The sequence below is a fragment of the Duganella sp. OV510 genome, assembly GCF_900100205.1.
Taxonomy (GTDB): domain Bacteria; phylum Pseudomonadota; class Gammaproteobacteria; order Burkholderiales; family Burkholderiaceae_D; genus Rugamonas.
The window spans coordinates 108,556-166,226 of record NZ_FNEQ01000001.1 but is presented as its reverse complement, the minus strand read 5'-3'; the positions used below and the strand labels follow the sequence as shown (position 1 = coordinate 166,226).

Below are 57,671 nucleotides of genomic sequence, written 5' to 3'. Positions count from 1 at the left end.
ATAAAAAGGCCAGCTGGCACCTGATCCCGTTTATCTTCGTCTGCTACCTGTTTAATTACCTCGATCGCGTCAACGTCGGCTTTGCCAAGCTGGAGATGCTGGATGCGCTCAAATTAAGCAATACGGTTTATGGTTTGGGCGCGGGCATCTTCTTCATCGGCTATGTGTTGAGCGGCGTGCCGAGTAACCTGATCCTGCATAAAATCGGCGCACGCCGCTGGATTTCGGTGATGATGATCGCGTGGGGCGGGCTGTCCGCCTGCATGCTGTTCGTCTCCACGCCGACCTCGTTCTATGTGCTGCGCTTCTTCACCGGCGTGGCGGAAGCAGGCTTCTTCCCCGGCATGGTGCTGTACTTCACCCACTGGTTCCCAACGCAGAAGCGCGGCAACGTGATGGCGCTGTTCATGTCGGCGATTCCGATCTCGGGCCTGATCGGTGGGCCGCTGTCCGGCTGGATGCTGTCGCACTTCTCCGCCGGCCAGGGCGGCATGATGGGCTGGCAGTGGCTGTTCCTGCTGCAAGGCCTGCCGACGGTGCTGCTGGGCGTGGGCGTCTATTTCTATCTGAACGATGGCATCGCACAGGCCAAGTGGCTCAGCGCAGAAGAGAAATCGGCCATGCAGTCAGCGCTGGACGCGGACGAACAACAGCGTGCCGCCACCAGCACAGCCGGCGATTCGTTCGGCGCCGTGCTACGCAACGGCAGCGTGTGGATGCTGGGCGTGATCTATTTTTGCATTCAGATGGGTGTGTATGCGATCAACTTCTGGCTTCCGTCGATCATCAAATCGCTGGGCTTCGAAAGCGCTGTCACTGTTGGCTGGCTGAGCGCTGTGCCGTATCTGCTGGCCGCTGTGTTCATGGTGTGGGCCGGCCGCTCGGCGGACAGGCATCGCGAGCGCCGCTATCATGTGTCGCTGCCGATGGCCATGGGCCTGGTCGGTCTGCTGATGGCGGCCAATTTCTCCAGCAATGCCTTGATCGTGATGGTTGGGCTCAGCATGGCGACCATGGGCGCGCTGGCAGCGCTGGCGCAGTTCTGGTCCCTGCCTGCGGCCTTCCTCGGCAGCGCTGCGGCAGCAGCTGGCCTGGCGCTGATTAATTCGCTGGGCCAGATCGCCGGCTTCGTCAGCCCCTTCCTGGTTGGCTGGATCAAGGACGCGACCAACAGCACCGACATGGCGCTGTATATTTTGTCCAGCGTGCTGCTGCTTGGTGCGATACTGGTGCTGCGCATTCCCGCGAAACTGGTCAACCGCTAAGAGCATCAGATGAAAATAGTCATAGCACCCGATTCGTTTAAGGAGAGCCTGACGGCGATGGCCGTGGCCAACGAGATCGAAGCGGGATTCCGCGACATCTTCCCAGACGCCGAGTACCGCAAGCTGCCGGTGGCGGACGGCGGTGAGGGCACAGTGCAAGCCATGATCGACGCCAGTGGCGGCAAGCTGGTGGCGTTGCGTGTCACCGGTCCCTTAGGCACGCCGGTATCGGCTTTCTACGGCTTGATGGGTGATGGCCAGACGGCGGTGATCGAAATGGCCGCTGCCAGCGGGTTGGAACTGGTGCTGCCGTCGCAGCGCAACCCGCTGCGCACCACCAGCTTCGGCACCGGCCAACTAATCATGAATGCGCTGAACGCCGGCGCGCGCCGCTTCGTGCTGGGCATCGGCGGCAGCGCCACCAACGACGGCGGCGCCGGCATGCTGCAAGCGCTGGGCGGCCGCCTGCTGGATGCCACCGGCGCCGAGCTGGCGCCGGGCGGCGGTGCATTGAATATGCTGGACCGTATCGACTTGTCCGGTCTCGATGCACGCATCAAGGACTGCGTGTTTGAGGTAGCTTGCGACGTCAGTAATCCGCTGGTCGGCCCGCAAGGCGCATCGGCGATCTTCGGACCGCAAAAAGGCGCGACGCCGGAAATGGTGGCGCGGCTGGATGACAACCTGCGCCATTATGCCGCCATCATTGCCCGCGATACCGGCCAGCAGGTCGCCGACGTTCCGGGTGCGGGCGCGGGCGGCGGCATCGGCGCTGCCATGCTGGTCTTCCTGGGCGGCAGCCTGCGGCCGGGCAGCGAGATCGTGACCGATGCGGTTGGCCTTGATGCAGCGGTGGCTGATGCGGATCTGGTCATCACCGGCGAGGGCCGCATCGACGGCCAGACCGTCAATGGCAAGACGCCGGTGGGCGTGGCCCGCGTAGCACAGCGCTATGGCAAGCCGGTGATCGCCATTGCTGGCTCGCTCGGCAATAATGCGGCGGCGGTACACGAACATGGCATCGACGCAGTATTCGGCTCGGTCAGCCGGCCTTGCACAGTGGAGGAAGCGCTGGCAGCGGCCGCCGTCAATGTGCGCAGCGCGGCGCGTAACATCGCTGCCACTTTGCGACTGGGTGCTGCATTGGGTGGCATCTGTCCGCGAAGCGATAACTAAAATCACGCTTGCCATCATCGTTTGGTGATGTCGATTTTTTCTAACAAGCTTATTTGGAATTGTTCGTTTTATTTACCCTGGCCGCCAGCTTATATTGACGGCCATGAGTACCGTTTCTTTTGCTACCGCCGCGCGCGACCAGTTTCTCGGCGGCGAATTCCGCCGCAGTTATAGCTGGCTCACGGCCAGCGTGCATCGCCTGGTTGGCTCGCGCAATGACGCCGAGGACCTGGCCGCATCGGCATTCACTGAACTGGCCGGCATGGAAGATGTCAGCCATATCCGCCAGCCGCGCGCGCTGCTGACTACCATTGCGCGTCGCCTGACGTATGAGTTCTGGCGCCGGCGCGATCTGGAACGCGAATACCTGGAGCAACTGGCGCTGGCGCCTGAATTTAGCGATGCATCGCCGGAAGATATTTGCGAGGCGATCGATGAGTTGCTGCGTATCGACGCGGCTTTGCAGAACATCAGCGCCAAGGCGCGCGAGGCCTTTATTCTCAGCCAGTTCGAGGAACTGGGCTATGCGGAAATCGCTGCGCGTCTGGATGTCTCGGTCAGCATGGTGCGCAAGTACATGGCGCAGGCATTGACCGCCTGCTGTGCGCTGGCATGAAGCTGGCTGCGGCCGAGCATCAGGCGGTGATGTGGGAAGTCCGTTTGCGCGAAGATGATATTGGCGCCTCCGTGCTGAATGAATTCGATCATTGGCGCACCGCTGAAGCGGCCAACGAACAGGCCTGGAATGCCTTGCAACAGCGCCTTGCGCGCATCGGCGGCGCGCAGTTTCGCGATGGCCTGGCCATGGCGCGGGCATTACGCACCCCCGCGACCGAGCGGCGCCGCGCGCTGCGCGCGGCCTTTGGCCTGCTGGTGTTGGGCTGCGGCACGTGGGGCATACGCGAAGGAATGCACGGCCTTGGGCTGGATGCCGACTGGCAGAGCGCTGTTGGCGAGCGCGGCGAAGGCTTACTGGCAGATGGCACGCCGGTGGCGTTTGACGCCAATAGCCGCATCTATCTGGCCGGCAGCGCGCAAAGCCCGAGGCTGAAGCTCCATCAGGGACAAGTGCTGGTCAAATCATGGCCGCATCGCGACGAGGTGTTGACCGTGTCGACCATGGACGGCGCGGTGGTGACTGAAGGCGCCACCTTCAATGTCGGCAAGCTGCTTGAGCGCAGCGTGGTGTCGGTGAGTCGCGGCAGCGCCTTGCTCCGACCGCAGCTTGGCCGGCCTGTGCTGGTTTCCGAGGGCGAGACTTTCTACTTCAACGGAAAGGGCGCGCAGCAGACGGAAATGCCATTTGGCGTGGTCAGTGCGTGGACACGTGGCGTTTGCGTGGCTGACCGCATGCCGCTGGCGGAGCTGCTTGACATCTTTGGCCGCTATCGCAAGGGGCTGTTGCGTGTCAGTGGCCGCGCGGCCGCACTGCAGATCAGCGGCGTGTTCCGCCTGGAGGATATAGAGCGGGCGCTGTTGCAGGTGGTGGATATCCTGCCGGTCCGAATGCAGCGTTACGGCAGCTATTTGACTGTATTCAGCGCGGCCTGAAAAATATTTTCAAATGAGGTGTCACTTTTCGATTCTCGCTGCACAAGGATAGTGAAGCGCCTCGGTCGAGGTGCCATAACCTCGTGAGGCACGTTTTGCAAAAACCACAGCACATCCTGGCCATCCTGGCCGTGACCCAGCTACTTGTCCTGCCTGCCGCGCTGGCGCAGGATGCGACGCGCCACCAGTATCAGTTGGCCGGTGCGCCATTGGACAAGACCTTGCTGCGCATTGCCGCCGAAAGCGGCGTGGCGCTGGCGTATGATCCCAAGCTGCTGGAGGCAGTGCGTGCGGCGCCGGTCAACGGCACTTACAGCGCGACAGAGGCGATCACCCGCGCGCTGGAGGGCACCGGCTTTGAGCTGGCCAGTACTGGCGGCGGCCGCACCCTGACCATCCGCCGCGCGCTGATTGTTCCCGCAGCGGCACGGCCTGCGCCACAGCCAGTGATCACGCCGGTGGTCCTGCGCGCGGCGCCGGTTGCCGCTGCGGCAGCCACGCCGAATACCGAAGTGCTGGCGCGCGTGACAGTGAAGGGCGCCAAACGCCCAGGTGTGAATCCGGACTCCGATGATGTGCAACGCGCGCCGACATCGTCATACCGTGTCAGCGGCGAGGAGCTGGAAGAGCAGAACCTGACCACGCTGGAGGACTTGCAGCAATTGGTGCCGGGCCTGGTGATCCAGAGTACCGATCCGTCCGATACGCAAATTTCGATACGTGGCGTGGGTGATGGTGGCGGCCAGGCCAGCGGCGACCAGAATATCGGCATGCCCAGCAGCGTAGCGATCTACGTGGATAACGTCTACCTGCCACGCGCCGGCATGTTGAGCAGCGGTCTGGGGGATATTGCCTATGCCGAGGTGCTGAGCGGTGCGCAGGGCACGACCTTTGGGGCCAATGCGACCGGCGGTGTGTTGAATATTCATACTCGCGAGCCAAGCTTCACGCCCGAGGCATCGGCCAGCATCTCGTATGGACAGAATGGCTACACGCGTGGCCGCGCGATGTTGTCGGGCGCCCTGTCAGAAAGCTGGGCGGGCCGCGTGAACCTGGTGTACACCAATAATGATGGTCCGGTCACCAATATCCGCAACGGCAATACGCTGGCTGGCGTGACCAGCACTGGTGCGCGCGGCCAGCTATTGTACAAGCGTGGTGACAATTTCAACCTGCGCCTGAGCGCGGATATCAATGTGACCAATAGCGAGCCCACTCCGGTGCTGTTGTCCACCAATGTGTTCAGCGGCGTAGACAGTTACCTCAAGCATTCCGCAGCAGTGGGCAACCATGTGGTGTTTGGTCCCAACGTGGATCTCGATGACGAGAATACCGTGCACGTAAAGCAGGGCGGTGCTTCGGCGGAGGCCAACTGGCGCTTCGATAACGGCTACAGGCTGCGCTCTGTAACGTCGTATCGTTACTTCCGTTCGGACCCGAATGTGGCGGATGGCCTGAGTGTAGGCGTCTATAACAATACCGGCACACGCGTGATCGATCGTAGCTGGTCGCAGGAGTTGCGACTCGATTCGCCGGCCGGTGAGAACTTTGACTATGCGCTGGGCCTGACGTATCTGGGCGAGCACCTGGATACGCTGGCGCATACGCGCTATACGAACAACAAGCTGGCGGGTATCTATCTGGATTCGACCAGTTATAACGGCCTGGATGTGATCCGCGTCGGCCAGGTGCATGACTACATGCTGTCGCCGTATGCGCAAGGCACGTGGCACATCACGCCCGACTGGGATCTGGTGGCGGGCGTGCGGGTGAATTATCAGGAGAAGGGCGGTTACTTCATTCGCTATAACCGCGCCTCGTTCAACTCTGGCAATCTGCAGGAGTATCACTTGCTGCCTTCCGGGACGCTGGTGCTGAAGCATCAATTGAACGAGGCTTGGAATACTTATCTGGCCGGATCGTATGGAGAGAAATCCGGTGGGCTGAATATTTCGGCAGGCGCGGCGAAAGCGGCCGGCTATGACACGCTGTTCATCAAGCCGGAAAAGACCAAGAGCGTGGAACTGGGTATCAAAGGTTCGCTGCTGGATAACAAGGTGAGCTTCAAGGCGGACTTGTTCCAGACCGAGATTACCGATTTCCAGACACAGGGCTATAACCCGGATGACCAGCAAACATACTTGATGAACGCAGGCAGCTTCCGCTCGCGTGGCGCGGAGGCCAGCATTGCGGCGACGGTGGCCAAGGGCTGGCAGGTAAATTTGGCGGGTGTCTATAACGATGCGCGTTATACCGACTATGAGAATGCGCGTTGCCCTGCCGAGGTGACGCTGTCGCCGAAGCCGCCGGCATCCTGCAACCTGAGTGGCGCGCGTGTGTTCAATGCGCCGAAGGTGACGTGGAATGCGAGCACGCGTTATTCGTGGCGCACCGATAGTGGATTAGTCAATTTCTTGAGCGCGCGTTACTCCTATCGCGGTTGGATCTATGGTACGGTCGACAATTCGCGTTTGACACGGGTGGATGGTTATGGCCTGGCGGCGTTTTCCGCAGGGACTGGCGGCAAGCTGAATCAGGGCGAATGGAGCGCGTCGGTGTGGGTCAACAACGCGTTTGGCAAGCAGTATTATCGCCGCGTGGCCAATGGCGATTATGGTTCGGTGTGGGCGTGGTTGGGTGAGGCGCGCACGGTCGGGGCTACGCTGTCTTATAAATACTAAGGAGTTGGGCAGGATGAGTGCATCGCTTGAACGTCGGCAGTTTTTCAAGTTTGTAGCGTTGCTGACGGGAGGTGTAGGAGCGTTGGGCGAAAGCGCCGCCGCGTCGGCTCGCAAGCCGGACGCGCCATCTGTCACCGGCAGCCTGCAAGCCGATGAGACGGCAGTGCATTGGCTGGACGGACTGCCTGGGAGCTTCCAGGGGACGACGTGGGGCGTGCCGTGGCCGCAGGGACGTGTTCCCGGCGACGCAGCGTTTGAACTGCGGCCAGCCAGCAATGTCGCGCAGCCAAGTGCGGCGCGGCCGGTGCAATCTTGGCCGCTGGCGTATTGGCCGGACGGCTCGCTAAAATGGTCCGCCCATGCGCTGACTCCCGACGCCACCGGCGCGGCGCCCGAAAACGGCTACACGCTACATCCGTTACTCGACGCTAGCGGCCGCGCGCTACGCGTCTCCGATGCGGCCACGCACATGGCGTCAGAGGTCAATAGACCAGTGCCCGCCGCCGCAGGGTTGTTGGCGGCGGAACGCGATGGGAGTATCGTTGTTGACACTGGCGCGCTGCAATGCACTGTGGCGCGGCAAGGTGCTGTTTTGCTGAGCGCCGTTCGTCGGCAGGGCCAGCAGCTATTGCAGGACGGCCGGCTGGTGCTGCTCGTGGATGGCGCGGCGGAGGATGAGGGCAAGGCGGTAGCGCGCCGGGCGTTTGATGGCACGATTGAGTCGGCCGTATTGGAACAGAACGGTGCGCAGCGCGCGGTGGTGCGCGTCACCGGCTCACATACGCATGCGGATGGCAGCAAGCTGCTGCCTTTTACTGTGCGGCTGTACTTCTACAAGAACTCGGACGCGATCCGCGTGGTGCATACGCTGGTGTATGACGCTGATCCGCAGCAGGCATTCATTCGCGGCATCGGCCTGCGTTTCGGCATGCCGCTAAGCGCGCCGATGCACGACCGCTATGTCCGTTTCGTCGGCGCCAATGGCGGCGTGTTCGCCGAAGCCGTGCAAGGCCTGACCGGCCTGCGGCGCGATGCCGGCGCGGCGGCCGAAGCGCAATTACAGGGGCGCGCCGTCGCGCCAGGCAGTCTGCCGGGCAACGTCAGCAAGAACCTGCGCTACGTGCCAGCGTTTGGCAGCTACACGCTGCTGCAATCCCATCCTGATGGCTACAGTATCAGCAAACGCACCAGCCCTGGCCATGGCTGGATACATGCCGCCAGCGGCGGCCGGGCCGCCGGTACCGCCTATCTGGGAACGCCGGAAGGCGGCGTGGCTTTCGGCGTCCGCAATTTCTGGCAAAGCTATCCCGGCCAGATCGACATTCATGGCGCCGAAACCAGCCAGGCCACCGTCACGCTGTGGCTATGGGCACCCAAGGCGCAGCCGATGGACCTGCGCTTCTACCATGATGGCATGGGCGAAACTGACCACGCAAAACAACGCGACGCTCTCGACATTACCTACGAAGACTACGAACCGGAATTCGGCACTCCATATGGCGTCGCCCGCACCAGCGAACTGGAACTCCAGCTATTTTCATCCACGCCCACACATGAACAACTGGTGGCGATCAGCCAGCGGATACAGTCGCCACCATTGCTGACCGCATCACCACAACGCCTGCACAGCGCTGGCGTCTTCAGCGAATACTGGCATCCGGCGGCCGCCAAGCCGACCAGGCTCGATCAGCAACTGGGATGGGCATTCGATTTCTATCGCAACCAGATCGAAGACCGCCGCTGGTACGGATACTGGGACTACGGTGACGTAATGCATACCTACGATACACAGCGCCACGTCTGGCGTTACGATGTCGGCGGCTTCGCCTGGGACAACTCCGAACTGAGTACCGAGATCTGGCTCTGGCACTACTACCTGCATAGCGGTCGCGCCGATGCCTACCGCGTCGCCGAAGCGATGACCCGTCACACCGGCGAGGTGGACGTGCACCATATCGGCCCATATAGTCCGCTCGGCACGCGCCATGGCGTGCAGCACTGGGGCGACAGCGCCAAGCAGTTGCGCGTCTCCACCGCCATCAATCGCCGCTTCTTCTACTACCTGAGTGCCGATGAACGCACGGGCGACCTGTTGCGCGAACAAGTGGATGCGGTTGAGCGCCTGCGTACCGTCATCCCCGGCCGCAAGATCGGTCAGAAAACTCCGCAGCAGGATCCGCAACACCACGCCAGTGTCGGCTTTGGCACCGACTGGGGCGCAGTGGCCGCAGCCTGGTTCACCGAATGGGAGCGCACTGGCCAGCCGAAGTACCGCGACAAGCTGTTAAACAGCATGGCCAGCATCGCAGCACGGCCGCTCGGTTTCCTGGCCGGCGGCGCGATCATGGACCTGCGCACCGGCGTGTTCCTGCCGGACCCTGACGCGAAGATCAGCGTCTCGCACCTGAGCGCTGTTTTCGGCTTGCCCGAGATCGCCAGCGAATTGATACGCACGGTGCCGCAACCGGCGTTCCGCGACGCCTGGCTGCGTTACTGTCGTCTGTACAGCGCCAGCCAGCAGGAACAGAAGGCGGAACTGGGACAAGACCTCGGCAAGCTGAATCTTGGACAGGGGCACGCGCGCCTGTTGGCCTACGCCGCCGTGCAGCAGCAGAATGGCGCCATGTTAAAGCGTGCCTGGGCCCAGTTCCAGGAAGGCCGCGCGGGTCTGAAGGACAAAGACCTGGCGTCGCGCCGCGTGAAGCCGCCGCTGGTGCTGAACGATGTGGAAGAAGCGCCAACGCTGTCCACCAACGCCGTCGCCCAATGGGGCTTGGGCGCGATGGGCATGCTGGCGCTGGATGCGCTGGCTATCGAACGTACGCTGATGCAGGATAGCTTCCAGCGCTTCGATGCACAACGGTGGGCAGTGGAAGCAGAAGCGGGCAACGCCACCGCAGCAGCCTATGTGGAGCGTGGTGCGCTGGTGCTGCACGCCGATCGCGGACTGACGGTGTGGCTGCGCCAGCAACTGCTCGGCCACTACGAAATCAGCTTTACGCGCACAGTGCTGGCGGATGGGCGGCTTTCGGATCTGAACTTCTTCTGGGAGGCGCAACTACCGCAGGGCTTCACGCAATCCGGCAAGCTGGAAGAGTACGACAGGCTGAAACTGTTCTATGCCGGCATAGGTGGAAACACCAACAGCACCTCACGCTTCCGTTACTACGATGGCAGCGGCGTGCGCAATCTGCTACAGGAATACACGGCGCCGGAATATCTGCTGAAGGCCCGCCACGCCTACCGCGTCCGCATCGTGGTGGATGCGCGCGGCACGCGGCTATACGTGGATGACAAAGAATACTTCAACGCGCCGGGCCCATTGCTGGGTGGCGGCTACTTCGGTTTCCGCACCACGCAATCGCGCCAGAGGGTTGAGAATTTCTCGGTGAAGCGGATCGCTTAGGCGGGCTGGCGCCATTCAACCCGATTGCGGCCGCCTTTCTTGGCTTGATAGAGCAGGGCGTCTGCTGCCGCAAACAGTTCTGTGCCGGTTTCGCTGGCGGTGGCGTTCAGTGTGGCGCCGCCGGCGCTGATCGTCAGTATCGGCGCCACCGAAGAGCCTTCGTGCGGAATCTGTAAGTCGGCAATCGCGTCGCAGATGCAGCCGACCACCTGCTGCGCTTGCGCCGCCTCCGTGTCCGGCAACAGCAGCACCATCTCCTCGCCGCCATAGCGCGCCGCCAGGTCAGCCGGACGGCGCAGGCCGGAAGCTGCCGTGCGTGCAACGGCGCGCAAGGCGCGGTCGCCGGCCGGATGGCCGTAATGATCGTTGTACTGCTTAAACGCGTCGATATCCAGCAACGCCAGCGACAGCGGGCGTCCGCTGCGCCGGCTACGCTGCCATTCTGCCTCGTAGACTTCATCGAAGCGGCGGCGGTTGGCCAGTTCGGTCAGGCCGTCGACGTGCGCGAGATGCTCCAGCATGCGGCGCTGGCGCACCATCTGCAAGTGCATGGCCACGCGCGCCATCACCACTGTTTCGTTGAAGGGCTTGGAGATGTAATCGGCTGCGCCCATCTTCAGGCCATTGGCTTCGTCCTCTGGACGCGCCAGGCCGGAAATGAAGATGACGGTGATGTGTGCCGTCTGCGCGTCGGCGCGCAAGCGGCGCAGCACTTCGTAGCCATCCATGTCGGGCATGACCACATCCAGCAGGATCAGGTCCGGCAGGTGGCGCGCCGCGCGTTCAAGGGCTTGTTCGCCATTTTTCGCCAGCAGCACGGTGTGCTCCGGCTTGAGAAGTTCGGCCAACACCTGGCGATTCACGATGTCGTCGTCGGCCACCAGTACCTTTTGGGTTCCCGCGAAGTTCATGGTTTTTCTTCCAGTTCGTTTTGCAACGCACGCGCCAGCGCGCTCAATGGCGCCAGCGCAACCTGATACTCGATGTCGTCGACAGCTTGTTGCAGCGCCGCCAGCTGCTCCGCATGGCGCATCGCGGAGGGAAGCGCGCTCAGTTCCTTCAGCACGTCTTCCGCGCGCGCATCGTCGGCCCGCAGATATGCTTCCAGCCGCGTTACCAGCAGCATGGCGTCGCTGTCGCGATAGCGCTGCGGTGATGGTGGCTCGGCCAGTTGCGCCAGGCCTCCGACGACCAGGTCGAGGCCATCGGCCAGCTCGGCGGCCAGCAAGGCGATACGGTCATTCTGCGCAGTGCGCAGCGCGTGTTCCAGTGCCTGCGCTTGCGCGGCCAGATGGAAAGCGCCGATGTAGGCGGCGGTGGAGCGCAGATTGTGCGTCAGGCTATACAGCGCTTCGTGATGACCGCTGGCGATCGCTTCGCGCACGGTCTGCGCCGATGGCTGATATTCGTGCAGGAAGCCACGGATGCGCCGATCCAGGCGGGCGCGCTGGCGGTCGACGCTGTCCAGCGCCAGTTGCCAGTCCACGCCTGGTATCGGTGGCAGTGGGGCGGTGGCTGCCGCATAGTCGACTGGCGGTGGCGCCGTCTGCAAGGTGACCTGGGATTGCGCGCGGCGCGCATTCAGACGTGCCGGTGGTATCCATTTAATCAGTGCGCGGAACAGGCGCTCCGGTTCGATAGGCTTGGTGATGTGGTCATTCATGCCGGCGGCCAGGCTCTTGTCGCGATCACCGGCCATGGCGTAGGCGGTCATGGCGATGATCGGCAGGTGCTTGTGGCGCTCCATGGCGCGGATGCGGCGTGTGGCGGTGAGGCCATCGACCTCACGCATCTGCACGTCCATCAGCACCAGGTCGTAGTCGGCCTGCTCGACCATGCGCAAGGCTTCGCCGCCATGTTCGGCCACGTCGATCTGCATGCGCGCGGCGGAGAGAAAGTCCAGCGCTACCTCGCGGTTGTTGGCGTTATCCTCCACCAGCAGGATGTGCGCGCCGTCGAGTGCTGACAGATCGCGGATGGCCAGGCCGGCGTTGTCCGAGCGGCGCGTCTCGCGTGCTGGATGATGTGGCGCCAGCGGCCAGTCGACTGGCGCGCTGTTGTCGCCGGCGATGCCGAGGCGGACAGTGAAGCTGAAACGGCTGCCGATGCCAGGTGTGCTGCTAACCTGGATGTCGCCGCCCATCAGCTCCACTAACTGGCGCGAAATGCTTAGCCCCAGTCCTGTGCCGCCGTATTTGCGGGTGGTGGTGGCGCCAGCCTGGTTAAACGACTGGAACAGCACCGCCACCTGCGACGGGCGCATGCCGATGCCGGTGTCGCTGACGGAAAAGCGCAGCGCCACCGTGTCCGCCGTTTTGTCCATCAATTCTACGGCCACAACGATCTCGCCCCGCTCGGTGAACTTGACGGCGTTGCTGGTCAGGTTGATCAGCACCTGGCTCAGGCGCAGCGGATCGCCTACCAGGCGTGGCGGCACGCCGTCATTAACATTGATTTTCAATTCCACGCGTGCCGCGTCGGATTTGATCAAGGTCAGCGAGGCAAGGTGGTCCAGCATCTCGCGCAGCTCGAAAGGCGCTGATTCCAATCCTAGCTTGCCGGCTTCGATCTTGGAAAAGTCGAGTATATCGTTGATGACCGCCAGCAGATGCTCACCAGCGCCGAGGATCTTGCCCAGGTAGTTTTGCAGCTTGGGATTTGGCTCTGTCATCAGCGCCAGGCGGCTCATGCCGATGATGGCGTTCATCGGCGTGCGGATCTCGTGGCTCATATGCGCGAGGAATTCGGACTTGGTGCGCGTGGCTTCCTCGGCGCGCAGCATGGCGCTTTGCATCGCCTTGGTGCGCAGGCCGAGGATGCGGGTGAACACCAGCATGTCGAACATATTCCCGAACTGCAGCGCGTGCATGGTCCAGAAGTTGGCGTCCACCTTGCCGCTGATGACCTGGCTCAGTATCGCCGACGAAGTAAAGCTGACGCCCCAGCCGACCAGGAAGTAGATACCGACGGCGTCGCCACGGCGGGCGCGGAAATAGGCGCCCGGCAGGCCAAGCAGCATCGGCATCACACCCAGCGTGCTGACGATGATGACCAGCGTTTCAACGCTGATGACATCCGTGACGTAGGCCAGCATGCTGACGACGCACAGCGCGGCGCCACCTTTCATCAGGCGGCTGAACACCAGGTCCTTGCCGGGCCGTGCCAGCGCCTGCTCGACAAACAGGTAGGCGCCGCAGGACGCCATCAGTGCGAACACACCGCCTGCGTGGATGCTCATCCAGGCATTGCTCATCCACAGATATTGGTTGCCTAGGCCGAAGAACTCGACCGAGAACAGCGCGGTGCCGGCGACCAGCAGCGCGAATTTTCCGTACAGCGGTTCGCGCAGCGTCAACCATTGTGCAAGGCTGTATAGCAGCAGGCATAAACCGAGGCCGGTCAGCACGCCTTGCAGCATCTGCTCATTCAGCGCCGCGCTGTGGAAGACACCAGGGCGCGACAGGCTGATCGGCAGTATCATCGCGCCGATATTCTCCACACGCACCAGCAGCACTTGCGATGCGCCGGGCGTCAGGTGCAGTAGCGCAGCAGGCACACGGCCGCGCGTGCCGCCGGCCGGATCGGGCTGCAGATTGCCTGTAACGTTATGACTGCTTATCTGGCCGTCGCGTGCAACGTAGATGTCGACGCGATTGAGTACCGCGTAATCGATGCCGAGTATCCATTCCGTTTGGGCGGCGGCGGACAGCGTAACCGGAATACGCAGCCAGACCACATCCTTTTGCACACCCAGCGTGGCGTAGGCTGAATTGGGCGTCGAGAAGTGTTCTGTGGCGGCCAGCGCCTGTTCCGGCGTCAGTTTGCCTTCATTGTCGGACATCACCTTGACGGCAGACCAGGCATCAACGTGCACAGAGCCTGCTTCCAGCACCAGTGGTCCGCCGTTGGCAAGGGCCGGGGCGGACGACAACAGCAGCGCAAGAATAAATAGCAGGTGGCGGGCCAGGTAGTTCAGCATGGGTCAGAAGCGGTAGTCCAGGCGGACGTCCACCGTGCGCGGATCGCCAGGCACGGTCATGCCGAAGCTGTCGATGGCAATGGGACGAACCTTGTTTTCGATATTCTTCACGCGCGCCAGCACGCTCCATTGCGCACCGTTTGGGCGGTAATGCAGCGTGGCCTCGCTTTCGGTGTAAGCGGGAATCCGGTATTGCAGCAGTTGCGTCGGCACGGCGATGATGGACGACGCGCTGCGTCGCGAGCGCACGCCGGCCGCCAGTTCACCGGCCGGCAGGCGGAAGCTGTGCTCATAGCCCAGGGAGAGCGTATGCGCTGGCGAGCGGTCCAGCTTATTGCCGGCCCAGTCGTGCAGTCCATCCGGGCTATAGCGGACGTAGTGCGCGTCAAGCAGCGCCAATGCATAGCTGATACGGTCGCGCGGCGTGATCGCCACCTGGCCTTCGGCCTCCAGTCCCTTGACGCTGGCTTCGCCCGCATTGGCGGTGACGAAGCGCGGTGCGCCTGCGACGATGGCGACGCCGGATAGTTGCAGATTGCGGTAGTCGTAATGGAATGCTGACAGGTTCAGGTTTGCCCGGTTTTCCCAGAAGCGCGTTTTGACGCCAGCTTCGTAAGCGCGCACCGTCTCCGGCTGGTACAGCAGCGTGTCCGCCGGTACTGCCAGTGCGGCGGGGCAGTTCAGGCCCAGTTGCGTCGATCCGGCCAGGCAGCCGTCGTTGAAACCGCCGGCCTTGTAGCCGGTGGACAGTGAAGCGTACAGCAGCGCGGAGGGTGCGAGGTCGTAGTCCACGCCGAGGCGCCAGGTCGTCTGGTGCGTGGATAAGCTGGCGGCGTTCAACAGCGCGATATCGGTGGCGGGATTGAATACCGCGCCTTGCTGGAAGTTGGTCGAACCCACGCGTGACTTGCGGTCTTCGGTATAGCGCGCGCCGGCAGTGGCGCGCAGCTTGTCGGTGAGGCGGTAAGTCGCCTGACCAAAGATCGCTTTGCTGCTGGCGATTGTGGGGCCGTGCGGGAACACATAGTACGGCGGCAGTCCGATCGCTTGCAGGTCGCGGAAGGCGTAGGTCTGCGAGGACGATTCGCGGAAGTAGTACAGGCCCGCCTGCGCGCTAAGCGCACCGTCGCCGTTGGTGGCCAGCCGCAGTTCGTGCGAGTTTTGCGTGTAGTCGCCGCTGAAGTTCTGGCGCACGCCCAATGCCAGCGTGGGCGCGACACGGTAGTAGAAGTTGGCCAGCGCGTCATGTTCGTAGCTGCGGTGCGCGCCCAGATAGTACAGCGTGGCCCCGCCCAGGTCCCAGCTCAGGTCTGCGCCGACGCCGGAGGTGGTCTTGTGACTGTAGCCCTGTTCCGGCAAGGCGTTGGGCGGCACAAAGGCGTTCGTCAGTTGCGCGCTCGTACCAGCATTGCGCCAGACCGGACAGCCGCTGGCAATGCCGCTATAGAAATTGGTGTCGGGGACGAAGCTGTCGTTGTTGTCATCGATTTTGCTGTGGTCATAGCGCAGCAGCAGCGTGGCGTCGCGGGTGATTTTCCATTTTGCAGACAGGCGCGCGGACAGGTCGTCACGGTCCTTGCCCAGATCGTGCTTGGTGCCCTGGGCGTTGGTCAGATAGCTGTCATGCCGGTTGTACGACAGCGCGGCGCGCAGCGCCAGCACGTCGTTGACCGGTACGTTGAGCATGGCGCTGGCCTTGCGGCTGTTGTAGTTGCCGATCTCGGTGGCGACCCAGGCTTCAAACTTGTTGACCGGCGCCTTCGAAATGACATTGACCAATCCGGCTGTGGTGTTACGGCCATACAGCGTGCCTTGCGGGCCGCGCAGTACCTCGACCCGTTCCAGGTCATAGAAGCTGAGGTTCTGAATTTGCGGGCGGGCGATGTAGATACCATCGAGCAGGAAGGCTGCCGACGGATCACCTTTCTCCGTCGTGTCAGCGTTGGAGACGCCGCGCATGGTGATGCGCAAGCCATCGGCGGCGTTGTCCAATTCAACATTCGGCAGACGAGCGCCGATGGCGGCGGGGCTGTCGATACCGGCCTCGTTCAGCTGTTCGGCGCTGAGCGTCGTCATGCTGACCGGCGTTCGCGATTCCAGTGACGGCGAGCGCTGGGCCGTTACCACCACCTCCTTAAGTTGCGCGTGTACCGTCCCCGTCAGCATCAGCGACAGGGACAACGACAACACAAGGAGTTTGGGAGCGGCCGGCGCCGTTGCTTTCACCATTGCTATTCTTTTAACGATAGTTGCGTTTGAGATGCAAAACCTGAGAGTCTATCAGGTCGGCTTGCAAACTCGTAGTTGATACGGCAACTATCTGGATAAAAAAATCACATTCAGAGCACGCCGGGATTCCGCTGCCAGATGCTGTAGCAGAGACAGGTGGCGAAACTGACCCAGGCGATGTAGGGAACTAACAACAGTCCGGCCCAGCGGTCACGCCGCCAGAAGGCGCGGAGGGTGGCGGCGATCAGCAGCCATAACATCAATATTTCAACAAATGCCAGCGCGCCAAGCTGCCAGCCGAAGAACAGCCAGGTCCACAAGGCATTCAGCACCAGCTGCACCACATACAGCGTCAATTCGGGCCGTGCGGAAGCGGGAGCAGCGGCGCGTTGCACACGCCAGGCGGCGACCGCCATCAGCAGGTACAGCACTGTCCAGGCAGGACCGAACAGCCATGGCGGCGGCGCCCATGCGGGGCGATTCAGTTGCTGGTAAAACTCGGCGGCCTGAGCGGAGGCAAATGCGCCGATGGCGGCAAAGATAAAGGTCAGCACCAGCCAGCCGGCCAATGCAGGCAGCTGCAAGGACCGGTGTGGAGAGGTAGCATGGGTCGACATCGAATTCCCCCGTGAGCATAAGTTCCGGCCATGGTGGCCGCTCAGGCGGGGGAGGTCTGTGCGGCATTCAACCGTCAGCGCTTGACACCCAGTTTGTAGCCGAAGGCCAGCACCACAAGCCAGACCGGGATCAGATACACCGACAGTTGCAGGTCCGGCGTCAGATACATCACCACCAGAATCGCGGCCAGGAAGCCGAGGCACAGGTAATTGGTGAGCGGGTAGCCCAGGCTGCGGAACTGCGTCGGCTGCCCGGCCGCTTTTTTCTGCGCGCGGAAGCGCAGGTGTATCCAGCTGATCAGGCCCCAGTTGATGATCAGCGCCGACACTACAAGGCCCATCAGGAAGCCGAAGGCCTTGGCCGGCATGAAGTAGTTGACCACCACGCAGATGCCGGTGGCCAGCGCCGATATGCCGAGCGCCGTCAGCGGCACGCCACGCGCGTTGACCTTCAACAGCGACTTTGGCGCATTGCCTTGTTTCGCGAGGCCGTACAGCATGCGTGTGTTGGCATACACGCCGCTGTTATACACCGACAGCGCCGCCGTCAGCACCACCACGTTCAGCGCGTGCGCCACCATATTGCTGTTCAGCGCGTGGAAGATCAGCACGAACGGGCTGCCGCTGGTGACGACCTTCTGCCATGGGTACAGCGACAGCAGGATGGCCAGTGCGCCGATGTAAAAGATCAGGATGCGGTAGATGGCCTGGTTGGTGGCCTTGGGGATGGACTGCGAAGGATTATCCGCTTCCGCAGCGGTGATGCCGATCAGTTCCAGGCCGCCAAAGGAGAACATGATGACCGCCATGGCCATTACCAGGCCGCTGACGCCATTCGGGAAGAAGCCGCCGTGCTGCCACAGGTTGGCCACTGTCGCTTGCGGGCCGGCGTCGCCGGACACCAGCAGGTAAGCGCCAAACAGGATCATGCCGACAATCGCCAGCACCTTGATGATCGCGAACCAGAACTCCATCTCGCCGAAAGCCTTGACGTTGAACAGGCTGATGGCATTGATGATGGCGAAGAACACCAGCGCCGACACCCAGGTCGGTACTCCCGGCCACCAATATTGCACGTAGATGCCGACCGCCGATAGTTCCGCCATGCTGACCAGCACATACAGCACCCAGTAATTCCAGCCCGCCATGAAGCCCGCCCAGTGGCCGCAGTATTTGTCGGCGAAGTAGCTGAACGAACCGGCCACCGGTTCGTCGACCACCATCTCGCCAAGCTGGCGCATGATGAAGAAGGCGATCAGGCCGGCCACGCCGTAGCCCAGCAACACCGACGGCCCGGCCATCTGGATGGTCTGCGCAATGCCGAGGAACAGGCCGGTGCCGATGGCGCCGCCCAGCGCGATCAACTGGATATGCCGGCTTTTCAGGCCGCGCTTAAGTTCGCTCATCTGCTTGCCTATGCGAGATTAAAAATTGATTCTCGCATAACTCAGTCTTCGTGCACAGGCAGGGGCGTGAACTTGTAGTCGGCGCGTGCAAACTCGTGGCCGCGCTTGACGGTCAACACCACAGAACGGATGTTGGCGATGTCCTGCAAGGGGTCGCGCTGCAGGAACACCATATTGGCCTGCTTGCCGGCTTCCAGCGTGCCGAATTCATGCTGCTTGCCCAGCGCCTCGGCGGCGTTGGCGGTGGCGGCGATGATGGCTTGCTGCGGTGTCAGGCCGGCGTATTTGACCAGTTTTTCCAGTTCATGGTCGACCACCGGGTATGGATCTGCACCGGTGTTGTCTGTATCCGTGCCGGCGATGATCTTGATGCCCGCCGCTTGCATGGCGCGGGTGATGTCGCCGGCCAGTTCGATGCGGCAGCGGGGGCCTTCGCTCTTGTAGACGCTGAGCGTGGCGTCCATGATGGTGCCGGACCTGGCCAGCGCGGCGATGTATTTTTTGATTTCAGGATCGTTGGCGGTCAGGCCTTCATATGAAGGTTCGTTGGCGTGGCCGTAGGCCGCCTTGCCGGATTCGCGCACGTAGCGGGCGATCATGCAGACGTGCGACACCACCGTCGCGCCCAGCGAATCGTAGGGCGAGGCAGGGTAGACCTGCATGTGTGTCCACACCGGGAAGTGCTGCGCCCTGGACTCCGCGATCAGCTTGCGCACCAGCGTGCCGGGCAGGTTGGCGTAGATCTTCATGCCGGTGGCCCCGGTACCGCGCGCCTGCGCCACGGCCAGCGGCAGCCTGGTGTTCTCGTCGACTGCATACAGCCATGGCACCGTGCCTGGCTGCGTGCCGAGCGCCGCGACCACGGTGCGCGGGTCCTTGAAGAAGCTGGGGCCGGCCACCAGCGACGCGTAGTAGACGTCCGGCGACGGGATCTTGTTGAGCAGCGCGTCGCGCGACAAGCCAGCCAGTTCACGCGCATCGCCAGCCATGTCGCGCACGCCGGTAACGCCGCCGTAGATATTACGCTTCAGTTCCGCTTCGGCGTAAGGACGGTCCGGGTTGGTGGCGTAGTGGACGTGCGAGTCGATCAGGCCGGGCAGCACATACTGGCCAGCGACATCCACCACACGCGCGCCACCGGTTTGCTGCGCGGTGAGGCGGGCCGCCGGCAGCACGGCTTCGATGCGGTCATCCTTGACGATGATGGCCATATCGCTGCGTGGCGCGGCGCTGGTGCCATCGATCAGCGTGGCGCCCCGATAAATGACGCGGCCGATGGCCTTGCCGCTCAACTTGTCGAGACGCTCCTGCTGGGCGTCGGCAGCGCCGGCGTTGAACGAGAGGGCAATGGTGGTGGCGAGGACTGCGGACTTCAAGATCATTTCAGCTCCATATTGCATCGGCAACGCGCAGGAAGTTCGTACCGAGGATTTTTTCGATGCGGCCGCTGGTGTGGCCGCGCTTGGCCAGCAAATCGGCCAGTTTCCAGAACTTGTCCTTGCCCATCAGGTCCGGCAGGAAGGGCACGATGTCCGGACGTTCGCCGGGCGCGCTGATGCCGGCGGCGCGGCGCTGGCGCACTTCGTCTTCCAGCCCTTTCAGATAGTCGGCCATGTCGTCAATTTGGGTGACGGTGCCGTCGGTGCCGATGCCCACATGGTCTTCGCCGCAGACATTGATGGCGTGTTCTATATGGGCGATCAGGTCTGTCGCCGTCGGCTGGCGTCCTGCCGCAAGGAAGGGCATGAAGTAGATGCCGACAAAGCCGCCCTTGTCTGCCACCAGCCGCAGTTCCTTGTCGGTCTTGTTGCGTGGCAGGTCGGTGATGGCGCGGCAGCCGGTGTGGGTAATCATGATCGGTGCCTTGGATGCGGCGGCGGCGTCAAGGCAGATCTGTTCGCCGCTGTGGCTCAGGTCCACCACGATGCGGTGGCGATTCAGCTCCGCCACCACGTCATGCCCGAACGGCGTCAGGCCGCGATTGGCGGCGGCCATCGCGCCGTCGCCGAGCTGGTTGGGGGCGTTGTAGGTCAACTGGATGACGCGCACGCCGCCCTTGGCGAACACTTCGACGCGGCGCGCGTCCTTGCCCATCATGGTGGCGTTCTGGAAGCCGAGGATCACACCGATGCGGTGCTCGGTCTGGGCGCGGCGGATGTCGGCGGCGCTGCGCACCAGCAGCAGATCGGCGGAGCGGCGCTGTATCAGTGCATTCCAGGCGCGCACGTCGGCCACGCTTTTTTCGTAAGGATCGCCATCGCCGAACACATAACCGATGGTCATGTTGAAGGCGCTCAGGCCGGAAGCTTTGGCGTCGGACATCGCGCGCTTGTCGATGCCGAAGTCAGTGGTCGGGTCTTCGCGGCGCGTCACCGGCAGGTTCATATTGTCGATGCCACCCAGCGCATCGATGATCAGCGGGCGCTGGTCGCGCAGGCTGGGTGCGCCGATGGCGGGCAGGCCGAGCGAGGCGAGGCTGGCGGCGGCTGCGCCATGCAGGAAAGTGCGGCGGTCGGTCATGCTTGCTCCTTATTTAAGTGGCGTCGGTGGTGCGTACGCCATGCATTCCACTTCCACTTCACCACCCAGCGCCAGGCCGTTGGCGCCGAGCGCGCTGCGGGCTGGCAGGCGGCCGGGCTTGAAGTAGGTGATATACACTTTGTTGAAGTCCGCCCATTTGCCCATGTCGGCGATCATGATGGTGCACTTGACGACATGGTCCATGCCCAGCCCCATGCCCTTGAGGATGTCGGACACATTGTCCATGGCCTTGCGCGCCTGCGCCTCGAAACCGCCGGCAACCAGGCCCTTGTCGTCGGTGCCGAGCTGACCGGAGACGAATACAAAATCGCCGGTGCGCACCGCCAGCGAAAACGGCCGTCCGGGCGGATTGCCGTTGTTGTAGAACTGTGCGTCGGTGGCATGGGCAACGCTGCCGCAGGCGATCAGCGCGGCGGTGGCCAGGAATTTAAATAGCATGGCTTTCTCCTTGAATGCCACAAAGTATAAACAGATTGTTTAAAATGAGGAAAGTGCAATCAACAAACTGTTGGAAAACGAGATGAAAGCTGTTTCATTGGCCGCCGAGCGCGCGGCCGTTATCAATGCCTTGCGGCCGGTGGTTCCCATGTTGGCGTCGATGGCGGGGCCGCATCTGGAGGTGGTGCTGCACGATGTGACCAGGCCGCAGAACTCGGTGATCGCCATCGCCAACGGCCATATATCCGGTCGCAGCGTCGGCAGTTCGGTACTGGAAGGGCCGCAGAACGACAAGGGTTTTGCCGCCGCCACGCGGATCAAGTCGACGGATGGCGCGGTCCACAGCCTGGTCGACGACTATGTGACCGTTACCGCCGACGGCCGCGAACTGCGTTCCGCCTCGGCCATTTTCCGCGACGCCAGCGGCGAGCCATTCGCCACGCTGTGCCTGAATGCCGACCTGTCGGGATTCCAGGCTGCGCATGGCTGGCTGTCGCAGATGCTGAAGCCGATGGTGCAGGCGTCGGCGCCGCAAAGCACACCGGCGGGCGAGCCGCAAATGGACACGCTGATGCAGGAGATTATCAGCGAGGCGGTCGGGCCGGGCGGCAGCGCCGTGTCCATGAGCCGGGAAGAAAAGATCCAGGCGGTTGGCGCGATGCAGCGGCGCGGCCTGTTCATCGTCAAGGGGGGCGTGGAACGCGCGGCTGCGGCGCTGCGGGTATCCCGCTACACGATTTATAATTACATGGAACAGTTACGCCGCCGCGAATGAGGGCGGCCCTTACCAAGAACAGGGATATCGTATGACGAGTTTTGCCAAAGCCATGCGCGTGTTGTGCGCATCGTTGATGTCGTTTGTAGTGCTGGTGACGCATGCTGCGGAAGATCCGCCCAAGGGCCATCTGCTGATCGCCGGCGGCGCGGTGCGGGCCGATAACGCGGAAGTGTGGGGCAAGCTGATTGAACTGGCCGGCGGCAAGGGCGCGCGCATTGCCGTCATGCCCAGCGCGGCCGGCAACCCGCTGCGCTCCGGCACCAACCTGGTGGCGACGCTGAACAAATACGGCGCCTCGGCGTTTGCCGTGCCGGTGGCGGTGCGCTTCAAGGACCGCGACTACTTGCGCGATGCCGAAGACGAAACGCTGGCCAAATCGATACGCGAAGCGGGTGGCGTGTACTTCGCCGGCGGCGACCAGGGCCTGATTACCAAGGCGCTAGTGCGCCCGGACGGCAGCCGCACCGCTGTGCTGCAAGCGATCTGGGATGTCTACCAGAAGGGCGGCGTGATCGGCGGCAGCAGCGCCGGCGCAGCCATCATGAGCAGCACCATGTACTACGAAGCCAAGACCGTGCTGGGCACGCTGAGCGTGGGCGTCAACGATGGCCGCGAACTGGCGCCGGGCCTGGGCTTCGTCGGCAAGGATTTGTTTGTCGATCAGCACCTGCTGGCACGCGGCCGCTTCGCGCGCATGCTGCCGGCCATGCTGAAGAAAGGCTACAAGCAAGGCCTGGGTATCGATGAAAACACGGCGGTGATCCTGAATGGCAAGCACGAAGTGGAAGTGGTCGGCTACCAGGGGGCGCTGCTGCTGGATCTGGCGCTGGCCAGCACCAACGGCCAGGAGAAGGACTTCAACCTGTCGAACGCGCGCATCAGCTACCTGGATCGCGGCGACCGTTACAATCTGTTGACGCGCCAGTACACCCCGTCGGCCGACAAAGCCGGCGGCAAGCTGGACCCCGCCCAGCCTTATCTGAACGAACAGGTGTACTCGGCCGACATGTTGGGCCATAACACCGTGCTGGTGATGATGGAGAAGCTGATCAACAACGCGCGCAATGAAGCAATCGGCATCGCCACCGCCGCGCCGGGCGATCCTCGCCAGGACCTGGGCTTCGAATTCAAGCTGACGCGCGACGGCGAAAGTGTCGGCTACGAGTCGGCCACAGCGGACGCTTACACCATCCTCAACCTGCGCATGGATGTGCGTCCGCTGAAGATCACCCAGCCCTGGTATCGCTGATTACGGGTAAATACTTAGTTCACAGTTGCCTGAAATGTACGTATGCTTGCACTTTTTAAAAAAATGAGTGCTGCATGACATCAGGGAAAGCGCTGGCGGCGGACGTCGCATTCGTGGAATCCGCGTTGGGACAGGTACTGGCCGGCGTGCGCGCCGGAGGCTCGGCGTCCCATCGCAGCATCGCCGACTACCTGATGCGCAATCCCATGCGCGGCACGGCACTGAAGATCGAGGAGATGGCCGAAGGCTGCAAAGTCTCCACCGCTAGCATCAGCCGCTTCGCGCGCGACATCGGCTTCGCCAGCTACGGCGCCATGCGCAGCGCGCTGGCCGAAACCATGCACACCGCCATGCAGCCAGTCGAAAAGCTGCGCACCTCCATTGTTCGCCGCAAGGGCGCAGTGGCGCCGGGCGATGCCTGCATGGAGTCGGCGCGGATCAACCTGATGGCGACGCGCGGCGCACTGTCGCAGCAGGAGCTGGACCTGGTGGCCCGCAAGATCACGCGGGCGCGCACTGTCTACGTGCTTGGCCTGGGCATGTCGTCCACCTACGCTTCGATGCTGGCGCTGCACCTGCAGCCGTTCTGCCAGCATGTGGTCGAGATGGCGGGGGCGGGCGGCACCGAGGTCGCTGCCGGCCACCTGGTGCACATCGGCCGTGGCGACCTGCTGCTGGCGTTCTCCTTCCCGCGCTATGCGACCGATGTGATGCGGCTGGCGCAATTCGCCCGGAGCCACCGCGCCAGCGTGGTCTCGATTACCGATACGCCATCGGCGCCGATCGTGGAGCTGTCCGATAACGTGCTGTACGCCAGCGGCGCCCACATGGTGCTGCCCAGCAGCGGCGTCGCTTGCGTGGCGCTGATCGAAGCGCTGGTCGTGTCGCTGATGGTGTCGAACCGGGCCAATGTGAAGAAGGCTGCGCGTCTGACTGAAGTGATTTCCGAGTACATGGTGAGGACTGATGTTTAGCGCTTTTACTAAACATCAGCCCATATTTGTTCTTTGAATTGACCTTGCCCGGTGTCGCACGCTATAAAGTCGGATCGTCCTTGTAGCGGGTATTAAATGACCAAATTCTTCCCGGCCGGCGCACTGGCGCTGGCGCTTGCACTGCCGGCGCTTGCCATTGCCCAGACCACGCCAGCGGCGGCGGTCGATGTCTTCATCGGCACCGGTGGCGACGGCCACACTTTTCCTGGTGCCGCGCGCCCCTTCGGCATGGTGCAGCTCAGCCCCGACACGCAGGTGCGGCCGTTCCGCCAGAGCTATCCGTGGGCGTCCGGCTACCGCTACGACGACGACAGCATCCTCGGTTTCTCGCACACCCATTTCTCCGGCAGCGGCCACTCCGACCTCGGCGACGTGCTGCTGATGCCTTACAGCGGCGAGACCAAGTGGGAGCCCGGTTATCCGGAGCGGCCGTTCAGCGGCTATCGCTCGCGCTTCAGTCACAAGGACGAGCGCGCGGAGCCGGGCTATTACGCCGTCAAGCTGTCCGACAATGAAGTGCAGGTCGAGCTGACCGCCAGCGAGCGTGTCGGCCTGCACCGCTACCGCTACGCCAAGGGCGCCGAAGCCAAGGTGATGCTCGACCTGCGCAGCAGCATTTACGATTACGCCGCCAAGAATCTGTGGTCACGCCTGCGCGTACGTGACAATACGCTGATCACCGGCATGCGCGAGACGCGCGGCTGGGCGCCAGGCCGGCAGCTGTATTTCGCCATCCAGTTCTCGCAGCCCCTGTCTTCGCGCTCGCTGCGCAATATGGAGCGGGATGTTGAGTACAAAGGCTTTGCCGGTCCTGGCAGCGGCCCTCACGACAAGGCGGTGGTGGAAGGCAAGGCATTGGTAGGCGCGCTGGACTTCGGCGTGCCGGCTGACGGCCAGCTGCAAATCAAGGTCGCGATTTCTGGTGTCAGTGAGGAGGGCGCCATCGCCAATCTGGCCGAGATGCCGGGCTGGGACTTTGACGCCGAACGCACCAAAGCGTCGGCCGCATGGAATGAAGCGCTGGGCGCGGTGGCCATCGAGGCCGAGCCGGAAATGCGCAAGATGGTGTACACCGCGCTGTATCACAGCATGCTTGCGCCTAGCCTGTATATGGACCGCGACGGCCGTTATCGCGGCCCGGACAACGAAGTCCATCAGGCCAAGGGCTTCCGCTATCACTCGACCTTCTCGCTGTGGGATACCTACCGCGCACTGCATCCGCTGCTGACACTGGTGCAGCCGGAGCAGCGCAATGTGGATTTCGTGCGCTCGCTGGTGGAATCGCAAAAAGCCAGCCCTTACGGCATCCTGCCGGTGTGGCAATTCCACGGCCTCGAAACCTGGTGCATGATCGGCTACCACGCGGTGCCGGTGATCGCCGACGCCTATATGAAGGGCCTGAAAGGCTTCGACGCGGAAGAAGCGCTGAAGGCCATGACCAGCAGCGCCGAATATGGCCCTTACGGCGGCTTGCAGCACTACATGAAGCTGGGCTATGTGCCGATCGACCTGGAACCGGAAGCGGCGTCGAAGACGGTGGAGTATGCGTTCGACGACTGGACCATCGCCCGCATGGCGGAGAAGATGGGCAAAAAGGACGTCGCCGCCCGCTACTACAAGCGCGCGCAGAATTACCGTAATTCGTTTGATGTGAAGACCGGCTTCCTGCGGGCGAAGAAATCCGATGGCACTTTCCGCGAGCCGTTCGATCCGGTGCGCTCGAATTTCGGCAGCGACTACACCGAAGGCAGCGCGTGGCAGTATTCCTGGTATATGCCGCACGATAACGCGGGCCTGATCAAGATGCTGGGCGGCGATGCCGGCCTGCAGAACAAGATCGACCAGGTGTTCGACGCCAAGGTCGACGACAACGTCTACGCGCACATGGAAGACATCTCCGGCCTGATCGGCCACTACGCTCATGGCAACGAGCCGTCGCACCATGTCGCCTACCTGTACAACTATGCCGGCGCGCCATGGAAAACGCAGCAGCGCCTGACGCAGGTGGTGGCGACGCAGTACAACACCACGCCGGCCGGCCTGTCCGGCAACGACGACCTGGGGCAGATGTCGGCCTGGCTGGCCTTCACCGCGCTGGGCTTCTACCCGGTGGCGCCGGGCAGCAATGAATACGTGATCGGCCGTCCGTTCCTCGACAAGGCTGTGCTGAATCTGCCGAACGGCAAGCGCTTCACCATCCGTGCGCCGGGCCTGAGCAAGGAGAATACCTTTGTCGCCGGCGTCACGCTGAACGGCAAGCCGCTGGCGCAAACCTTCCTGCGCCACGAGCAGATCACCGCTGGCGGCGAGCTGGTATTCACCATGTCGAAAGAGCCGAACAAGGACTGGGGCAAGGCGATCAACGCCCGTCCTTACACACAGACGGCGTACTGATACGCCAGCGTCAGGCGCCATTCGGTGCCGGCGCCGGCGTCGCTGTGCAGCTTGAGCCGCGCATGGATACGCTCGGCGCGTTCCAGCATGCCGCAGATGCCCCAGTGGTTGCTGCGTCCTCCCGCCGCCATCACCTCGGTCGGAATGCCGACGCCATCGTCGCGTATCGTCAGGCGCAATTCGCGCGCCTCATACTGTAGTCGCACAACGATGTTGCTTGCCCTGGCGTGGCGGCAGGCGTTGGTGATGGCTTCGGTGGCGATCGCCAGCACCTCGTCGTAAATCAGTGGATGCAGCTTGCGCGCCTCGCCTTCCAGTTGCACCTGGAGCTGCGCGGCGCCCGGCATGTGCAATCTGGCACCGGCGTTGTGCAGCGCAGCCGCCAGATCCTGGTCTTCCGTTTCTCCGGCGCGCAGGTCACGCACCCGGTCGCGTCCTTCAAGCAGCGCGTCGTCGGCCTGTTGCAGCGCCTGTTCGATCTTCACCCGCGCCGGTTCGCGTGACGGCAGGTCCAGCACTGCGGCATGCACATGCAGGATCATGCCTTGCACCGATTGCAGCACCGTGTCGTGCAGTTCGCGGGCGATGCGTTCACGTTCCCTGGTGCGCTCCTGTAGCCGTGCCGTCACCTGTGCGGCGACGTTGCGCAGCCGCCTGCGGTACAAGGCCCAGCAAGCGGCCAGCAGCAACAGCGCGCACAACGCTTTGAACCACCAGCTTTGCGTGATGGTCGGCGCAATGCTGAACGTCAGCGTGGCTGGCTGGCCACTCCATTCACCGTTGTAGTTGGTCGCCTGCACACTGAATTGGTAAGTGCCTGGCCCGAGGTTGTTGTAGTACGCCGACCGGCGCGGGCCGGCCAGCTGCCATTGCGTATCGATGCCATCGAGCCGGTAGCGGAACGCCACCCGCTCCGGCATGGCCAGCGCCAGCGCCGTGTAGTCGATTTGCAGGCTGCTACTGCCTTCCGGCAGGCGCAAGCCCGGAATGGCCGGTGCCAGCTGGCCGGGCTGGCCGATGGCGCGGATCTGGATCGGCGCCGCCGGTCCGAGCTTGTGCTGTTGCGAGGGATCGAGCCGGAATACGCCGGTGGTGGTAGCCAGCCACAATTGGCCATCGGACGCCTGTATCATCGACGGCACTGGCATACGCACCGGTGCGTTGCCGACCAGACCGTCCAGGCTGTCCAGCCGTTCATAGCGTAGGCGGTAAGCGGATGTGGAGACAAGCCGGGAAATTTCCGCCGCCGGAATATGGAACACGCCGTTGGCAGCATTCAGCCACAGGTCGCCGTTATCCAGCTCCACCATTCCGGAGACGCCGTCGAAACTGGCGCCGTCAATGCCGACGACTGGAATAAAGCGGCCGTCATGGCGCAGGGCGACGCCGTTTTCGCCGCCTATCCACACGTGCGCGCCGCGCAGGTGCATGGACTCGACCATGCCCACCGTCAGGCCATCGGCGGGGCCGTAGTGGCGCCAGCGTCCATCATGCAGTTGCGCCACGCGGTTGCGCGAATAGCCCAGCCACAGGCCAAGCTGCGCTGAACTGGTCAGCACGCGCGGTGTTTCGCCCGGCAGGCCGGTCGCGCTTTCCATGTTTTGCCAGGCGCCGTTGGCAGCCAGCCGATACAAGCCTTGTGGAATGGCGACCGCCCACAGCGCACCGGTGGCGTCGCTGGCCATGGAGGCGATGATGTCGTCCTTGCCCGGCATGGCGTAGCGGCGCAACTGCGTGCCGTCCTTGCGCCACAATTCCCCGTAGTTCGCCAGCCACAGCGCGCCGGCCGGATCGCGGTACAGGGTGGCCGGGTCCGTGCCCCAGTCGGTTGCGGTGCCGCTCCATGCCGGCCGCACGTCGAAGGCGCCGTTGCGCGACTGTGCATAATGAAAGCGGCCTACCCAGACGCCACCACCGGCATCGGCCGCCAGTGGATTGACATCGGTTTCCACCGCCAGCGGAACGGCGGCGACGCGCTTGTGGCGGAAGCGGTCGATGCCGGTGGCGGTCGAGGTCCAGATGCTGCCTTCACGGTCTTCGAATATCGCCGCCACCCAGCGGCCGCTCAGTCCCTGCGCCGGGCCGCTTTGCTGGATGCCTTGCCGCGTGTGGTGTTCGACGCCCGTCATGCGGCCGACCCAGATGTCGCCACGGCGGTCGAACATCAGGCTGGCGACGTCGCCTTGCACCGACCAGTTGGCAGGTACTGCGCCGCCGGCGGGAGCGGTCAGGCGCAGCAGGCGGCCATGCGGCGCGTCCCAGCTCCAGATGCTGCCGTCCGGCACCTGGGAGACGACGCCGTTACCGCTGTCGCGCGTTATCTTGACGAAGCGTTGGGCGCCGGCCGGCAACTGGTAGACGCCGTCGTTACCCTGTGCCCACAGGTTGCCGGCGGCATCGTGTATCAGTGTCTTGTAGGTGGTCTGGGGCACGGAGTCATCGGCGCCTGCGGCATGCCAGCGCTGGCCGTCAAGATAAAACAGGCCCGTGCCGGTGGCCGCCCACATGCGGCCGCCGCCGTCGCGTTCCAGGCCCCAGACCGCACTGCTGGCTGGCAGGCCGTCGGCTTCGCCGTAGTGGCGCAATGTCTCGCCGGCCAGCACGCTGACGCCGCCGTAGCGGTAGCCTATCCATAGCGCGCCATCGTCGAAAGCCTTCAGCGTGGCGATGCCGGCGGCGGCGAGTTTGTGGCCGGGCGCGGCGTAGCGTTCAAAGCGCACGCCGTCGAAGCGGAACAGGCCGTTGTTGCTGCCCAACCATAGCCAGCCATCGCGGGTCTGCGCCATGGCGAGGACCATTTGCGGCGCGCCTTCGCGCGCGGTCCAGCTGGTGTGGTGCATATCGATGGTGGCGGGCGCCGCGAAGGCTGGCGCCATGCAAGTCAACAACAGCGATATGAGAAAGCAGCGTGCCGCCATGGTTCAGAATGTGTCGAGGGAAACGACACATTCTATAACCACTTTCTTTATTTCAGGAACTGCACCAGCTTGGGCACGACTTCAGCCGTTGCTTCTTCCATCAGCCAGTGGCCCTTGCCCTTGATGACCACGCCTTCGACCTTGGTGTCGACCAGCCTGGCCTGGTCGATCAGCACGGTGCCCGAAGCTTTTTCGCCGGTCAGCACCAGCATCGGGATGTCCAGCGGCTTCTTCGCATAGACGGCGAACTCGGCGGCGTCTTTCTCGAAAGCGCGGAATACCTCGAAACCGGCGCGCATATGGTCGGGCTTGGCATATTCTGCCGTGTAGAACTTGCGGTCGGCCTCGCTCAGCGACCTGGTTTTGTCAGCGGCGAAGTCATTCCAGAAGTGCTCGAAGTAGGTGCGCTCGCGGCCGGCGACCAGGGCCAGCGGCGTCTCGCCGTAGAAGTGGAAGTGCCACAGGTCGCGCAGTAGCCAGACATCCTTCCAGTTGCCGACGCCCGGCAGGAAAGCGTCCAGCAGGACGATCTTGTTGACTTCGGCGGGATATTGGGCGGCGTAGGCATAGGCCACCATCAGGCCGATATCATGCCCGACCACCTTGGCCGACTTGATGCCCAGGCTGGCGGCCAGCGCGTGCACATCCTGCGCCATCACCGACTTGGTGTAGGGGCCGGCCGGCGTGGCGGACTGGCCGAAGCCGCGCAAATCGGGAGCGATCACCAAATGGTCCTTGGCCAGCTGTGCGATCAGCGGCAACCACATGTGGCTGGATTGAGTGTAGCCATGCAGCAGAATGACCGGATCGCCCTTGCCGGCAGACAGGTAGTGCAGGCGCACGCCGTTGACCTCGGCGAAATTGCTCTTGGGCGTTTGTGCATGCGCTTGGGTCAGCAGCGCCATCAGCATCAGCACGCCACCGCACAGCGTCCTGATAAACGAATTTTTCATCATGCTTCCTCCTTGATTGTAAGTCAGGCCATCGTAGGGGAGGGCGTGTCGGCCCACTACACCCGATCGGGTAGCTGTGTGTGGATAAGACGGTGCTACACTCGCCGTATGGCTTAGGGAGTACCGCATGCTGGACGATACCGGAGGGGAAATACGGGTAATGATCGCGGACGATCATCCCTTGCTGCGCAGCGGCATCGCGGCGGTGCTGTCGCACAGCGCGCGCATTTCGGTGGTGGCCGAAGCCGGCGACGGCGACATGGCGGTTGAGCTGTTCCGCCAGCAGCGGCCAGACATCACGCTGATGGACTTGCAGATGCCTGGCCTGGGCGGCATTGAGGCGATTGCCGCGATCCGCCGCATCGATCCGCAGGCGCGCATCATCATCCTGACCACCTTCAGCGGTGACGCGCAGATCTACCGTGGCCTGAAGGCTGGTGCCAGCGGCTACCTGCTGAAAAACATGGCGCGCACGGAGCTGCTGGATTACCTGTTCAGCATTTATCGCGGCGACCGCCGCCTGCCTGCCGAGGTATCGCGCAATCTGCCGACCGTCATGACGATGGAGCCGCTGACCCGGCGCGAAGTCGATGTGCTGAAGCTGGTGGCCACCGGCCATTCCAACCAGCGCGCGGCCGGCGAATTGGGCCTGAAGGAGGACACCATCAAGGCCTATATGAAAAGCATTCTCGCCAAGCTGCGCGCCCGCGACCGCACGCATGCGGTCACGATTGCCCTCAAGCGCGGTTTCTGGGAGGTTTGAGGGCGCGAAGCTTCATGCGATGGTGTCAACCACACCGCCATCCACGCGCAGCGCGGCGCCGGTGGTGGCCGAGGCTTGCTGGGAGCACACATACACCACCATGTTGGCCACTTCTTCCGGCGTCGCCACGCGCTGGATGATGGAGGTGCTGCGGTGTGCCTTGACGAAGGCGTTGGCCTCGCGCTCGGCTGCTGCGTAATCGCCGTCCGGCGCCACCAGATGCTGCACGCCTTCCGACAGGGTCGGTCCTGGCAACACCGCGTTGACCGTGATGCCGGTGCCGGCAAGGCTCTTGGCCAGGCCGCGCGAGATGGCCAGGTAGCCGGTCTTGGTGAAGCCGTAATGGATCATGTCAGCCGGGATATTCAGGCCGGATTCCGACGAGATGAACACAATGCGGCCCCAGTTCTTCTGCTGCATGCCGGGCAGGTAGGCGCGGCTGGCGCGTACGCCGGACATGATGTTGACCTCGAAGAAGCGTGTCCATTCTTCGTCCGGTATCTCGGTGAACGGCTGCAGCTGGAAGATGCCGACGTTGTTGACCAGGATGTCCGTCACCGGCTCGGCTGTTTGCAGGACGGTGAAACCGGCTGCCGTGCCCAGATCCGCCGCCACGCCGCGCACTTGCGCGCCGGGCACCTGCTCGCGCAGTTTGGCGAGCGCCTGGTCGACATCAGCCTGCTTGCGGCCGGTAACGACCACAGTGGCGCCAGCACCTGCCAGGCCGGCGGCAATCGCGTAGCCGATGCCGCGGGTGGAGCCGGTGACGATGGCGGTCTTGCCTTGGAGATCGATATGCATGAGGTGTCCTTTAAGATGGGATGATGACCACACCATCCTAGCCCAAATGTGGCCGCCGCGAATGCACCCTTACGGGTTATCCATCGTACAGACCATCGAGCAAAGCCCCCCTAAGGTGGCGTAACACCCAACTAAAAACCGGAGCTGGCAACATGACTATTCGCAGCCTACTTTCTTCCGTCCTGATCGGCGCTGTGGCCAGCGCCCGCTCGATGACCCCGATGGCGACCATCGCCACCGCACGCCTCGCCGACCGGCGCACGCCCGGCGAAGTGTTCCTGCTGGACCGTCCACTGTTCAAATATGGTGCGCTGGCGATGGGCGCCGGCGAACTGGTCGGCGACAAAATGAAGACCGCGCCGGACCGCACGGTGTTCCTCGGTCTGTTGGCGCGCGTGATGAGTGCAGGGATTGCCGGCGCGGCGTTGGCGCCGAAAGGCAGGGAGCAGGCCGGTGCTGTTGCTGCAGTGGCTACCGCCGTGCCGCTGGCCTATCTGACGCTGTCGGCCCGCAAGCAGGCGATGGCGCGCATCGGCCAGACCAGGAGCGGCTTGATCGAAGACGTGCTGATCGTCGCCGCCGGCGCGGCCATTGTGGCGCTGTCGACGCGCTCGAAAGACGAATAAGCGTCAGGCCGGGATTTCCGGCTCCCGGTTGAAGAACACCAGCCGGTTGCCGGAAGGGTCTTTGATCGACATCTCACGCCCGCCCCACGGCATTTCTTCCACGCCGGGGCGGGCATTCTTGTACTGCTTGGCGATCAGCTCCTGCTGGTAGGCGTCGACGTCGCTGGTGGCGATGCGGATGGCGGCGCCCGGCGAGCAGTCACCATGGTGCTCGGACAGGTGCAGCACGCATCCATCCCTGGATACCTGCATATACAGCGGCAAGCCATCTTCAAAGCGGTGCTCCCAGTCGACCTTGAAGCCGAGGAAGTCGATAAAAAACTCGCGCGTCTTCGCTTCATCGAAGCAGCGCAGAATCGGAGTGATGGTGCCCAGGCTCATGGTGTCCCTTCAATCAGGTCAGCAGCGCAAACAAGGTGGTGTAGACGCCCATGATGAGGAAGTAAAACACCGCCGGCAAAATCAGGAACCAGAGTCGCGCCTTGTTTTTGTTCAGCGCGTACACGGTGGTAGCGGCGCAGTAGCTGGTCCAGCAAGACCAATACAAGAATACCAGTATCAGCATGCCGCCGGCGTTACTGGCTTCCCATGCGGCCACATAATTCTGATAAATGAAAGTTTGTATGACGGCCCAGGCCAATGCTGGCAGTACGCAGACCAGGTTTTGCAGGGTGGCGATACTGCGCGCATCATCCGGCGCTACTTCTGCGGCGCCCGACCATTCGAGGCGCTTGCGATACCACCAGCCACGCAGATACCAGGTGATGGTGCCGCTGATGGCGCCCACGATCAGCACAGTGAACCAATAGCTGCTCCATGATGACACCGCCCAGGAAGTGAACGAGTCCATCCCTTTACCGGTATGCGGACGCAGGTCGGCCTTGACGATGTTCTGGTCGATCCGGTCTATGGCATTGACCACACCGGCCAGGAATGCGGCGATGACGATGCCCGCCCGGTCCCGCAGCACGCTACCGTTGGCGAAGTAGTCGCGAGGGCGCCGCAGCAGCGCGACCAAACTTTGCGGGTTGAAGACGCGGGTGACCGGCAAAATCACCGCGCCGCTCAGGCTTTCGTCGCTACTGCTCATGGTGTATCTATCCTGTTCTTAACCCGACAAGATTGGCACTTTAGCAGTAATCTACTAATTAATAAACTTCCGGGACGATGATCTCGGTTGGCACCGGGCGGCGCACGTAGTCGTCGTGGTACTCGCGCTCCGGCAGTTCGATGGCCGGGTGCTGGATTTCTTCGTATGGCATTTGCGTCAGCAGGTGATAGATGCAGTTCAGGCGCGCCTTTTTCTTGTCGACGCCTTGCACCACCCACCATGGTGCTTCCGGAATGTGGGTGCGCTCCAGCATGACTTCCTTGGCGCGGGTGTATTCCTCCCAGCGGCGGCGCGATTCCAGGTCCATCGGGCTGAGTTTCCACTGCTTCAGCGGATCGTGGATGCGGCCCAGGAAGCGGGCGTTCTGCTCTTCGTCGGAGATCGAGAACCAGTATTTGATGACCTGAATGCCGGAACGCGCCAGCATGCGTTCGAACTCTGGCACGGTCTGGAAGAATTCCTCGTATTGGTCGTCAGTGCAGAAGCCCATCACGCGTTCGACACCGGCGCGGTTGTACCAGCTGCGGTCAAACAGCACGATTTCGCCGGCGGCCGGCAGGTGGGACACATAGCGCTGGAAGTACCACTGCGTGCGTTCGCGGTTGTTCGGCGCGGGCAGCGCGGCCACGCGGCAGACGCGCGGATTCAGGCGCTGCACGATGCGCTTGATGACGCCACCCTTGCCGGCGGCGTCGCGGCCCTCGAAAATGATGACGACCTTGTGGCCGGTATGCACCACCCAGTCCTGCAACTTGACCAGCTCCGCCTGAAGGCGGAACAGCTCGCGGAAGTAGAGGCGGCGCTCTTCCTTGGCCTCGGCACTGCGTTCACGCTCGACGACCTGGCGGGTGACCGGGTCGATTTCGCGGTCTTCCAGTTCCATTTCCAGTTCTTCGTCGTAGCTGTCGGTCAGTTCGCGGCTCACGCGGTCCAGTAGATCGTGCTCGTTCAAGTTCACGCAATACTCCTCATTTTCAGGTGAGGAGCAGGATATGCGGCAATTATGACGCTGTGATGACCGTAGCACCCGGCAACCATCAGGCTTTGCCTTTGCCGGGGAACAGGCCGTCCCACACTTCCTTGATGGTGGCGGTGATGACACCTGCCGCTTCCTGGTCGCCGCGCAGCATGGCACGGACGTAGTGGGCCGCCTGCTTGGCCGAGACGTGCGGCGGCAGCGGCGGCACGTCGGGATCGGTGACCATTTCCAGCAATACCGGCACTGGCGAGGACAGCGCCTCGTCCCAGGCGGCAGCCACTTTCGACGGATCGTCGACACGGATGCCGCGTAGGCCCAATAGCTCTGCATAGGCGGCATACGGGAAGTGCGGCAGATCCTGCGAGGCGGGCAGCTTGGCGTCGCCCTCGGTGATGCGTTGCTCCCAGGTGACCATATTCAGGTCGCCGTTGTTGAGCACCATGATGACCATGTGCGGATTGCTCCATTCGCGCCAGCGCGCGGCGATGGTGATCAGCGAATTAATCCCGATCATCTGCATGGCGCCATCGCCAAGCAAGGCGACCACCGGCCGTTGCGGATGCACGCACTTGGCCGCCAGCGCGTAGGGCAGCGCGCAGCCCATCGAGGCCAGGCCGCCGGACAGCGAGGCGGTCATGCCGCGCCGGAGTTTCAGATCGCGCGCGTACCAGCCGGCGCAGGAGCCGGAATCGCAGGTCAGTATCACGTCGTCCGGCAGGCGCGGCGACAGTTCCCAGAACACCCGCTGCGGATTGATCGGACTGGCCTCGTTCATGGCGCGCGCCTCCAGCACCCGCCACCAGTCGGCGACGCTGCTTTCGATGCGATGGCGCCAGCTGGTGTCGGTCTGCTGCTCCAGCAACGGCAGCAGCGCTTCCAGCGTGGCGGCGCTGTCGCCGGTGAGGCAGACTTCCATCGGATAGCGCAGATTCAGCTTGCGTCCGTCGATATCGATCTGCACGCCGCGCGCCTTGCCTTCCTTCGGCAGGAATTCGGAATAGGGGAAGGCCGAGCCGACCATCAGCAGCGTGTCGCATTCGTTCATCAGGTCCCAGCTCGCCTTGGTGCCGAGCAGGCCGATCGAACCGGTGACATAGGGCAGGGTATCCGGCACGGCGGCCTTGCCCAGCAGCGCCTTGGCGATGCCGGCGCCCAGCTTGTCGGCCACCGCAATCAGCTGGTCGGTGGCGTGCAATGCGCCAGCGCCAGCCAGGATGGCGACCTTCTTGCCGGCGTTGAGCACGGCCGCTGCGCGTTGCAGGTCTTCATGGCGCGGCGCCACCGCATGCCCGGTATAGCCGATGCCGCTGTGGATGGTGCCGTGTTCGCGCGGCGGCGTTTCGACCGCTTTCATTTCCTGCACATCGTTGGGCAGGATCACGCAGGTGACGGTGCGGCGCTCGATGGCGATGCGCATGGCGCGGTCGATCAGGTGCCGTACCTGCTCGGGCGTGGTGGCCATCTGCACGAATTCGTGGGCGACATCCTTGAACAGCGCCATCAGGTCGACTTCCTGCTGGTAATCGCCGCCAAGCGCCATGCGGCTCTGCTGGCCCACGATGGCCACCACCGGCTGGTGATCTGCCTTGGCGTCGTACAGGCCGTTCAGCAGGTGGATGGCACCCGGGCCGGAGGTGGCCAGGCAGACGCCCGGCTGGCCACTAAACTTGGCGTGGGCGCAAGCCATGAAAGCGGCCAGTTCTTCATGACGCACCTGCACAAATTCGATGCCGGTATCGGCATGTCCGAAGGCCCCGACTACCCCATTAATACCATCTCCTGGGTAACCATAAATGCGGGTCACACCCCATGCGGAAAGCCTTTTGAGAATGAAGTCGCCTACTGTTGTCGCCATGCCACACCTCGCAAAAAGTTCGAAGAATGTGACTTGATTCTAGCGGGGAGGTCGACTATTGCGCAGCGATAACGTGCGCAGGAGGAGGGCGCCCGGCCGCATGAGGCGGCCGGGTGTTTGCAGCAGTTTAGTTATCGCGGATGTTCCACGCGCGATTGATGCTCAGCGCCGCCAGCGAGGCGACCGCGCCGGACAGCAGGTAGACGCCGGCATAGGCCAGGCCGAAGTGCGACGACAGCCCCAGCGCCACCAGCGGTGCGAAGCCGGCGCCGATCAGCCAAGCGAAATCGCTGGTCAGCGCCGCGCCGGTGTAGCGGAAGCGTTGCGGGAACTGCGCAGTGACGGCGCCGGCGGCCTGACCGTACGACAGGCCCAGCAGCGAGAAGCCGATCAGGATGAAGGCGTCCTGGCCGGTTTCGCCGCTGCCGATGAGGAAGGGCACGAACAGGCTGAAGATGCCGATCAGCGTGGCCAGCGTGCCCAGCGTGCGGCGGCGGCCGACGCGGTCCGCCAGGTAGCCGGAGATGATGATGGCAATCGCCATCAGCACCACGCCGACGATCTGCACTTGCAGGAAGCCTGCCAGCGAGCGTTGCGAGGTCAGCGTGATCCACGACAGCGGGAACACCGTCACCAGGTGGAACAGCGCGTAGCTGGCCAGCGCTGCCAGCGCGCCGATGATGACGTTGCGGGTTTGCGAGCTCATCAGTTCGCCGACCGGCACCGGATCCAGCTGGTGCTCGTCCAGCAGGTGCGAGTATTCATGCGTGGTCACCAGCCGCAGGCGGGCGAACAGCGCCACCACGTTGATGGCGAAGGCCACATAGAAGGGGAAGCGCCAGCCCCATTCCAGGAAGTCCAGCGAGCTGAGCGTGGCCAACATGTAAGAGAACAGGCCGGCCGCGATGACGAAGCCGATCGGCGCGCCCAGCTGGCCCAGCATCGCGTACCAGCCGCGCTTGTGCTCGGGCGCATTCAGCGCCAGCAGCGACGGCAGGCCGTCCCAGGAACCACCCTGGGCAATCCCTTGTCCAACGCGCAGCAGGGCCAGCAACACGATGGAGGTGGTCCCCAAACTGGCATAGTCCGGAAGGAAGGCGATGCCGGCGGTGGAAACGCCCATAATCATCAAGGCCAGGGTGAGCTTGGTTTCACGCGTGAAGCGATGCTGGATTGCCATAAATGCGACAGTTCCAATCGGCCGCGCAATAAACGCAAGCGCAAAAATCGCAAAGGCGTATAGTGTGCCGTCAAGCCTGCTGTCGTAGGGGAAGAACACCGACGGGAACACCAGCGCTGATGCGATCGCGTAGACAAAGAAGTCGAAATACTCGGAGGCGCGACCGATGACCACACCGATTGCGATTTCTCCGGGAGAGATGTGCCCATCCCTGGCATTGATGCTGCGTGCGCCTGGGCTCGTTTGATGGTGATGTTCGTGGACTCCGGCCTGAACGGCCTGGACGTCATTGATAGAAGTCGTATTAGCCATAGTCTCTGTCTCGTGTTAAGTAATTGTTATCACGGGGATGTCCAGGCGGGTAGGACAAAGTGTCCAATGGCAAGAACAGTCCGTCGTGAGTACAGTAGCATGATCCCAACAATCTGTAATCTAAATTACCGCATGATTCCTCCTATCGTTCGTCGTGGATTGCTCCTCGCACCGTTATTGTGGCTCGCTGGCTGCGATACGGTCGTGCTGAATCCGTCCGGGGATATCGCAGCGCAGCAGGCACACCTTGTTGTTGTGTCAACTTTGCTGATGCTGTTGATCATCGTACCTGTCATGTTCTTGATCTGTCTGTTCGCTTGGCGCTATAGAAAGTCAAATACCGCTGCCGAATACAAGCCAGACTGGGACCACTCTACCAAGCTCGAACTGCTGATCTGGGGCGCGCCGCTGCTGATCATCATCGTGCTGGGCCTGATCACGTGGATTTACACCCACTTGCTCGATCCTTACCGTCCGCTGAGCCGCATCGATGAAAATCGTCCGCTGGCGCCGCACGTCAAGCCGCTGGAAGTGCAAGTGGTGTCGATGGACTGGAAATGGATGTTTATTTATCCAGAGCAAGGTATTGCCACCGTCAACGAACTGGTCACGCCGATCGACGTGCCGGTGCGCTTCCACATGACGTCGACTACCGTGATGAATGCGTTCTACATTCCTGCGCTGGCCGGCATGGTGTACACGATGCCAAGCATGGAAACGCAGCTGAATGCGGTGATGAACAAGGTGGGCGTGTACGACGGCTTCTCGGCCAACTACAGCGGCGCCGGCTTCTCGCAGATGCGCTTCAAGTACCACGGCGTGTCGCAGGGTGACTTCGACGCCTGGGTTGCGAAGACCAAGGCCTCGACCGCCAAGCTGGACCGCGCTGAATTCCTGGCGCTGGACAAGCCGACCATCAAGCACCCGATCATGCACTTCGGTACTGTCGATGCTGACCTGTACAGCCGCATCCTGAACCGTTGCGTCGCTGACGGCAAAGTCTGCATGAATGTCCAGATGCACCAGGATGCCAACCGCATCAAGGCTGCCGTGGCCACGCAGAAGCTGCCGAAAGACGAGGTGTGCGAGCCGACCGAAGTCGCCGCAACTGCTCAACCTACCCGTAAAGAATGACCATGTCTGATCTGAACCTGACCAATCTGATCTTCGGACGGCTGTCGCTGGAAGCAATTCCATATCACGAGCCTATCCTGATCGGCACTTTCGCCATGGTGGCAATCGGTGGCCTCGCGCTGCTGGCCGTCATGTTTAAATTCCGCCTGTGGGGCCCGCTGTGGCGCGACTGGATCACCTCCATCGACCACAAGAAAATCGGTATCATGTACATGATACTGGGCATCATCATGCTGCTGCGCGGCTTTGCCGACGCGCTGATGATGCGTGCACAGCAGGCGATCGCCTTTGGCGACAACGCCGGCTTCCTGCCGCCGCACCACTACGACCAGGTGTTCACCGCCCACGGCACGATCATGATTTTCTTCGTCGCCATGCCGCTGGTAACCGGCCTGATGAACTACGTGGTGCCGCTGCAAATCGGCGCACGTGACGTCTCGTTCCCGTTCCTGAACAACTTCTCGTTCTGGATGACCACCTTCGGCGCCATGCTGACCATGGTGTCGCTGTTCGTCGGCGAATTCGGCAAGACCGGCTGGCTGGCGTTCCCGCCACTGTCGGGTATCGAGGCTTCGCCGGATGTCGGTGTCGATTACTACATCTGGTCGCTACAGGTGGCGGGTGTGGGTACCACGCTATCCGGTGTCAACCTGATCGCCACCATCGTCAAGATGCGCGCGCCTGGCATGTCGATGATGAAGATGCCAGTGTTCACCTGGACCGCGCTGTGCACCAATGCGCTGATCGTCGCGACCTTCCCGATCCTGACCATCACGCTGGCACTGCTGTCGCTGGACCGTATCGCCGGCTTCAACTTCTTCACCACCGAACTGGGTGGTAACCCGATGCTGTACGTCAACCTGATCTGGATCTGGGGCCACCCAGAGGTGTATATCCTGATCCTGCCAGTGTTCGGCGTGTTCTCGGAAATCGTCTCGACCTTCTCGGGCAAGCGTCTGTTCGGCTACACCTCGATGGTGTATGCCACCGTCGTGATTACCGTGCTGTCCTACCTGGTATGGCTGCACCACTTCTTCACCATGGGCTCGGGCGCGAGTGTCAACTCGTTCTTCGGCATCACCACGATGATTATCTCGATCCCGACCGGCGCGAAGATCTTCAACTGGCTGTTCACCATGTACAAAGGCCGCATCCGCTTCACCGTGCCGATGATGTGGACCGTGGGCTTCATGCTGACCTTCGTTATCGGCGGTATGACCGGCGTGATGCTGGCCGTTCCTCCAGCCGACTTCGTGCTGCACAACTCGCTGTTCCTGATCGCCCACTTCCACAACGTGATTATCGGTGGCGTGGTGTTTGGTCTGTTCGCCGGTATCAACTACTGGTTCCCGAAAGCCTTCGGCTACAAGCTGAACGAGTTCTGGGGCAAGGTATCGTTCTGGTGCTGGCTGGTGGGCTTCTGGGTTGCCTTCACGCCGCTGTACATCATGGGCTTCATGGGCGTCACCCGCCGCATGAACCACTTCGATGATCCATCGCTGCAGATCTACTTCGTGGTCGCCGCCATTGGCGCCGTGATTATCGCTGGCGGTATCGGCGCCTTCATCCTGCAGATCTTCCTGAGCTGGAAAGACCGCGAGAAACTGCGCGACGTCACCGGCGATCCATGGGAAGGCCGCACGCTGGAGTGGGCTACTTCGTCGCCGCCACCAGACTACAACTTCGCGTTCACCCCGGTGGTACACGACAGCGACAGCTGGGCTGACATGAAAGCCAACCATTACCAGCGTCCGCTGAAAGGCTTCGTTGACATCCACATGCCGAAGAACACCGGCGCTGGCTTCATCATCTCGGCCCTGTCGTTCGCCTTCGGCTTCGCCATGGTATGGCAGATGTGGATTCCGGCAGCCCTGGCGTTCGCGGTCATGATTGGCGCGATCATCGTCCACACCTTTAACTACAAGCGCGATTTCTACATCAAAGCTGATGAAGTAAATCGTACCGAAGAAGCGCATACTCGTTTGCTGGAAAGCCATGTCTGAAATTACCGCTAATGGCGCCATGAGCGCCGACCCAAGCGCGCGTTACTACGTGCGTGAACACCATCCGGAAAATGGCACGCTGCTGGGCTTCTGGATCTACCTGATGAGCGATTGCCTGCTGTTCGCCGGCCTGTTCGCGACTTACGCAGTCCTGGGCCGCAGCTATGCGGGCGGCCCGTCGGGCGCGGAACTGTTCGACCTGTCGCTGGTCGCCATCAACACCGGCTTCCTGCTGCTGTCGTCGATCACCTATGGCTTCGCCATGATCGCCACCCAGCGCAAGAACCTGAAGGCGACCATCGGCTGGCTGCTGATCACCGGCGTATTCGGCCTGGCGTTCCTGTACCTGGAAATGTACGAGTTCCTGCACCTGATCCACGAAGGTGCCGGTCCGCAGCGCAGCGCCTTCCTGAGCGCGTTCTTTGCCCTGGTCGGCACCCACGGTCTGCACGTGACCTTCGGTACCATCTGGCTGATCACGCTGGTGTTCCAGTTGAAGAAACACGGCCTGACGCCTGAAAACAAGCGTCGCATGGCGTGCCTGTCGATGTTCTGGCACTTCCTGGACGTGATCTGGATTGGCGTATTTACCTTTGTCTACCTGATGGGAGTTCTGCCATGAGCGCACCACATAACCATGCTGAGCACGATCACCACGACCATCACGGCCATGACGATGATGGCAACCACGGCAGCCTGAAGGACTACGCCATCGGCTTCATCCTGTCGGTCATCCTGACTGCGATTCCGTTCTGGCTGGTGATGGCCAAGGTGTTCGACCATTCGAGCACCACCGCCATCGTCATTCTGGCCTTCGCAGCGGTGCAGGTAGTGGTCCACATGAAGTACTTCCTGCACATGGGCAGCAAGGTTGAAGGCGGCTGGTCGATGCTGTCGACCGTGTTCACCGTCGTGCTGCTGGTCATCGTGCTGGCTGGTTCGATCTGGGTCATGTACCACATGAACAAGAACATGATGCCTTCGATGGGCAACGATGTTCACAACATGCAAGACATGCAATGACGGACGGCGCAATCACGCGCCAACGTTCCCGCGCCCTGCGCGTCATCCTGGCCCTCGTGGCCGGGGTGATGTTCGCAGGGTTTTTTGCTTTAGGGACGTGGCAGGTACTCAGGCTTCAATGGAAACTGGCGCTGATCGAGCGCGTCGACCAGCGCGTGCACGGCGCGCCGGTGCCGGCGCCGTCGATGGCGCAATGGCCGCAACTGAACGCGGAGAACGACGATTATCGCCGGGTGTCGGTCAGCGGCGTGCTGCTGGATGGCGCCACCACGCAGGTGCTGGCGTCGCTTGAGCGCGGCATCGGCTACTGGGTGGTGACGCCGCTGTGCACGGCGGACGGCGGCATCGTCATGGTCAACCGCGGCTTCATTCCGGCCGGCGTCAGCGGCTGGAAACCGCAGCCAGCGCCAGCAATGGTGGCGGCCGATGCCTGCGCCACGGCGCAAGGGCAGCCGGCCAGCTTCAGCGGCTTGCTGCGGATGACCGAGATTCCCGGCCGCTTGCGCAAGAACGAACCAGCGCGCAACTACTGGTACACGCGCGACGTGCAGGCGATCGCCCAGGCGCGCGGCCTCGGCCAGGCGCAAGTGGCGCCATACTTTGTCGACGCGGACGCGCCCACGGCGCAGGCTGCGGGACCGGTGGCAGGTGAGCAGCCGAAGGGCGGATTGACGGTTATTTCCTTCGTCAACAACCATTTGGTTTATGCTGTCACCTGGTATGCACTGGCCCTGATGGTGGCCGCTGCGACGGTATGGGTCATCCGAGATGCGCGCAAACAAAAATCATAATCCTTACGACGGCGGCCGCATGCGGCTGCCGGTAGTCGAACCGCTGGCGTCGGCGAACGCCTCCGCCAGCACCATTACCCACGCGGCCGGCCACAAGAACATGCAGCAGCTGATCCAGCTGCGCTGGATCGCTGTGGTCGGGCAGATCACCACGATCGCCACCGCCTCGATCCTGCTCGGCGTGCAGCTGCCGATGCCGGCCATGCTGAACATGCTGGCCTGCCTGATCGCCTTCAATATCGCCAGCATCCTGCGCTGGCAAGAGAATCAGGAAGTCTCCAACAGCGAGCTGCTGCTGGCGCTGACGGTGGACATCGCCATCCTGACGGCGCAGCTGTACCTGACGGGCGGCGCCACCAATCCCTTTGTGTTCCTGTACCTGTTGCACGTGATCCTCGGTGCGGTGTTACTGGAGCGCTGGTCCACCTGGACCATCGTGATCGTCACCGGCGCCTGTATTGCCGGGCTGGCGCTGTTCTCCGAGCCGTTGCCTCTGCCGCAGGACCACGCGCTCGGCATCTTCAGCCTGTATGTGCAAGGGATGCTGATCTGCTTCATTCTGGACGCCGCGTTGCTGGTGATTTTCATCACCCGCATCATGCAGAACATGCGCAGCAGCGCGGCGGCGCTGTCGGATTTACGGCAAAGGGCGGCCGAAGAAGAACACATCGTCCGCATGGGTTTGCTGGCTTCGGGTGCGGCGCACGAGCTGGGCACGCCGCTGGCGACGCTGGCGGTGATCCTCGGCGACTGGAAGCGTATGCCCGAGTTCAAGGGCAGCCCGGTGCTGCTGGAAGAAATCGCCGAAATGCAAACGCAGCTGCAACGCTGCAAGAGCATCGTCAGCGGCATCCTGATGTCGGCCGGCGAAGCGCGCGGTGAATCGTCGGCCGCCACCACCATCAACACCTTTCTCGACGAAGTGGTGGCGGAGTGGCGCATCGGCCGGCCGGTGGTGCTGTTCGAGTTCGATAACCGCATATCGCTGGACTTGCCCGTGGTTTCCGATTCCACGCTCAAGCAAATGATCTGCAATGTGCTGGATAATGCGCTGGAAGCATCGCCGCAATGGCTGCGCATGGAAGCCAGCATCGAAGGCGGCACGCTGGTACTACAGGTGACCGACAACGGCCCTGGCTTCGCACCCGGTATACTGTCTGAATTCGGCAAGCCCTACAACTCCAGCAAAGGCCGCGCAGGCGGCGGGCTGGGGCTGTTCCTGGTGGTCAACGTGGCGCGCACGCTGGGCGGCGAAGTCACGGCAACCAATATGGAAAAGGGCGGGGCGATGGTGCGCCTGGCGCTGCCGTTGTCCGCCATCGAAATCAAATCGGAACAACAATGACAACAGAAGAAAGAGTACTGCTGCTGGTCGAAGACGATGCCGCCTTTGCCCGGACTTTAGGGCGGTCTTTCGAGCGCAGGGGCTACCGCGTGCTGCTGGCGGAAAACGTCGACGAAGCCAGCGCGGTGCTGGTGGAAAATTCGCCAGGCTATGCGGTGGTCGACTTGAAACTGAAGGGCAACTCATCCGGGCTGGCCTGCGTGCAGATGCTGCACGAGCACGATCCCGACATGCTGATCGTCGTGCTGACCGGCTTCGCCAGCATCAACACGGCGGTGGAAGCGATCAAGCTCGGCGCCTGCCAATACCTGGCCAAGCCATCGAACACCGACGACATCGAAGCCGCGTTCGAGCACGTGGCCGGTGCGGCCGAGCTGGAACTGACCTCGCGCGCCACATCGGTCAAGACGCTGGAGTGGGAGCACATCCACACGGTGCTGGCCGAGACCGACTTCAACATCTCCGAAGCCGCGCGCCGGCTGGGCATGCACCGCCGCACGCTGGCGCGCAAGCTTGAAAAGCAGCGCGTCAAATGAGTCAGGCCTCCTTATTCGACTTCGAAGCGCCGCCGAAGCTGACGGAGCGGATCTTCTTCGCCATCGCGCCATCGGCCGAAGCGATCAGCGACATCCGCGCGCTAACGGCCGAGCTGAAAGCGCAGCACGGCATGCAAGGCCGCCCGATCGCCGACGCCAAGCTGCACTGCACGCTCTGCAACCTGGGCGATTTCCCCGGCATGCCGGAGGCGTTGCTGTCGCGCGCCAAACAGGCCGCCGCGCTGGTCGCAGCCGCCACGCAGCCGTTCAGCGTCAGCTTCGACACCGCGTAAACCTTCATCAACCGCGCGCGCAACCGGCCATTCGTGCTGACGGGCAGCGACGGCGTGGTGGGCGTCACCGCGCTGTATCGCAACCTCGCCAGCGCGCTGCTCAAAGCCGGCATAACCGGCAATCCGCTCAGCTACACGCCGCACGTCACGCTGCTTTACGACGACATCACCGCCGCCCCGGCAGCCGTCACCCCGATCGAATGGCCGGTACGCGAGCTGCTGCTCCTGCACAGCCACATCGGCCAGGCCCGCCCCTACAACATCCTCGCCCGCTGGCCGCTCTAAAACCGGGGTCAGTTCTGCCAAACGCACACAAGCTCAACAGTAGCCGATGGCTACTGTTGAGCTTGTGTGCGTTTGGCAGAACTGACCCCCGTATGGTAGTTTGGGGTTTTTTGGGCGGGGGCATTATGCTGGTCAGGCGTTGTGCTGTGCTGTTTGTCGAGCCACGGGAGGATCTGGATGTCGATTGGGCGGCGTTGTTTGCTGGCCAGGGGGCTATCGGGGCGACTTTGCAGTGGGTGGCGTTGGCGCCGCATCTGGGTGAGGAGGTGGTCGTCGATGCCGCTGAGTTGGCCGCGCTCGGCGGTGTCGGCTTGACGTTGTGGCAGGAGCAAGCGGACTATGAGGCGCGCTTTGGTGCGGAGGCGATTGCGCGGTTGCTGGCTACAGGTTTGCTGGTGAGCGATGCGCCCGAGGGCGCGGCACTGCGCGAGCGCGATGAGGTGCTGCGCTCGCAGCATTGGCGCCCGTTGTCCGCCGCCGTCCATATGTTCAGCCGCTGGGCCGATATGCGCGTCGATAAGGGCATGCAGTTTCCGAGCTTTGAGGAATTGGTCGAGAATTACGGCACGCCGCCGGACCCGACGATCAATCGCCGTGATGACGGCCAGGCCATCACGCTACCGCCGCCACAATCCGGCAAGCTGGATGACACGCTTTTTCAGCGCTATACAGGCCGTAATTTCGATCCATCGGCCGTGCTGCCGCTGGCTACCGCCTCGCGGCTGCTGCAGCGCGCCTTTGGTGCGCAGGGGGAGCGGGAGATGGCGCCCGATGCTTTCGTGCTGAAGAAGCTCAGCCCCTCCGCCGGCGGCCTGCATCCGACCGAGGTGTATGTGCTGGCGCAGCGCGTCGATGGCGTTGCGCCCGGCCTGTATCACTACCAGCCGACACAGCACGCGCTGGAGCCGCTAACCGCGTTGGCGCCCGCCGATGCCGAGCAACTGGCGCTGCGCATGGTGGCCGATCAGGATTGGTTTGTGCCGGCGCCGATGCTGGTGGTGCTGGTCACGCGCGTCGAGCGCAATTTCTGGAAGTATCGCAACCACGCCAAGGCTTATCGCGCGGTGCTGCTGGATGCCGGCCACCTGTCGCAGACCTTCTATCTGCTGGCCACCGAAGCCGGCATGCCGGCCTTCGTCACCGCCGCCGTCAACGAGGTCGATATCGAACGCGCCCTCGGCCTCGATCCGCTGAAGGATATGGTGGTTGCCGTGTGCGGCTGCGGCCCGGCTTCGGGCGCGCAGCACACGGTTGAGATGCGCTACGAGGCTAAATAGAAACGCGCTGGCCGGACAGGAAAAACGGTATCGCGCCAGCCGCGCTGTTGACCTTGGCCTTGATGGCGTGGCGGTTGGCGGCGATGACTTCCTTGGCCGGCAGGCTGCGCAGGGCAGGGATGCGCGCGGCGTCCAGCTGCATGCCGATACCGCCCAGCGCCAGTTGCGGATCGCTGAGGAAGTGCTGGCGGAAGCTGTCGTCGCCGGACAGCTTGGACAGCAGCAAATCGAGATCTTGCGGGGAATGCGGTGCCATGTCTTGCCCTTTCGTGTGGAGGATGAATCGGATCGTAGCTTCATGCTAGGCCAGCCGCGACAGGATCTCAAGTCGAATCGACACTGGCAGTGTGCTAGGAAGTCGGGGCGGCATCGGCTGCACGCGGCGCCGTCTCGTTGCGCGCGGTGGTCATCACGACGTCGAACTCGTGCACGAACGCGCGCAGCAAATCTGCCAGCGCCTGCGGTTCCGCCCGGAGCCGGTCTTCCAGCGCGGTTGATGTTTTGGAAAGCTCGTTTGCAGAAAGATTACCCGCCGCGCCGCGTATCTTGTGCACCAGTTCTGCTGCGCGCGGCAGGTCGCCGGAGTGGATTGCATCATGAATCTGTTGCAAAGTTGGGTCAAAATCGTGGGCGAATGTGCCGATCAGCTGCGACAGCAGCACCTGATTGCCGCCTAGCCGGTCGAGTGCGGACTGCATGTCGATGCCGGCACGCGGCGTTAGGGGCATGTCGGGCCGCGCCTGCGGACGGACGCTTGCTGCTTCGGCAGCATCGGCCATCGCCAGGCGGCCTGGGTCCGGCTGCACCCAGGTGGCGAGCACGGCGTACAGCGTATCGGGATCGATCGGCTTGGTGACATAGTCGTTCATGTCGCGTTCGAGACAGCGCTCGCGGTAGCCTGCCACCGCATGCGCGGTCATGGCGATGATCGGCAGCGCGCCGTGGCGCGGGTCCTTGCGTATCAACGCGGTGGCCTGGTAGCCGTCCATGTCCGGCATCTGGATGTCCATCAGTACCGCGTCGTAGCTGTTGGCGTCCACCATGCGCGCGGCTTCCTCGCCGCTGCCGGCGACGTCGGCGCGCACGCCGGCGCGTTGCAGGATTTCGGTGGCGACCTGCTGGTTGATCGAATTGTCATCCACCACCAGCACATATGCGCCACGGATGCGCTGCGTCGCCAGCGACGGTGAGGCGCTGAGCATGGTCACCTGCTGTGCCGCCTCCAGTCCCAGCGCCGACAGGATGGCGTTGCGCAGCTGCTGTGGATTGGCCGGCTTGTCGATGAACGGCGTCACGCGCACCTGCTCAATGACGTCCTGATGATGTTCGCGCGCATAGGCGGTCACCATCAGCACCGCCGGCACGGCGCCCATTTCGGGATCGCTGGCGATGCGGTGCAGGGTATCGATGCCGTCGACGTCCGGCATGTCGGCGTCGATCAGCAGCACGTCGTAGGGATCGAGCTGCATCGCTGCCACCGCCGCCGTACCGGATGGCACGGCGCGCGCCTTCAGTCCCAGCATGCCAAGCTGGATCTTCAGCATGTGGCGCGCGGCTTCGCTGTCGTCCACCACCAGCACGTGCTTGCCTTGCGCTGCCGCTGGCACTGACTGTACGCGCGGCGACTGATCGGCCGCCGCTTGCAGCTGCACGGTGAAACTGAAGCTGCTGCCGACGCCTGGTTCGCTGTCTACCTTGAACTCACCGCCCATCTTGCGCACCAGTTGCTGCGAGATGGCCAGGCCGAGGCCAGTGCCGCCGTACAGGCGCGTGGTGCTGGCATCGGCTTGCGCGAACGCCTGGAACAGGCGTGCCTGCTGTTCCTCGCTGATGCCGAGGCCCGTGTCTTCCACAATAAAGCGTAGCACCAGCGGTCCGCCTGACGTGACGGCGGGACTGGTGCCATCGATTTCCACGCGCAGTTCAATATGCCCGCGCGCGGTGAATTTGAGCGCATTGCCGACCAGGTTGACCAGGATCTGGCCCAGCCGCAGCGGATCGCCCAGCAGGTTATGCGGCACGTCCGGCGCGGCGCCGATGACCAGCTCCAGCCCGCGCTCGGCGGTGCGCCATGCGAACAGGTCGGCGATCTGGTTCAGCGTGTCGGGCAGGTCGAAGGGCAGGGCTTCCAATTCAAGCTTGCCGGATTCGATCTTGGAGAAGTCCAGTACGTCGTTGATGATCTGTAGCAGGCTTTGCCCGGCGCGGCTGATCTTGCGGAAGTAGTCGAGTGGCTGCGCCGGCAGGTCGAGGTGCGTGCCCAGCCCGGCGAAGCCGAGGATGGCATTCATCGGTGTGCGGATCTCGTGGCTGATATTGGCCAGGAACTCGCTCTTGGCGCGCGTGGCGGCTTCCGCGTTGGCGCGGGCTTTTTCGATCACCCGCATCGCGCGTGCCTTCAGATAGGCCGAGGTAAACGGCTCCTTCAGCGCCTTCAGCAGATCCAGGTCGCTCGGATCGAAGGTGGCCTGATACTGGTAATTCTCGAAAATCAGATAGCCCTCGACCTGGCCGTCGATCACCACCCGCACCGACAGCAGCGCGCAGACATCACCGGGCAGCGAATGCTGATGGTGGACCTCGAAGATGTCCGGTGCGATCATGCAGTCGGCAGGCGCATAGCGCAACTCCGCCTGCCGCAGGTCGATGTGGTAGGCGTCGGCGGTGGCGTCAATGCGGCCCCAGGCCGCACGCAAACTAAGCGTGTCGGTGCCGTGCTCGCGTACCAGCGCCAGTGCCGAGTCGATGCCCTTGATGATGGTGGATTCATGCAGGATGGTGTGCAGCAGCGCATCAAAGTCCATCTGTTCATTGATGCTCTTGACGATGGCGTTCAGTTTTTCCAGGTGCTGGGTGCGCGAGTAGACCACTGCCTGCAAGGCTTCCTGCTTGCGTTGCAGCCGCCTCACGCGCCAGCGTATCAGCGCCCACGCCAGCACGCAGATGAAGAGGAAGTAGATCAGCCACGCCCACCAGGTCTGGTGCCAGGCGGGCAGCACCACCACGCGCATGGATAGCTCGTCGGCATTCCACAGTCCCTCGCGATTACTGCCGCGCATGCGTAGTACATAGCTGCCTGGCGGCAGATGGGTGTAGGTGGCGATGCGGCGGCTGGCGTCAACTTCGACCCAGCGCTGATCGAAGCCTTCCAGCAGATAGGAGTAGCGGTTGCGCTGCGGCGCCGAGTAATCGAGCGCCGCGAGTTCCACTTCAAAGCTCTGGTTCTCCGGTTGCAGTACCAGTATCGGTCCTTCCTTGCTAGCCAGTTGCGACGGCGCCAGCGACTGCTGGTCGAGCCGCACTGCACTGATGGCCAGCGGCGGGCGGTAGGCCCAGTCGTTGATGCGGCCCGGATACAGCACCGCCATGCCGGAGGTGGCGCCAAAGATCAGGTCACGTTCCGCTGTCACCGTGCTGGCGCCAATGAAGAAGGTGCGGAAGGCCAGGCCGTCGGCGCGACTCAAGGAGCGAGCACGCAAGGTGCCGGAATCGACTACCGCGATGCTGTCCGACGTGGCGCCCCAGATGCGTCCGACCGGGTCCGATTGCAGCGCCATGATGGTGCCGGCCGTCAGGCCTGCCGACACGCCCACCCGTTCGAACACCGGCTCGCCCAGGGCGTCGCGCCCGGTCATCACGCAGATGCCGCCGCCATAGGTGCCAACCCACAAGCGCCCGCGCCGGTCGATCACCAGGGAACTGATAACCGGTTCAGACAGCGCGTCCGGCTTGGCCGGATTGGCCTTGATCTGCTCCACCTTGCCGCTGTCCGGATCGAGGCGATTCAGTCCGCTGCGGGTGGCGATCCAGATGCCACCATCGGCGTCCGCCACCACCGCGTGGATGCGGTTGTCGCTCAAGCCACCGCCTTCCTGCGCACCCTGGACATAGCGCATCACCGAACCGGTGGTGGGGTTGTAGCGCAGCAGTCCCTCGAAAGTACCCAGCCATAGCTCGCCCTTGCGTACCAGGATGGTGCCGATGCGCGGATGCGGATTCCCGTGTGGCAGGGAGATGCGCTTGACGGCGCGGCCATTGGCGCTGGTGCGGTACAGGCCCAGTTGCGTGCCGATCCAGGCTTCGCCGGGACCGGCTTCGGCCAGCGCCAGGATCACGCGGTTGGGCAGGGTGGTGTCCGGCTTGTGCGGATCGGGACGCAGCGCGACGCGGCGCGCACCGTCAAGCGCGACGATATCAATGCCCTGATCGGCCAGCCCGATCCACACTTCGCCACGGCTATCGGTCATCAGCGCCGAGACCCCGGCTTCCAGCGCGCCCTCGGCGCCGAACACCGAGTCGATCGCTTCGCTGTGCGGATCGTAGATGTCGACGCCGCGCTCGGTGGTGATCCAGATCATGCCGCTGCGGTCGCGCAGCAGGGCGGCGGTACGGTCGTGAGCGAGGCTGAAGGAGATCGCTGGCTGGTGCAGGATGCGATTGCTCTGGTTGGCGTCGGTGCGATATTCGATGATGCCGCCGCCGTAGGTGCTGGCCCACCAGATGCCAGGCACGGTCTCGCTGATCGCCAACACCATATTGGCTTCGACGTCCTTGACGCCGCGCAGCGCCGCGATACGGCCGCTGGCGGCGCCGGCATCGACGATGCCGATGCCGCTTTTCAGCGTGCCGAAGGCGATTTGCCCGCGGCTGTTTTCGCCCAGCGCGAGCACGGCGTCGCTCCAGTCGCTGCGGCCATCGACGTGGATAGGAATGCCGGTGATGGTGCCGCCGTGCTTCATGCGCGACAGGCCGCTGGCCGTGCCTATCCACAGCGTGCCGGCGCGGTCCGTCAGCAGCGAGCGGATCTGGTTGTCCGGCAGGCCAGGCGTGTCTTCGTGGCTGTAGCGATGGATGGTCTTGTTGACCGTGTCATAGTATTTCAGGCCGTCGTGCGTGCCTATCCACAGGTTGCCCTTGCTGTCGCTGGCGATGGCGCTGACCAGGCCGCGCGTAAGCTCATCGGTGGGGCGCACGAACTGCTCGGTGTGCTTGTCGTACATGGCCAGGCCGGCGGCAGCCGTGCCTACCCAAAGGCGCCCGGCAACGTCAACGTGCAGCGCCTGGATGAAATCGCCGGGCAGGCTGGCCGGATCGCTGGCGTTGTAATGGAAGCTGCGCACGCGGTAGCCGTCCCAGCGCGCCAGGCCGCTCTGCGTGCCGATCCAGATATAGCCGTCGCCATCCTGCGCCAGCGCCATGCCCACCGGATGCGGCAATCCCTGATCCAGCCCCAGGTGCTCGAACAGTGGCGTGGCCAGTTGGTCCCAGCGCTGCGGACCGGCGACAGCGGCACCGCAGACAGCCAGGCAGGCAGCCAGCATTGCGCAGGCCGCGCACAGGCGGCGTAGCGCTGCGGCGACGGCAGAACGAGTGGGGGCGTGAACGTTCAAATCAGGGCGCGCTCCTCAGATTGGTCAGTCAAGCATACGGAAATGCTGACCGAAAGTCTACGACCCGCAACAGGAAATGCACAGCGCTTGTACAATCGCCACATGCAAACCAGAGTAGGTATTAATATGAAACCTGATGTATTAGTAATGGCGGCCAGCCCATCGGCCGATGTGATGGCCCAGCTGGAGCAGCATTTTCATTGTCACCATCTGTGGCAGCAGCCGCGCGAACAGCAGGCGGAATGGCTGGCCGGCGTGGCGCCTGTTGTGCGCGGCCTGCTGACCACCGGCGCCATTGGCGTCAAGGCGGATTTGCTGGCGCAGCTGCCGAAGGTGGAGATCGTCGCTGTCAATGGCATCGGCACTGACGCGGTGGACCTGGAGGCAGCCCGCGCGCGTGGCATCCCCGTCACCAACACGCCCGGCGTGCTGACCGACGACGTGGCCGACCTGGCGCTGACGCTGCTGCTGTCCGCTGCGCGCCGCCTGCCGGCGCTGGATACGTTTGTGCGCAATGGTTCGTGGGAAGCTGGCAAACCGATTGCCACTACCCGTGCGCTACGCGGCAAGGTGTGCGGCGTGTATGGGTTCGGCCGCATCGGCCAGGCGATTGGCGCCCGTGCCGAGGCGTTTGGCATGCAGGTTCGGTACTTCCAGCCACGCGCCATCGAAGGCGTCAGCGCACCACGCGCCGATTCGCTGCTGGCGCTGGCGCAGGCCAGTGATTACCTTGTGGTGGCGGCACCGGGCACCCCGGCCACGCACCACACGGTGAACGCCGAGGTAATGGCGGCTCTTGGTTCGCAAGGGACGCTGGTGAACATCGCGCGCGGTTCGCTGGTGGATGAGGAAGCGTTGATCGTCGCGCTGCGCGAACGCACGCTGGGCTTTGCCGCGCTGGACGTGTTTGCCGATGAGCCGCGCGTGCCGGCGGCGCTGCGCGAACTGGATAATGTGGTGCTGACGCCGCACGTCGGCAGCCTGACGGTGGAGACGCGCCACGCCATGGGCCAGCTGGTGGTCGATAACCTGCGTGCCCACTTCAGCGGGCAAGCCTTGCTTACTCCAGTAAGATAGCGTCTGAAGGCGCTGGCGGTGGCGTCAGTGGTGGCGGCAGTTGCGAATGTATTTTCACGCAGTTGCGGCCGGCGCGCTTGGCGGCGTATAGTGCTTCGTCGGCGCGGCTGTAGGCCAGCTCGAAGCTGGTGCCTTTCGGGTTCCAGCTGACGCCGACGCTGGCGGTGACCTGGCGGTCGATCGGCGCGCCGAATACCTGGTCGGCGATGGCGTCGCAGATATGTCCGGCGACGTCGCGCGCCTCATCGCCATCGGAAGTCGGCCAGATCACCGAGAACTCCTCGCCGCCGACGCGGCCCACCGCGACCTCCGGCCCGAGCAGCGTGCGCAGGCAGTGCACCACGGTTTTGATGACGGTGTCGCCGGCCGGGTGGCCGAAGTCATCGTTAACCCATTTGAAGTGATCGATGTCCAGCACGATCAGCGCCATGTCGTCTTCCAGCAGGCAGGCGGTGGCGCGGTCGATGACGGCCGCACGATTCAGCGCACCACTCAGCGGATCGTGGGTGGCGCGGTATTCCAGCTGCTGCGCCAGTTCGTGCAGCTGGCGGTTCATCTGGTTCATGTCCAGCTCAGCGCGGTCGCTGCGGCGGATCAGGCGGCGGCTTTCGCGCATCAGGCGCTCGTAATGGACGATCATTTCGGCCAACGCGGCGCGCGCATCCGCACGCGGGTCGGCATGGGCCGCCTTGGCATTCGCCAGTGCGGCGCTTTCCAGCGCAAACAGGTCGGCGTCGGCCTTGGGTGTCATCAGTTGCTCACCGCGTGGTCATGGAAATCGAGGGCGCCGAAATCGTCCTGCAGTTCCTGGCCGAATTCGAGGATGGTGTCGTCGTCTTCATCGTGATACCAGTTCAGGCGCACCTGGTTGCCGGCCATGGCGGCGTTGTTCAGCGCCTCGAAGAAGGAGAACAGCATCTTGGTGCTGGAGCTGTTGAAGTAGGCCAGCGATACGTGCACGGTGATCCCGGCCTCGCTGCAGCTGTCCAGATAAGCCTGCACGCGCGCGATGACCGGGCCGTAGAAGGCGGCGGCGTTCTCCGGATAGGATTCGCCCTTGATCGACAGCGTGTGCTGGTCAAAGCGGAAGTCGATTTCCGGCGAGGTCGGCGAGGCGGCGATGAAAAGTGGTTCCATGATAGTTCTCGTATTTGTTCAGATAATCGCTTTGATACAGAAGACGGTGGATTCGGGATCGTGCTCGTCCGGCACGAACTCGAACTCCAGCGGCTCGCTGGCGTCGCGCGCCATGGTCAGGAAGCCCAGGCCGGCGCCCTTGCTGTCGGCCGGTGTTTCTTCACGCAGCGCCTTCTTGTAGGCCTGCTTGATTTCTTCCATGGTCATGGTGTGCAGCGGCTCCAGACGGCTGCGGATGCGCTCGACGTTAACGCTGTCAACCGGATTGGCGCACAGCAGGAAGAAGCTTTCGCCCTTCACGCCGATGCAGAACGAACCGCGACGCATCTGATTGTCCGTGGCATCGTGCGGCGTCAGCGTATCGGACGAATAGTGCATGATGTTCTGCGACATTTCAACAAACGACGAGAAGATCCTGCGGCGCGTTGGCCCTGCTGCGCCGGCGGTATCCAGGCGCGCCTTGATGGTCTCCGAAATGGCGGCCACCACGTGCTGCGAAAAATAGCCCACGTAAAAAAAGATGATGTGGCGCTTGCGGGCCACTTCATAAAAATCGCTGAATTCTTTGTACAACAAGTGATGCTCCTCTTAGGGGCGTAAGCAGAAAAAGGTCAGGTCGTCGCGGCGCGGCTGTTCGCCTTGCCACGCCTGATAGTCGTCCAGCATCGCCTGCGCGACATGGCGTGCGCATTCGGTGCGATGGGCCAGCAGCACGTCGCGCATGCGGCGCTTGCCGTAGGCGATGTCTTTGGCGCCGCCGATCTGGTCGATCAAGCCGTCGGTGGTCAGGAACAGCAGGCTGCCTTCGGCGATCTGGATGATTTTATTGGTCCACTGGTAGTCCATCGGCGTGTCGATGTAGCCGACGCCCATGCGCTCGCCGTCGACAGTTTGTACCGCCTGCTGATCCGGATCGAGCTGGAACAGCGACAGCTTGGCGCCAGCGAAGTGCAACTGGCGCGTGGCGTTGTCGAACCACAGGAAGGCGGCATCCAGGCCGTCGTTGGATTCAGCCTGGTCGTGGCCCTCGACCTGGCCCAGCATGCTCTTGACGCCGCGATTGACTTCGGCGATCAGCCGCGACGGATCGCGCGGGCCCAGTTGCTGCAAGGCCTGCGCCAGCGTCGATGACGAAATCAGCGTCATGAAGGCGCCCGGCACGCCGTGGCCGGTGCAGTCGGCGATGGCGGCAAACCAGCCATCCTCGTATCTGGCGAAGTGATAGAAGTCGCCGCCGACCACATCGCGCGGCTGCCATTCCAGGTGGGCGTCGTCCAATGCGTCGGACAGCGCCAGGTCGGATGGGCGCAGCAGCGAGCGCTGGATTACGCTGGCGTAGTCGATGCTGTGCATGATCTGGCGGTTTTTCTCGGCCTGCATATTGGCCACCACATTCATCAGCTGCAGGCCGAAGCCGACTCCAGCCAGGGCGCCGTCACGCGTTACGATAAATCCGTCGGCCAGCGCCTTCTCGCCGGATTCGACGGCGCGGAAGGTCAGTGCTTCGATGGTCATGTTGGCGTCGACGATCAGCGGCTCCTTGTCCATGAAGGCGATGCAGCTTTTTTTGCCGTATAGCTCGTGGTAGAAAGGCTTGGACATCTGCGACATGAAAATGTTTCGGCTGATGAGGCCGATCGGGCGGCCCATTTCGATCACAGGCAGGCTCATCAGATCCCGGCGTTCGGTGAACAGTTCCAGGACGGCGAAGTTGGTGGTGTCGGACAGGACCGAGATCGTCTCCACGCACAAGTCGGCGGCGATGGACAGACGAAAGCGAGGCAGGTGCAAACGAGAGGCATTGAACTCCACGGCCGGAAACCCTTTATCAACACTGAGCATTGCATACTACAAGGCAATTGTTACGACATCATTACATGTTGTATAACAGAAAATATTTCACGCCCATTGCCGTACGGTAATATTGGCGTCATATTGGGTGTGTAAATTGGTGAGAATTCGCCTGAGCGGCGCATTTTTACTCACTTTACGGCTATGAAATTTCCTCGACTGAATACCGGCATACGGGTGGTGGCATCGTTTGCTGCCCTGTTGTTTTTGATGGCATGCATGTCCGGCGTATCGCTATGGCGTCTGCAATCGGCCAATGAAACGACCTCCAACCTGGTGCACGAAAAGCTGGCGCGGCAGCAGCTGACGTCCGAGCTGCTGGGCGTGACCGAACTGAATGGCTTGCGCGCCATTTCCATCGGGCGCAGCGACAGCCTGGAGGTGTCCGACATCTTCCAGGCCCAGCTGACCGCAGGCGACAAGCTGGCGGCCGAGATGGAGCGCAAGCTGGCGGCCATGCCGGCGGAAGGCGAGGAGGCCGGCTTGTTGCGCGCAGTGGCCGCAAAGAAAGCGGCATTCATGGCGATGCGTGGCGAGCTGTTCAAGTTCAAGGACACCGGGCGCATCCAGGAAGTCAGCGACCTGCTGGATAACAAGTGGCCGGCCGCGTTCAAGGCTTATGCTGGCGCACTGGACAAGCTGCTGGCGTACCAGACGCAGCAAGCGAAAGCGCTGGCGGACCAGTCCGAGCGCCAGTACACCGGCAGCCGCGCGCTGCTGATCGGCCTCGGCTTGGCCACGCTGGCCTTGGGCGCTGTGCTTGCATGGATGCTTACGCGTAGCATCGTGCGGCCGCTGACGCAGGCGGTGGCGCTGGCCGAGCAGGTGGCCGGCGGCGAATTGCGTGCAGCGATTTCGCACGGGCGTACCGACGAAATTGGCAAGCTGTTCGACGCGCTCAGCCACATGACGGCGCGGCTGGCCGATACGGTCGGCCGCGTGCGCGATGGCGCGGTGGCGATTGATTCCGCCTCGCGCGAAATCGCCAACGGCAATATGGATCTGTCGCGCCGCACCGAGCATCAGGCCGGCGCGCTGGAAGAGACTGCGTCGGCGATGGAGGAGCTGACTTCGGCGGTCCGGCAGAATAGCGGCAACGCGCGCGAGGCGAATCAGCTGGCGATGTCTGCGTCGGCGGTGGCCGGCAAGGGTGGGGCGGTGGTATCGGAAGTGGTGCGTACCATGGCCAGCATCAATGAATACGCACACAAGATCGTCGACATCACCAGCGTGATCGATGGGATTGCGTTCCAGACCAATATCCTGGCCCTGAACGCGGCGGTGGAGGCGGCGCGCGCCGGCGAGCAGGGCCGCGGTTTTGCTGTG

46 protein-coding genes (2 of these 46 only partly in view) are annotated in these 57,671 nt (G+C 63.0%); 24 read left to right on the top strand and 22 right to left on the bottom strand.

What is annotated here, in order from left to right:
* The 6 genes from BLS51_RS00845 to BLS51_RS00820 all read left to right on the top strand — a co-directional run.
* Window positions 1–1,265, top strand: partial view of an MFS transporter gene (locus tag BLS51_RS00845; protein WP_090179894.1) — the 3' portion only. 22 nt of this gene lie to the left of the window's left edge; 1,265 of the gene's 1,287 nt are visible here — the last part of the coding sequence; its start codon lies off the left edge, out of view; it ends in the stop codon at window positions 1,263–1,265.
* Between the two features lie 9 nt (window positions 1,266–1,274).
* The gene (locus BLS51_RS00840; RefSeq protein WP_090179897.1) at window positions 1,275–2,441 is read left to right on the top strand and encodes a glycerate kinase; all 1,167 of its coding nucleotides are present in this window, start codon (window positions 1,275–1,277) and stop codon (window positions 2,439–2,441) included.
* Between the two features lie 103 nt (window positions 2,442–2,544).
* Complete coding sequence (locus tag BLS51_RS00835; protein ID WP_090180859.1) at window positions 2,545–3,057, top strand: sigma-70 family RNA polymerase sigma factor; 513 nt, start codon at window positions 2,545–2,547, stop codon at window positions 3,055–3,057.
* Entirely contained in the window at window positions 3,054–3,992 is a 939-nt protein-coding gene (locus tag BLS51_RS00830; RefSeq protein ID WP_090179901.1) for a FecR family protein, read from the top strand. The genes BLS51_RS00835 and BLS51_RS00830 overlap by 4 nt, the downstream gene beginning before the upstream one ends.
* Window positions 3,993–4,087: 95 nt before the next feature.
* Entirely contained in the window at window positions 4,088–6,673 is a 2,586-nt protein-coding gene (locus BLS51_RS00825) for a TonB-dependent receptor (RefSeq protein ID WP_217636415.1), read from the top strand.
* A gap of 13 nt (window positions 6,674–6,686) precedes the next feature.
* Window positions 6,687–10,079 carry an exo-rhamnogalacturonan lyase family protein gene (locus BLS51_RS00820; RefSeq protein WP_217636416.1) on the top strand — a complete coding sequence of 1,131 codons (3,393 nt, stop codon included), beginning with the start codon at window positions 6,687–6,689 and terminating at the stop codon, window positions 10,077–10,079.
* Here BLS51_RS00820 and BLS51_RS00815 read toward each other — a convergent pair.
* The 8 genes from BLS51_RS00815 to BLS51_RS00780 all read right to left on the bottom strand — a co-directional run bounded on the left by BLS51_RS00815 (window position 10,076) and on the right by BLS51_RS00780 (window position 21,289).
* The gene (locus tag BLS51_RS00815) at window positions 10,076–10,990 is read right to left on the bottom strand and encodes a diguanylate cyclase domain-containing protein (RefSeq protein WP_090179904.1); all 915 of its coding nucleotides are present in this window, start codon (window positions 10,988–10,990) and stop codon (window positions 10,076–10,078) included. The genes BLS51_RS00820 and BLS51_RS00815 overlap by 4 nt on opposite strands.
* Window positions 10,987–14,058 carry a hybrid sensor histidine kinase/response regulator gene (locus BLS51_RS00810; RefSeq protein ID WP_090179907.1) on the bottom strand — a complete coding sequence of 1,024 codons (3,072 nt, stop codon included), beginning with the start codon at window positions 14,056–14,058 and terminating at the stop codon, window positions 10,987–10,989. Before BLS51_RS00810 ends, BLS51_RS00815 begins: the two co-directional genes overlap by 4 nt.
* Window positions 14,059–14,061: 3 nt before the next feature.
* Entirely contained in the window at window positions 14,062–16,287 is a 2,226-nt protein-coding gene (locus BLS51_RS00805) for a TonB-dependent receptor (RefSeq protein WP_090179912.1), read from the bottom strand.
* A 110-nt stretch (window positions 16,288–16,397) separates the two neighbouring features.
* Entirely contained in the window at window positions 16,398–16,904 is a 507-nt protein-coding gene (locus BLS51_RS00800; RefSeq protein WP_090179917.1) for a TspO/MBR family protein, read from the bottom strand.
* A gap of 74 nt (window positions 16,905–16,978) precedes the next feature.
* Window positions 16,979–18,310 carry an amino acid permease gene (locus BLS51_RS00795; RefSeq protein ID WP_090179920.1) on the bottom strand — a complete coding sequence of 444 codons (1,332 nt, stop codon included), beginning with the start codon at window positions 18,308–18,310 and terminating at the stop codon, window positions 16,979–16,981.
* Between the two features lie 41 nt (window positions 18,311–18,351).
* Window positions 18,352–19,692 (bottom strand): amidohydrolase family protein, encoded by a 1,341-nt coding sequence (locus tag BLS51_RS00790; protein WP_175472481.1) that lies wholly within the window; start codon window positions 19,690–19,692, stop codon window positions 18,352–18,354.
* Window position 19,693: 1 nt separating this feature from the next.
* Window positions 19,694–20,830 (bottom strand): dipeptidase, encoded by a 1,137-nt coding sequence (locus BLS51_RS00785; protein ID WP_090179928.1) that lies wholly within the window; start codon window positions 20,828–20,830, stop codon window positions 19,694–19,696.
* Between the two features lie 9 nt (window positions 20,831–20,839).
* Window positions 20,840–21,289, bottom strand: a complete 450-nt coding sequence (locus BLS51_RS00780) for a RidA family protein (RefSeq protein WP_090179933.1) — start codon at window positions 21,287–21,289, stop codon at window positions 20,840–20,842.
* 82 nt (window positions 21,290–21,371) lie between these two features.
* Between BLS51_RS00780 and BLS51_RS00775 the strand changes: the two genes are divergently transcribed.
* From BLS51_RS00775 to BLS51_RS00760, 4 genes are all read left to right on the top strand, one after another.
* The gene (locus BLS51_RS00775) at window positions 21,372–22,064 is read left to right on the top strand and encodes a helix-turn-helix transcriptional regulator (RefSeq protein ID WP_090179936.1); all 693 of its coding nucleotides are present in this window, start codon (window positions 21,372–21,374) and stop codon (window positions 22,062–22,064) included.
* Window positions 22,065–22,095: 31 nt separating this feature from the next.
* Entirely contained in the window at window positions 22,096–23,316 is a 1,221-nt protein-coding gene (locus BLS51_RS00770; protein ID WP_229207441.1) for a cyanophycinase, read from the top strand.
* Between the two features lie 74 nt (window positions 23,317–23,390).
* Window positions 23,391–24,290, top strand: coding sequence for a MurR/RpiR family transcriptional regulator (locus BLS51_RS00765; RefSeq protein WP_090179941.1), 900 nt, complete (start codon window positions 23,391–23,393; stop codon window positions 24,288–24,290).
* A 96-nt stretch (window positions 24,291–24,386) separates the two neighbouring features.
* A complete protein-coding gene (locus tag BLS51_RS00760; RefSeq protein ID WP_090179945.1) occupies window positions 24,387–26,705 on the top strand; it encodes a GH92 family glycosyl hydrolase in 2,319 nt (772 codons plus the stop codon).
* Here BLS51_RS00760 and BLS51_RS00755 read toward each other — a convergent pair.
* The gene (locus tag BLS51_RS00755; RefSeq protein WP_175472480.1) at window positions 26,684–29,581 is read right to left on the bottom strand and encodes a sensor histidine kinase; all 2,898 of its coding nucleotides are present in this window, start codon (window positions 29,579–29,581) and stop codon (window positions 26,684–26,686) included. The genes BLS51_RS00760 and BLS51_RS00755 overlap by 22 nt on opposite strands.
* An 89-nt stretch (window positions 29,582–29,670) precedes the next feature.
* Window positions 29,671–30,579, bottom strand: a complete 909-nt coding sequence (locus BLS51_RS00750; protein ID WP_229207442.1) for an alpha/beta fold hydrolase — start codon at window positions 30,577–30,579, stop codon at window positions 29,671–29,673.
* Between the two features lie 124 nt (window positions 30,580–30,703).
* On the opposite strand from BLS51_RS00750, the gene BLS51_RS00745 reads away from it, so the two are divergent.
* Window positions 30,704–31,339: a response regulator transcription factor gene (locus tag BLS51_RS00745; protein WP_229207443.1), complete on the top strand. Its 636-nt coding sequence runs from the start codon at window positions 30,704–30,706 to the stop codon at window positions 31,337–31,339.
* A 12-nt stretch (window positions 31,340–31,351) separates the two neighbouring features.
* Here the strand turns inward: BLS51_RS00745 and BLS51_RS00740 are convergent, their stop codons facing one another.
* On the bottom strand, window positions 31,352–32,140 hold the full coding sequence (locus BLS51_RS00740; protein WP_090179955.1) for an SDR family NAD(P)-dependent oxidoreductase: 789 nt from the start codon (window positions 32,138–32,140) through the stop codon (window positions 31,352–31,354).
* Between the two features lie 152 nt (window positions 32,141–32,292).
* Here BLS51_RS00740 and BLS51_RS00735 point away from each other — a divergent pair, with 152 nt between their 5' ends.
* Window positions 32,293–32,766 carry a hypothetical protein gene (locus BLS51_RS00735; protein ID WP_090179960.1) on the top strand — a complete coding sequence of 158 codons (474 nt, stop codon included), beginning with the start codon at window positions 32,293–32,295 and terminating at the stop codon, window positions 32,764–32,766.
* A gap of 3 nt (window positions 32,767–32,769) precedes the next feature.
* On the opposite strand, the gene BLS51_RS00730 is transcribed toward BLS51_RS00735, so the two are convergent.
* The 5 genes from BLS51_RS00730 to BLS51_RS00710 form a co-directional block, all read right to left on the bottom strand.
* Complete coding sequence (locus BLS51_RS00730) at window positions 32,770–33,147, bottom strand: glyoxalase superfamily protein (RefSeq protein ID WP_090179963.1); 378 nt, start codon at window positions 33,145–33,147, stop codon at window positions 32,770–32,772.
* 13 nt (window positions 33,148–33,160) lie between these two features.
* Window positions 33,161–33,856, bottom strand: a complete 696-nt coding sequence (locus BLS51_RS00725; protein WP_090179966.1) for a hypothetical protein — start codon at window positions 33,854–33,856, stop codon at window positions 33,161–33,163.
* 58 nt (window positions 33,857–33,914) lie between these two features.
* Window positions 33,915–34,760: a polyphosphate kinase 2 gene (ppk2, locus tag BLS51_RS00720; protein ID WP_373994321.1), complete on the bottom strand. Its 846-nt coding sequence runs from the start codon at window positions 34,758–34,760 to the stop codon at window positions 33,915–33,917.
* Between the two features lie 154 nt (window positions 34,761–34,914).
* Window positions 34,915–36,711 (bottom strand): thiamine pyrophosphate-requiring protein, encoded by a 1,797-nt coding sequence (locus BLS51_RS00715; RefSeq protein WP_090179969.1) that lies wholly within the window; start codon window positions 36,709–36,711, stop codon window positions 34,915–34,917.
* A 127-nt stretch (window positions 36,712–36,838) separates the two neighbouring features.
* Window positions 36,839–38,203 carry an MFS transporter gene (locus tag BLS51_RS00710; protein WP_090179976.1) on the bottom strand — a complete coding sequence of 455 codons (1,365 nt, stop codon included), beginning with the start codon at window positions 38,201–38,203 and terminating at the stop codon, window positions 36,839–36,841.
* Window positions 38,204–38,335: 132 nt separating this feature from the next.
* Here BLS51_RS00710 and cyoA point away from each other — a divergent pair, with 132 nt between their 5' ends.
* The 10 genes from cyoA (at window position 38,336) to BLS51_RS00660 (ending at window position 46,890) form a co-directional block, all read left to right on the top strand.
* Window positions 38,336–39,337 (top strand): ubiquinol oxidase subunit II, encoded by a 1,002-nt coding sequence (cyoA, locus tag BLS51_RS00705; protein ID WP_090179979.1) that lies wholly within the window; start codon window positions 38,336–38,338, stop codon window positions 39,335–39,337.
* A complete protein-coding gene (gene cyoB, locus BLS51_RS00700) occupies window positions 39,334–41,340 on the top strand; it encodes a cytochrome o ubiquinol oxidase subunit I (protein WP_373994315.1) in 2,007 nt (668 codons plus the stop codon). The genes cyoA and cyoB overlap by 4 nt, the downstream gene beginning before the upstream one ends.
* A complete protein-coding gene (gene cyoC, locus BLS51_RS00695) occupies window positions 41,333–41,962 on the top strand; it encodes a cytochrome o ubiquinol oxidase subunit III (RefSeq protein WP_090179982.1) in 630 nt (209 codons plus the stop codon). Before cyoB ends, cyoC begins: the two co-directional genes overlap by 8 nt.
* Complete coding sequence (gene cyoD / locus BLS51_RS00690) at window positions 41,959–42,363, top strand: cytochrome o ubiquinol oxidase subunit IV (protein ID WP_090179987.1); 405 nt, start codon at window positions 41,959–41,961, stop codon at window positions 42,361–42,363. The genes cyoC and cyoD overlap by 4 nt, the downstream gene beginning before the upstream one ends.
* Window positions 42,360–43,154 (top strand): SURF1 family protein, encoded by a 795-nt coding sequence (locus BLS51_RS00685; RefSeq protein ID WP_090179992.1) that lies wholly within the window; start codon window positions 42,360–42,362, stop codon window positions 43,152–43,154. The genes cyoD and BLS51_RS00685 overlap by 4 nt, the downstream gene beginning before the upstream one ends.
* Window positions 43,132–44,499 carry an ATP-binding protein gene (locus BLS51_RS00680; protein WP_175472479.1) on the top strand — a complete coding sequence of 456 codons (1,368 nt, stop codon included), beginning with the start codon at window positions 43,132–43,134 and terminating at the stop codon, window positions 44,497–44,499. Before BLS51_RS00685 ends, BLS51_RS00680 begins: the two co-directional genes overlap by 23 nt.
* The gene (locus tag BLS51_RS00675) at window positions 44,496–45,035 is read left to right on the top strand and encodes a response regulator transcription factor (RefSeq protein WP_090179996.1); all 540 of its coding nucleotides are present in this window, start codon (window positions 44,496–44,498) and stop codon (window positions 45,033–45,035) included. The genes BLS51_RS00680 and BLS51_RS00675 overlap by 4 nt, the downstream gene beginning before the upstream one ends.
* The gene (locus tag BLS51_RS00670; RefSeq protein ID WP_090180000.1) at window positions 45,032–45,328 is read left to right on the top strand and encodes a 2'-5' RNA ligase family protein; all 297 of its coding nucleotides are present in this window, start codon (window positions 45,032–45,034) and stop codon (window positions 45,326–45,328) included. Before BLS51_RS00675 ends, BLS51_RS00670 begins: the two co-directional genes overlap by 4 nt.
* A gap of 33 nt (window positions 45,329–45,361) precedes the next feature.
* On the top strand, window positions 45,362–45,613 hold the full coding sequence (locus BLS51_RS00665; RefSeq protein WP_090180006.1) for a 2'-5' RNA ligase family protein: 252 nt from the start codon (window positions 45,362–45,364) through the stop codon (window positions 45,611–45,613).
* 125 nt (window positions 45,614–45,738) lie between these two features.
* The gene (locus BLS51_RS00660) at window positions 45,739–46,890 is read left to right on the top strand and encodes a putative peptide maturation dehydrogenase (RefSeq protein ID WP_090180012.1); all 1,152 of its coding nucleotides are present in this window, start codon (window positions 45,739–45,741) and stop codon (window positions 46,888–46,890) included.
* Here BLS51_RS00660 and BLS51_RS00655 read toward each other — a convergent pair.
* Both BLS51_RS00655 and BLS51_RS00650 read right to left on the bottom strand, forming a co-directional pair.
* Entirely contained in the window at window positions 46,883–47,146 is a 264-nt protein-coding gene (locus BLS51_RS00655) for an NHLP-related RiPP peptide (RefSeq protein ID WP_090180016.1), read from the bottom strand. The two genes, BLS51_RS00660 and BLS51_RS00655, sit on opposite strands and share 8 nt — an antisense overlap.
* A gap of 94 nt (window positions 47,147–47,240) precedes the next feature.
* Window positions 47,241–52,280, bottom strand: coding sequence for a hybrid sensor histidine kinase/response regulator (locus BLS51_RS00650; protein WP_229207444.1), 5,040 nt, complete (start codon window positions 52,278–52,280; stop codon window positions 47,241–47,243).
* Between the two features lie 126 nt (window positions 52,281–52,406).
* Between BLS51_RS00650 and BLS51_RS00645 the strand changes: the two genes are divergently transcribed.
* Window positions 52,407–53,357 carry a 2-hydroxyacid dehydrogenase gene (locus BLS51_RS00645; protein WP_090180023.1) on the top strand — a complete coding sequence of 317 codons (951 nt, stop codon included), beginning with the start codon at window positions 52,407–52,409 and terminating at the stop codon, window positions 53,355–53,357.
* Here BLS51_RS00645 and BLS51_RS00640 read toward each other — a convergent pair.
* Genes BLS51_RS00640 through BLS51_RS00625 form a run of 4 tightly spaced genes read right to left on the bottom strand, consistent with a single transcriptional unit; the run spans window position 53,341 to window position 56,285 of the window.
* Complete coding sequence (locus BLS51_RS00640; RefSeq protein ID WP_090180026.1) at window positions 53,341–54,108, bottom strand: GGDEF domain-containing protein; 768 nt, start codon at window positions 54,106–54,108, stop codon at window positions 53,341–53,343. The two genes, BLS51_RS00645 and BLS51_RS00640, sit on opposite strands and share 17 nt — an antisense overlap.
* Entirely contained in the window at window positions 54,108–54,494 is a 387-nt protein-coding gene (locus BLS51_RS00635) for a DUF1987 domain-containing protein (RefSeq protein WP_090180034.1), read from the bottom strand. Before BLS51_RS00635 ends, BLS51_RS00640 begins: the two co-directional genes overlap by 1 nt.
* Before the next feature lie 18 nt (window positions 54,495–54,512).
* Window positions 54,513–55,070 carry a SiaB family protein kinase gene (locus BLS51_RS00630; protein ID WP_090180038.1) on the bottom strand — a complete coding sequence of 186 codons (558 nt, stop codon included), beginning with the start codon at window positions 55,068–55,070 and terminating at the stop codon, window positions 54,513–54,515.
* A 12-nt stretch (window positions 55,071–55,082) separates the two neighbouring features.
* Complete coding sequence (locus BLS51_RS00625) at window positions 55,083–56,285, bottom strand: SpoIIE family protein phosphatase (protein WP_229207445.1); 1,203 nt, start codon at window positions 56,283–56,285, stop codon at window positions 55,083–55,085.
* 204 nt (window positions 56,286–56,489) lie between these two features.
* Here BLS51_RS00625 and BLS51_RS00620 point away from each other — a divergent pair, with 204 nt between their 5' ends.
* On the top strand, window positions 56,490–57,671 hold the 5' portion of the coding sequence (locus tag BLS51_RS00620) for a methyl-accepting chemotaxis protein (protein ID WP_090180044.1). The gene runs 438 nt beyond the window's last position; 1,182 of the gene's 1,620 nt are visible here — the first part of the coding sequence; its start codon is at window positions 56,490–56,492; the stop codon falls past the right edge of the window.

Coding starts and splice junctions, on each gene's coding strand:
- BLS51_RS00675 (WP_090179996.1), top strand. CDS start 44,496: ATGACAACAGAAGAAAGAGTACTGCTGCTGGTCGAAGACGATGCCGCC.
- BLS51_RS00735 (WP_090179960.1), top strand. CDS start 32,293: ATGACTATTCGCAGCCTACTTTCTTCCGTCCTGATCGGCGCTGTGGCC.
- BLS51_RS00835 (WP_090180859.1), top strand. CDS start 2,545: ATGAGTACCGTTTCTTTTGCTACCGCCGCGCGCGACCAGTTTCTCGGC.
- BLS51_RS00660 (WP_090180012.1), top strand. CDS start 45,739: ATGCTGGTCAGGCGTTGTGCTGTGCTGTTTGTCGAGCCACGGGAGGAT.
- BLS51_RS00645 (WP_090180023.1), top strand. CDS start 52,407: ATGAAACCTGATGTATTAGTAATGGCGGCCAGCCCATCGGCCGATGTG.
- BLS51_RS00710 (WP_090179976.1), bottom strand. CDS start 38,203: ATGGCTAATACGACTTCTATCAATGACGTCCAGGCCGTTCAGGCCGGA.
- BLS51_RS00750 (WP_229207442.1), bottom strand. CDS start 30,579: ATGATGAAAAATTCGTTTATCAGGACGCTGTGCGGTGGCGTGCTGATG.
- BLS51_RS00800 (WP_090179917.1), bottom strand. CDS start 16,904: ATGTCGACCCATGCTACCTCTCCACACCGGTCCTTGCAGCTGCCTGCA.
- BLS51_RS00820 (WP_217636416.1), top strand. CDS start 6,687: ATGAGTGCATCGCTTGAACGTCGGCAGTTTTTCAAGTTTGTAGCGTTG.
- BLS51_RS00640 (WP_090180026.1), bottom strand. CDS start 54,108: ATGACACCCAAGGCCGACGCCGACCTGTTTGCGCTGGAAAGCGCCGCA.
- BLS51_RS00755 (WP_175472480.1), bottom strand. CDS start 29,581: ATGGCGCCAGCCTTCGCGGCGCCCGCCACCATCGATATGCACCACACC.
- cyoD (WP_090179987.1), top strand. CDS start 41,959: ATGAGCGCACCACATAACCATGCTGAGCACGATCACCACGACCATCAC.
- BLS51_RS00780 (WP_090179933.1), bottom strand. CDS start 21,289: ATGCTATTTAAATTCCTGGCCACCGCCGCGCTGATCGCCTGCGGCAGC.
- BLS51_RS00805 (WP_090179912.1), bottom strand. CDS start 16,287: ATGGTGAAAGCAACGGCGCCGGCCGCTCCCAAACTCCTTGTGTTGTCG.
- BLS51_RS00725 (WP_090179966.1), bottom strand. CDS start 33,856: ATGAGCAGTAGCGACGAAAGCCTGAGCGGCGCGGTGATTTTGCCGGTC.
- cyoA (WP_090179979.1), top strand. CDS start 38,336: ATGATTCCTCCTATCGTTCGTCGTGGATTGCTCCTCGCACCGTTATTG.
- BLS51_RS00840 (WP_090179897.1), top strand. CDS start 1,275: ATGAAAATAGTCATAGCACCCGATTCGTTTAAGGAGAGCCTGACGGCG.
- cyoC (WP_090179982.1), top strand. CDS start 41,333: ATGTCTGAAATTACCGCTAATGGCGCCATGAGCGCCGACCCAAGCGCG.
- ppk2 (WP_373994321.1), bottom strand. CDS start 34,760: ATGGAACTGGAAGACCGCGAAATCGACCCGGTCACCCGCCAGGTCGTC.
- BLS51_RS00830 (WP_090179901.1), top strand. CDS start 3,054: ATGAAGCTGGCTGCGGCCGAGCATCAGGCGGTGATGTGGGAAGTCCGT.
- BLS51_RS00815 (WP_090179904.1), bottom strand. CDS start 10,990: ATGAACTTCGCGGGAACCCAAAAGGTACTGGTGGCCGACGACGACATC.
- BLS51_RS00715 (WP_090179969.1), bottom strand. CDS start 36,711: ATGGCGACAACAGTAGGCGACTTCATTCTCAAAAGGCTTTCCGCATGG.
- BLS51_RS00760 (WP_090179945.1), top strand. CDS start 24,387: ATGACCAAATTCTTCCCGGCCGGCGCACTGGCGCTGGCGCTTGCACTG.
- BLS51_RS00730 (WP_090179963.1), bottom strand. CDS start 33,147: ATGAGCCTGGGCACCATCACTCCGATTCTGCGCTGCTTCGATGAAGCG.
- BLS51_RS00680 (WP_175472479.1), top strand. CDS start 43,132: ATGCGCGCAAACAAAAATCATAATCCTTACGACGGCGGCCGCATGCGG.
- BLS51_RS00745 (WP_229207443.1), top strand. CDS start 30,704: ATGCTGGACGATACCGGAGGGGAAATACGGGTAATGATCGCGGACGAT.
- BLS51_RS00775 (WP_090179936.1), top strand. CDS start 21,372: ATGAAAGCTGTTTCATTGGCCGCCGAGCGCGCGGCCGTTATCAATGCC.
- BLS51_RS00740 (WP_090179955.1), bottom strand. CDS start 32,140: ATGCATATCGATCTCCAAGGCAAGACCGCCATCGTCACCGGCTCCACC.
- BLS51_RS00685 (WP_090179992.1), top strand. CDS start 42,360: ATGACGGACGGCGCAATCACGCGCCAACGTTCCCGCGCCCTGCGCGTC.
- BLS51_RS00765 (WP_090179941.1), top strand. CDS start 23,391: ATGACATCAGGGAAAGCGCTGGCGGCGGACGTCGCATTCGTGGAATCC.
- BLS51_RS00810 (WP_090179907.1), bottom strand. CDS start 14,058: ATGCTGAACTACCTGGCCCGCCACCTGCTATTTATTCTTGCGCTGCTG.
- BLS51_RS00785 (WP_090179928.1), bottom strand. CDS start 20,830: ATGACCGACCGCCGCACTTTCCTGCATGGCGCAGCCGCCGCCAGCCTC.
- BLS51_RS00655 (WP_090180016.1), bottom strand. CDS start 47,146: ATGGCACCGCATTCCCCGCAAGATCTCGATTTGCTGCTGTCCAAGCTG.
- cyoB (WP_373994315.1), top strand. CDS start 39,334: ATGACCATGTCTGATCTGAACCTGACCAATCTGATCTTCGGACGGCTG.
- BLS51_RS00770 (WP_229207441.1), top strand. CDS start 22,096: ATGACGAGTTTTGCCAAAGCCATGCGCGTGTTGTGCGCATCGTTGATG.
- BLS51_RS00670 (WP_090180000.1), top strand. CDS start 45,032: ATGAGTCAGGCCTCCTTATTCGACTTCGAAGCGCCGCCGAAGCTGACG.
- BLS51_RS00795 (WP_090179920.1), bottom strand. CDS start 18,310: ATGAGCGAACTTAAGCGCGGCCTGAAAAGCCGGCATATCCAGTTGATC.
- BLS51_RS00790 (WP_175472481.1), bottom strand. CDS start 19,692: ATGATCTTGAAGTCCGCAGTCCTCGCCACCACCATTGCCCTCTCGTTC.
- BLS51_RS00635 (WP_090180034.1), bottom strand. CDS start 54,494: ATGGAACCACTTTTCATCGCCGCCTCGCCGACCTCGCCGGAAATCGAC.